The organism is Bacteroides sp. 3_1_23, assembly GCF_000162555.1.
Taxonomy (GTDB): Bacteria; Bacteroidota; Bacteroidia; order Bacteroidales; family Bacteroidaceae; genus Bacteroides; species Bacteroides ovatus.
This window is the reverse complement of sequence record NZ_GG774952.1, coordinates 304858-362528: the sequence shown is the minus strand read 5'-3', so window position 1 is coordinate 362528 and position 57671 is coordinate 304858. Positions and strand designations below refer to the sequence as shown.

Here is a 57671-nt window from a genome sequence, read left to right as displayed (position 1 = left end):
ATTCCGGCAGCTCAAAGCGCTAACGAGCAAATGCAAGAAGCTACGAAGAAATACCAGAGTGAAGTAGAAGCTCTGGCTAAAGAAGCACAGAAGATGTTCCAGGATTACCAGGCAAAATCTTCCACTTTTTCTGCCGCACAAAAAACAAAGACAGAAGATGCAATCGTAGCGAAGGAAAAAGAAGCAGCCGAGCTGAAGCGTAACTACTTCGGTCCGGAAGGCGAATTAGCCAAGATGAGAGACAAGTTGATTACTCCGATTCAGGATGATATTTATGAAGCAGTGAAAGCTATATCACAGCAACATGGATATGATATGGTAATTGACAGAGCCTCTGCTACAGGTATAATATTTGCAAATCCACGCATAGATATTAGTGATGAAATCCTAAGAAAATTAGGATATTCAAATTAATTTCATACATTTGCAGCTGGAAATAACTAAAAATCATTCAAATAAATTATAGAACTATGCTAAAAAAAATTGCACTTGTAATGTTGCTTGCACTCCCAATGGGTGTATTTGCACAGAACCTGAAATTCGGCCACATTAATGCACAGGAAATCATCACTGTGATGCCGGAATTCACCAAAGCTCAAAATGATATTCAGACTTTAGAAAAACAACTTACTGCCGAACTACAGAGAACGCAGGAAGAATTCAACAAGAAATATCAGGAATTCCAACAAGCTATCGCTAAGGATTCTCTTCCTCCTAACATCGCTGAAAGAAGACAGAAAGAGTTGCAAGATATGATGCAGAGACAAGAGCAATTCCAACAGGATGCTCAACAACAAATGCAGAAAGCTCAAAATGATGCAATGGCTCCTATCTACCAGAAGTTGGACAATGCTATCAAAGCAGTAGGTGCTGCTGAAGGTGTGATCTATATTTTCGACCTGGCAAGAACTTCGATTCCTTATGTAAACGAATCACAGAGCATCAACTTGACTAGCAAGGTAAAAGCAAATCTTGGTATCAAATAAGAGCTGACCAAGAATAAAGAAATACCAAAAGGGAAAGAGAAAGAAGGATCATCTTCTTTCTCTTTCCCTTTTTTGGTGTACATTTGCGTATATAAATCAAGTGTGTCATGAAGCAACATCTATCCCATACGCCCGGACCTATCGGAGTATTCGACTCCGGATACGGAGGTCTGACCATCTTAGACAAGATTAGAGAAGTATTACCGGAATATGATTATATCTATTTGGGAGATAATGCACGTGCCCCCTATGGGACACGTTCTTTCGAAGTCGTATACGAATTTACCCGGCAAGCCGTCAACAAACTGTTTGATATGGGATGCCATCTGGTTATATTAGCTTGCAATACTGCTTCCGCCAAAGCCTTGCGCAGCATTCAGATGAATGATTTACCCCAAATCGATCCTGCCCGCCGTGTGCTCGGAGTCATCCGCCCCACTGTAGAATGTGTTGGAGAGATTAGCAAGAATCAGCATATCGGCGTACTGGCAACAGCAGGCACCATCAAATCCGAATCGTATCCATTAGAAATACATAAACTATTTCCTGAAATTCAGGTTAGCGGGACAGCATGTCCGATGTGGGTATCCTTAGTTGAGAATAACGAATCACAAGACGAAGGAGCAGACTATTTTATCCGGAAGTACATCGACCAATTACTGTCAAAGGATCCTCAAATAGATACTGTCATCCTCGGATGTACCCATTTCCCTATACTCCTACCTAAAATCCGGCAATACATCCCGGATCATATCAGTGTAATTGCACAAGGAGAGTATGTTGCAGAAAGCCTGAAAGACTATCTGAAAAGACATCCCGAAATGGATGCCAAATGTACCAAGAATGGCAACTGCCAGTTTTACACGACCGAAGCGGAAGAAAAGTTTTCAGAATCGGCCTCTACTTTCCTGAAACAGCAGATTAGCGTAAAACATATCACACTCGAATAATTTTTAAGAAAATAAATAACCATTTCTCTCTCTTTTTTGTTATATTTGTAGATAACAACCCCTAATAAGTAAGATCATGAAAGAAGAAGATTATAGCAAGGCAATAGAAGTATTCTCCGGATCCCCCTGGGAAGCCGAGATCATTAAAGGGTTATTAGAAAGCAACAATATCCGTTGTGTAATCAAAGATGGAATTATGGGGACATTAGCACCCTATATCGCTCCTTCCGTATCCGTCCTCGTGACAGAGGAAGAATACGAAGCAGCTACCGAGCTTATCAGAAGCCGGGACGAAAAAGGTAGCGATTGATACGGTCCAGTCCTTCTTTGATATTCTCCAATGAGTTTGCATAGGAGAAGCGTACATATCCTTCACCTCCCGTACCAAAGTCCACCCCGGGAGTAATGCCGACATGCGCATGTTCGAGTACATCGAATGCAAAGCGATAAGAGTCGGTAGTAAATTTGCGTGCGTTGGCAAAAATGTAAAATGCTCCTTGAGGTTCTACTTTAATCTCAAACCCCATTTCCCGAAGACGAGTAATCATGTACCGGTGACGCTCATCATAAATCTGTTTCATCCGTTCCACATCCGAATCAGCCTGCCGCAATGCAGCAATCCCAGCCTGTTGGGCAACGCTGGACGCACAAATAAATAGATTTTGCTGCAACTTCTGCAAAGAACGCATACAAGATTTAGGTGCAATCAAATAACCCAGCCGAAGACCTGTCATCGCAAAACGTTTAGAAAATCCGTTCAAGACAAAAGCCTGATCGGTATATTCAAGAATGCTGTGCGCACGCCCTTCATAAACAAGTCCGTGATAAATCTCATCCGAAATAACAGGAACTCCCAGTGCCGCCACTTCCCTCAAGAATTTTTCATCCAGCAACATTCCGGTCGGATTCATCGGAGAATTGATAAAGATAGCCGCTGTATGTGGATTCACACATTTACGAATAGCTTCTATGTCGTATTGCAAATATTCCTTAGACAAAGGAACCAAAACGGGTTTAGCCTGGGTAGCCAATACAAAATTACGGTAACAAGCATATCCCGGATTGGAAAGAATCACTTCGCTATCCGTGTTGCAGAGCAACATCAACGCAAGAAGAATGGATGGAGAAGAGCCGGAAGTCACCACAATGCAATCCGGATCTACCGTCACTCCATATTCCCGTAGATAAAAAGCAGCAATTTCCCGCCGGAGTTCCGGGTCCCCCAAAGAATGTGTATAGTGAGTAAGATGACGATCATAAGCCGCTTTTGCTGCTTCCGACACACAAGACGGTACATCAAAATCGGGTTCACCAACTTCCAAATGAATAATATCAACACCTTGTTTCTGTAATTCGTTTGCCCTCTCCAACACATCCATTACGATGAAGGAGGTCATCTGTTCTACTTGTGGATTTGTATGTTTCATTGTTTATCTTTTCTCTATCTAGCTGCAAAGATAATTCTTTTCAGCCTGTTTTGGTAGCATATCGGCAAAAAGCTCTATATTTGTGCTTTCAAATCGTTAGTAAGGATGAAACAGGAATTTACACGAATCGCAGTAAAAGTAGGAAGCAATGTATTGACACGCCGCGACGGAACGCTGGACGTTACCCGTATGTCGGCACTTGTTGACCAGATAGCGGAATTACATAAGTCCGGGGTAGAAATCATTTTGATTTCTTCGGGAGCTGTTGCTTCCGGACGCAGTGAAGTGCATCCGCAGAAAAAACTCGATAGTGTAGATCAGCGCCAATTATTTTCTGCTGTGGGTCAGGCCAAACTAATCAACCGTTACTACGAACTTTTCCGTGAGCACAATATACCTGTCGGCCAGGTACTGACAACGAAGGAAAGTTTTGGAACTCGCCGCCATTATCTGAATCAGAAAAATTGCATGACGGTAATGCTTGAAAATAATGTCATTCCTATTGTCAACGAAAACGATACGATTTCCGTCAGTGAGCTGATGTTCACCGATAATGATGAATTGTCCGGACTCATCGCTTCGATGATGGACACGCAGGCACTCATTATCCTAAGTAATATTGATGGGATTTACAATGGTTCTCCTTCCGATCCAAACTCTTCTGTTATCCGGGAGATCGGTCACGGCAAAGACTTATCCAACTATATTCAGACAACTAAGTCCAGTTTCGGACGGGGGGGGATGTTGACGAAAACCAATATTGCCCGCAAAGTTGCTGATGAAGGAATTACAGTGATTATTGCCAACGGGAAGCGGGATAATATTCTGGTAGATTTATTACAGCATCCTGAAGAAACTCTTTGTACACGTTTTATACCATCAGACGAACCGGTATCCAGCGTCAAAAAGTGGATTGCCCATAGCGAAGGGTTTGCCAAAGGGGAAATTCACATCAACGAATGTGCGACAGAAGTTCTAAACTCTGAAAAGACTGTCAGCATCCTCCCGATTGGAATCACTCATATTGAAGGTGAATTTGAGAAAGATGACATTGTACGTATCATGGACTTTCAAGGAAACCAGGTTGGCGTTGGAAAAGTGAACTGTGACTCCAAACAGGCACAAGAAGCGATTGGCAAGCATGGAAAGAAACCAGTAGTACATTATGACTATCTATACATTGAATAATTAATAATAAGAATTTCTGTTTTATCCGATTTTAGACTAAAATTAGCTTGTTTCTGTACGGTTTTCACCACAGAGTACACAGAGGTGAATCTTGTTCATGACTGCACGGTAATAAACTGTTTCATCCTATTCTAGCAAGGGGATATTCTCACTGCAATGAGAAAAAGTTCTCATTGTAATGAGTATTTCTTCTCATCCCTATGAGTATTTTTTCTCATAGGGATAAGTATAGTTGAGAATGTTTACGGAAGTTTTTTTGAATTATAATTGTATGAGTTTACCTCATTTCTGCACCCAAATGAAGCTCTTATTCAGGTAGAATATTAGCTTCTTTAGTGAAGATAAGCGCTTTTATTTTCAGTTATATAATGTATTATAGATAGACATCTGCAACATAAATACAGGGACTTTATTTGCAAAAAACTATTAATAGCAGTATATTTGCCCTCTAAACAAACAATATAATCCCCATGCTACTAAAACATTGGAACCTTATACTCATATTTTTAACATTCTCAATTATATCTTGTGAGAGCAGTAAGAATGAACCTGAAGTAAACAGTACACCGTCATTTCCTGTCGGCAGAGAGTTTAATGTCAGTTTAAATATAGCTCCTTTTCTTGAAGTAGCCGAACAACCTTTAAGCCGTTCCACCTCCACGGTGGCTGACGGAATATATGCAGTTAATGTTTTTTGGAAAGGAAAAGGCCTGACTTCTTTTCAGCCCTATGCTTCAGGCCTTTTCGATAATCCATATCGAGTAAAAATCGGGTTAATCGAAGGATATGTGTATCGCTTTGACTGCAGCTTCCTGGGATATAAAGACCGCCCATATTATACAATACAAAGTGACAACATACTTTATGGACTTCCTTTTTCATCTACTCTGCAGAAAGAGGTGAACGGGTTAGTCAACAACGATCTAAAGATTTCAATCAATCCCCTGAATATCAATGGGGCATTTCACCAACATATTTACAAAGGAGAAATGCATATAAAATGCGATAGTACTAGTACTCACCCTACCGTCAAACGCTTTTTCGGCAGTGAGCAATTGGACTTTTCAAATCCCAATATGAATACCTCCGTTTCAATGACATTGAAACGTGCTTATTATTCTATACAATTCGTTACAGACGAACTTGCACCGGGTGACTCCATCAAAATTAAAGCAGCGGACGTTACTCCATTTTATCTACTATATTCCAAAGATGGAACATCCCGGACGGAGGAACGAATTATCTCTATGTACGATATATCCGACTATTATACGGCCAAACTTAAGGAAGAAGAAACAATCGCTTTCACTATTTCCTACCGCCCGGCCAATGAAGAGAAATGGTATTCTCTATATACCAATCAGAGTATTAAAATGAAAAGAAACAAAAAGAACATAATCAAAATAGTCAAGATAGATGAGCATATAGGGGATGCTACTATCTCTTTTGGTGAAGAAGCAGAAATGGAAGAATCAGAACAAGAAATAGGGAAATAATTATCATACTCAACAACTACTAAAAAAGATTCATATGAAAATCAAACATCTTATGATCGCAGGCTGTCTATTCACAGCTTTTACTCTACAATCATGTATTAAGGAGAAAGATCTGTATCAGGCACCTCCTACTACGTATTCCGAACTTAACTTACAACTGGACGGAGACTACCTCTCAACCGAACTGCCCATGGCACGTGCTACAACTCCAACCAAAATTAATGAAAGTGAAACATTAGTGGGAATCGCCATTACCATGACACCCAAAGAGGGACAGAATCCATCTTCAAAACCATACGCTTATGGTATTTTCCAGTTAGACAAGGCGAAAGATCCCAATAACCTAAAAATAAAAGTTATTGATGGATACACTTACCGCATCTCTTGCTCTATGATTGCAAATGCAAAGGACTCAATCATAAAAGACGAAAAAGGCTTCTTCGGAGCCCCTTTCGATTTGGAACGTAGCGGAAAAATCAAAGGGGAATGCCTGAACAAATTCCTGACTGCCGAACAAGCAGATGGAATCAAATTCTTATACAACATTGAAAACCCGAGAATACAAACGAGAAACGGATCACAAGACGCCTGCAACCGCCCGTTCATCGAACGTTATCATGGATTAAACGATAAAGTGGAAGTGACAGATGGCATGCAAAATCACATAATGCTCTATCGCCGTTTTTTCGGAGTAAAATTCAAACAAACAGGTTTAGAGAAAGGACGTCTTAGAATAAAACTTGAAGACGCACCAAGCATCTATTTGAATGCTAATGCAGATATTCATAAGACTGTTGAATCTGAATTAAAAATGGTCAGCATGAGAAATCTCACTGCCAATATACCTACTGGTGATAATCAACATTTAACAGAGAATGTAAAAGTGGAAGTATTTTGGGAAGAGACTCCAGGAGCAGAAGAAAAGACAATCATCAGTAGCAGTATCACATTCAAGAGAAACTATACCCATTCTATCGCACTAACCAATATTGAACATATAGGAACACCTAGTGACATAGGAATTGAAGTCGAATCAGGAGAAATGGGAGAAGATATTGAACAAGACATTCCATGGCAATGAGATAATGCCAAATAGGAGTTCGAATAACAAGCACTATACCAATATAGTGCATAAATGAAAAATACGAGATTCAGAATTGAGTCTCGTATTTTTTTAGTATTAATCTTGTAAAAAAACCAGTGAATAAGTAAAGAGCAACATTTATTTCTATTTTCAACAAGTTTTATTCACATCATTCACTATATTTGCATAGTTTATCTTTCCATTTAATGCAAAAAAGGAGCAAATGACTACAAATTTAAACGAGACCTTTGCCGCTGTACAAGTAGCAAGTCGGGAATTAGCCCTGCTGAATGATAATGTCATCAATCAGATTTTAAATGCAGTAGCTGACGCAGCAATTGCAGAAACACCTTTCATTCTTTCAGAGAACGAAAAAGACCTCGCACGGATGGACAAAAATGATCCGAAGTACGATCGGTTGAAACTGACGGAAGAACGTTTGAAAGGTATTGCCGCAGATACACGCAATGTAGCAACACTCCCCTCTCCTTTGGGTAAAGTGTTGAAAGAGAGTGTTCGTCCCAATGGAATGAAGTTGACGAAAGTCAGCGTTCCTTTCGGAGTCATAGGAATCATTTATGAAGCACGCCCTAATGTTAGCTTTGATGTTTTCTCCCTTTGTCTGAAGAGCGGAAATGCCTGCATATTGAAAGGAGGAAGTGACGCCGATTGTTCCAACCGGGCCATCATCAGTGTGATTCACAAAGTATTGAAGAAGTTCAAAATCAATCCGCACATTGTAGAATTACTTCCAGCTGATAGAGAGGCTACGGCAGCGTTACTGAATGCTGTGGGCTACGTAGACTTGATTATCCCCAGAGGCAGCAGCAGTCTTATTCATTTCGTACGCGAGAATGCAAGGATTCCTGTCATTGAAACAGGAGCAGGTATCTGTCACACTTACTTCGATGAATTTGGGGATACAAACAAGGGAGCAGACATTATTCATAATGCAAAGACACGTAGAGTTAGCGTATGTAATGCATTGGACTGCACCATTATACATGAGAAGAGACTGGCCGACCTCCCTCTGATTTGCGAGAAACTAAAAGACAGCCATGTCATTATTTATGCTGATCCGCAAGCTTACCAGGCATTGGAAGGCCGCTATCCTGCCGAGCTCCTGGAACATGCAAAAGCAGAAAGCTTCGGCACGGAGTTTCTGGATTATAAAATGGCTGTCAAGACTGTAAAGAGCTTCGAAGATGCCTTAGGACATATTCAGGAAAACAGTTCTAAACATAGCGAGTGTATTGTTACCGAGAACGGGGAACGTGCAGCTTTATTCACCAGAATCGTGGACGCAGCTTGCGTATACACCAATGTGTCTACCGCTTTCACTGACGGGGCACAATTCGGATTAGGAGCCGAAATCGGAATCAGCACGCAAAAGCTACACGCACGCGGTCCGATGGGACTGGAGGAAATCACTTCTTACAAATGGGTCATTGAAGGAGATGGACAAACGAGAAGAAATTGAGACTATACCTATATGTTAAAAATCAAACAAGGTTTTGAGCGAAGCTAATTAAAAATTAAAAAATAAATGATATGAAGAAATTTACTTGTGTACAGGACATTGGCGATTTAAAATCAGCCCTTGCAGAAGCATTCGAAATCAAAAAAGAGCGCTTCAAATATGTAGAACTGGGACGAAACAAGACTTTAATGATGATCTTCTTCAACTCTAGTTTACGTACCCGCCTCAGCACACAGAAAGCTGCCATCAATTTGGGAATGAATGTAATGGTACTGGATATCAATCAAGGTGCATGGAAATTGGAAACTGAACGTGGCGTAATTATGGATGGTGATAAACCGGAACATATATTAGAAGCCATTCCGGTTATGGGATGCTATTGTGATATCATTGGAGTACGCTCTTTTGCCCGTTTTGAAGACTGTGACTTTGACTATCAGGAAACTATTATCAATCAATTCATCCAATACTCCGGACGTCCTGTCTTTTCGATGGAAGCGGCAACACGCCACCCATTACAGAGCTTTGCCGACCTGATTACCATCGAGGAATACAAGAAAACAGTACGTCCCAAAGTAGTTATGACCTGGGCTCCTCATCCACGTCCATTGCCACAGGCTGTTCCTAATTCCTTTGCTGAATGGATGAATGCAACGGATTACGAATTTGTCATCACTCATCCCGAAGGTTATGAGCTTGATCCGCAATTTGTAGGTAATGCAAAAGTAGAATATGACCAGATGAAGGCCTTCGAAGGAGCCGACTTCATATATGCCAAGAACTGGGCTGCTTATTCTGGCGACAACTATGGACAGATATTAAGCAAAGATCGTGATTGGACTGTCAGCGACCGCCAAATGGCAGTTACCAACAATGCTTATTTCATGCATTGTCTTCCGGTTCGTAGAAATATGATTGTGACAGACGATGTCATTGAAAGTCCGCAATCTATTGTGATTCCGGAAGCTGCCAACCGTGAAATCTCGGCAACTGTCGTTCTGAAAAGGTTATTGGAAGGACTGAAATAACCCCAAAAAATAAAGTGCTGATAAATCAGCACTTTATTTCTCTATTTCTTTACCTGCTTCCTGCCAGGAATTAAATCCCTTATCAAGCTCAAAAACTTTATATCCCTTCTCGCTCAAAATTGCCGCAGCCTTCTTGCTTCGTTTTCCACTGCGACAATATACAGCCACCGGTTTGTCTTTTTGCAACAAAGAATCAGCCATTGAAGCAAAAGAGTCATCCATCACATTGATGTTGATCGTCTTCGTGATATGCCCCTCCGAATATTCCGCAAGTGTACGAACATCCAGACGTTGTATATCCTCATTCTGAATAAGAGAATCAAACTCCTCTACATTCATTGATTGAAAATCCCCTTTCTGCTGACAAGAGAAAAGGGAAGAGAGAAATAAAAATATTCCCACGATTAATTGATTCAATTTAAACATATACACTCCATTATTCAATTCTGTCCCGGAGTATAGTCAAACCCAGGATCACAGTACTTATCAGATTCTATCGGAGAACCATCCTTATCGTACGTATAATATTTAAACTTTACCTTTATCGTCCGACCCGGATTCTCTTCATCTATATATTGCGCCAAAGGAACAGAAATGTAAGCACGCCGATTATAGTATTCTCCATCACTGTTCGCATCATGGTATAACAACATATTCACAATGCCATTTGTTTTAAGTTCGGACACATCTTCCACTATACCGAAAACATGTCCCTTGCCCGTACTGACCTTGAGATTCAAAATCATATTCAGATAATCCCTTCCAAGCCAGATACTGACCATCTCTACCGGATCTAGCTTTATACCGTCCTTGTAAATCGGATCATCTTCCGGTTTAGGTACCGGCGTTATGAGCGATTGCAAAGAATATATAGTAGCAGTGTTCTCACCGGAAAGCACCTCATAGTTACTCATTACACGTCTGGAAGTGTTTGGAGAGATAGTAGAACCCGTACGGTCTTCCGAAACAGTCAAGACTTCTCCCTTATCAGGAATAAGCGTTTGTATGCGACCGTCTTCTCCGGCCTCTACAGTCACAAATTCCAGTTTCACCGAAGGATAATAATAGTCATCATCTCCACAGGCAGTCATCAGGAAAAGCAATCCCCACAACCAAACAACATGTAATTTTCTTCTTTTCATCGGCAAGCTGCTAAATAATTAACTAACGGATTGGAATACATTAATAACAACTTCTCACGCAAAAAGTCTTCATCCTTATTCGGAATCTTGATCTTTGCCAATTGTTGTTCAATATAGTTCATAAACTGCTGTTTCTCTTCTTCCGTGTAATTGGACACGAATTCCGTTGTGCCATTCAGCCAATCATACGCCACATAATTTCCCGGATATATCCGGTAATTACGATGGATGCGGCGATCAAGACAGGCAGAAATACGGGCAAACAAATCCGGTTTCGGCAACGAACGGTCCAAGCTTTGCAAGTCATCATTCAAACAAGGAGCAACCTGAAAATGTACCCTGCCTTTATATCCGAAAAGACCTGTCTGCATATTAATCAAATCGTCCTGTGTCGTCTTTTTATATCCTTCGATGTCTCTCTTCAGCTGAAACTCTTGCGCTTTCAGAAAATCACACGGATCATATTCGTATGAAATAGCAAGCGGAGCAATATTCATTTCCATCAGGCGGTCTATCAAATCGCCTTCACCTCCCATTGCCAACATTTTCAATACACTGTCTTGTGTACGGTCATTCGAATCTTTTGCACGTCCTTCACGCTGCGCAATCCAAATAGACTGATTCTTCTCTGAAATGGTGTAATGCATATAACGGGACATACGCGCTGAAGATTCCAACATTTGCCGCATGGTCAACGCCCGCTGTACAATAAATGATTTATTGACACGCACCAGTTTCTTAATCCAGGGATAAATAAGCAAATTGTCGCCAATCGCAATTTCTACCGTATCCATTCCCTGGTCAATCAACAAAATAGAGAGAAAGCCCGAATCAAGAATAATATCTCTATGATTCGATATATACGTATAAGCTTTACTTTTATCCGGTATGGCGGTATGATCCAGTGTCAGTCCGGCAGTATGATCTGCCGCTATCTTCCACAAAATGCCATAACAAAATGCCTCCTGAAAATCAAGCTTAGTCTTACAGGCACGCATTTTTTGCGCCAGAAGTTCAAATGGAACGTTCGGTATAGCACCGGTAGCAGCTTTCTGAAAAGCCGGATCGGCAATCAGTTCCTCAAAGATTTGAGGAAGTTCCTCATCATTGTAAGGACGAATTTCATTAAACTCTGTCAGATCCATAAGTCTCAAGTATTATGTGCTCAAGTATTAAGTAATAAGTATAAAGTATTAGACTGCGTACAAACCGCATGGTTAATACTTTATACTTGATACTTAATACTTAAAACTTGTTTTCAATAATATCAGTCATCACATCCTTTATATCCAGTCCGGCTGCACGCACTTGCTGGGGAATAAAACTGGTAGTAGTCATTCCCGGAGTAGTATTTACTTCGAGAAGATTCAGTTTTTCACCGGCAGTTATAATGTAATCTACACGGATAATGCCGGAACAACCTAATATATCATAGATAGCTGAAGTCAGCATCTGTACGCGTTTGGTCAATTCATCCGAGATACGCGCAGGAGTGATTTCATCTACCTGTCCATTATATTTAGCATCATAATCAAAGAACTCATTGTGCGTCACTACTTCCGTAGGTGGAAAGATGACCGACTTCTCTTTTGTCTTATAACAGCCGCAAGTCAGTTCCGTTCCGTCCATAAACGCTTCAACAATCACCTCTTCCGCTTCTCCGAAAGCTTTAACAATGGCCGGTTGTATTTGTTCTTTTGTCTTCACTTTCGTAACTCCGAAACTCGAACCTCCCAGACTAGGCTTGATAAAACAAGGCAGGCCAATCTTTTCCACTACTTCCTCGTCAGAAACCGATTGTCCTTGGCGCAACAACAATGATTCGGCAATGCGCACTCCAAAAGCCTTCAGATATTGATTGCAGGTAAACTTGTCATAAGTAATGGCAGCCGCCAACACTCCACAACAGGAATACGGAATACGCATCATATCAAAATAGCCTTGCAGCCTGCCATCCTCACCCGGCGTACCGTGGATGGTGATATAAGCAAAGTCGAACACAACCTTCTCCGTTCCGTTCGTAAAACTAAAGTCGTTTCTATCCACCGGCACTTTGTTTCCGTCCGGTAATTGTACTTCCCAGCGACGGCCTTCCATCTCCACGATATACAAATTATACTTTTCCTTATCAATAAAGGAATAAATACCCTGTGCGCTACGCAGGGAAACTACGATTTCAGAGGTATCTCCTCCTGCTACGATAGCGATGTTGCGTTTCATTCTAATTCTCTATTACTTATATAGCCTCTCCACTTCTCGATAAGCCGGGTCATGTCATCCGGAAGTTCGGAAGTAAAATACATCTCTTCACCTGTGACGGGATGCACAAACCCCAATGTCATAGCATGCAAAGCCTGTCGGGGACAAGTGTCAAAGCAATTATTTACAAACTGTTTGTATTTACTAAAATGGGTTCCTTTCAGTATCTCATGACCGCCATAGCGTTCGTCATTGAACAACACATGACCGATATGTTTCATGTGGACACGAATCTGATGAGTACGTCCTGTCTCAAGTATACATTCCACAAGGGTTACGTACCCCAGTCTTTCCAGTACGCGGTAGTGTGTAACGGCATGTTTGCCCACTGTCGGATCGGACATCACCGCCATTTGCATCCGGTCTCTCGGATTACGGGCAATATTACCGACAATCGTTCCTTCATCCTGTTCCATAACACCCCACACCAAAGCACGATATTTGCGTTTGGTAGTCTTATTAAAAAATTGAATTCCCAGATTTGTTTTGGCATCCGGTGTCTTGGCAATCACCAGTAAGCCTGAAGTATCTTTATCGATGCGATGAACAAGTCCCACGTGCGGGTCATTGGCATCATAATCCGGTATATCCTTCATGTGCCAGGCCAGCGCATTGACCAGCGTGCCGTGATAGTTTCCGTGTCCCGGATGCACGACCAATCCCGCCGGTTTATTCACAACCATCAGATAAGGGTCTTCATAAACGATAGTAAGGGGAATATTTTCAGGAATAATTTCATTTTCATAACGGGGACGGTCCATCATCACCGTAATGACATCCAGCGGTTTCACTTTGTAGCTACTCTTCACCGGTTTGCCATTGGCCATAACGAATCCGTCTTCGGCAGCCTTCTGAATACGGTTGCGCGAAGCATTGACAATACGTTCGAACAGATATTTGTCGACTCTGACCATCGCCTGTCCCTTGTCTACAACCACGCGGAAGTGTTCGTAAAGCTGGGATTCGTCACCGACAGGTTCTATATCATCCAAATCATTCTCCAGTTCATCCGGAAGTTCTTCCTCTATCATGCGAGTCCGTTTCTGTTATTTATCTATTAAAACCAACTATCATCTTGAGTAGGTGATGATTCCGACGTAACCGGTTTCTCCGTATCCACGGAAACATCAACCGAGTCCTCTTCTTCCGACATATCACCGGAGCCGTCTCCCACCATCAATGTCAAAGAAGCTCCCAAAGGAATCTTTTCTCCGGCAGCCAACTGACGTCCCTGATACTTCACGCCGTACACCCAGTCTTTCTCACCATTTACCAATTGAATCTGATTCAGTTTAAAACCGGCATTCAGTAACTTGGCCTGTGCCTGGCGGAGCGAGCTGTTGTCCGCCACATCGGGAATGGCACGTAAAGGGACATCCAGGGTATTGACTGTCAGGTATACTGTACGTCCTTCCTTCACTTTTTCACCGGCTCCCGGTTTCAGTTCAAGAATGATACCCGCTGCTTTATCTTTGACATATTTGGTATCAGAAATCACATATACCAAACCGTGATTCCGGAACATCTTCGTAGCTTCTTCCACTGTCATTCCCTTCACATCGGGAACTACCACGCTTTCACCATGATGTGTATGTATATCAAGCCATTTCAACACACCAAATATCATCACTACCATCACCACAATCATGGCGATAATATTCACCCAGAAATATTTATTGGTTTTAAAAGAAAAGAATTCTTTAATAGTCATACGCATTGCTGTTAATATGCGCCAAAGATACGACAAAATAGTTGAACTTTTAAAAAGTAGGCGATGAAAAATGTCCCTACCTATTATGCAAAGACGCTTATCATCGCCAGAATTGCTGCAACTATAATCCCCACTCCTATAGATTTCAACAACCTTATTATAATGATACGGGGTTTCATGTCCCGGATATACTCTACCATCGCGTATGTTCGTTTATGAGTTTTATTTAATCTCACAAAGAAAAGCAAAAAGTCATAAATAAGAGCAAACAATACCGCTTTTTAACATACTATCCCCTTGAAAAACAGAGAAACAAAAAAGGCGAAGATTAAATTCTCCGCCTTTTTTGTTTCCTGATGACAAGTGATTATCACTTTTGTCCGTTGTACTCATCAGAAACAGTCAGTTTCTTTCTGCCTTTCGCACGACGAGCAGCTAATACTCTACGACCATTAGCCGATGCCATTCTCTCACGGAAACCGTGTTTGTTCTTTCTCTTTCTGTTAGAGGGTTGAAATGTTCTTTTCATTACTGTATCTTGTTTTTATGTTATTATTCTACGTAATCGGGTTGCAAAAATAGGCACTTTTTTTAAATTAACCAAGAGATAACTCATTTTTGCTCAAAAGTTTTTGTGTTTTTTACCGATTTAGATTACTTTTGCAGTCGAATTCCTGCGAAAACAATTAAATAACAATAATATAATAAGAAAAATAGCAGTATGATTAATGCTCAAGACATCAAAAACGGAACTTGTATCCGTATGGACGGAAAGCTCTATTTCTGTGTAGAATTCCTGCATGTAAAACCAGGTAAAGGTAACACTTTTATGCGTACTAAACTGAAAGATGTAGTTAGCGGATACGTTCTCGAACGCCGTTTCAACATCGGTGAAAAGTTGGAAGATGTACGTGTAGAACGTCGTCCATACCAATTTTTGTATAAAGAAGGAGAAGATTATATCTTTATGAACCAGGAAACATTCGACCAACATCCTATCGCTCACGATCTGATTAATGGTGTTGACTTCCTGCTCGAAGGTTCAGTATTGGAAGTTGTTTCTGATGCTTCTACTGAAACTGTACTTTATGCAGACATGCCGATCAAGGTTCAGATGAAGGTGACTTATACAGAACCGGGCATGAAAGGTGATACAGCTACTAACACACTGAAACCTGCAACTGTGGAATCAGGTGCAACAGTACGTGTTCCTTTGTTCATCAGCGAGGGTGAAACAATCGAAATCGATACTCGTGACGGTTCTTACGTAGGACGTGTGAAAGCATAATTTGCAAAAACATATAAAAATAGCCGGGAGTCCAAGGACTTCCGGCTATTTTTATATTCATACAGTTCTATTATTTATATCCTGCAGCTTTCGCAATTCTTTTAGGAATTTCTGTATTGTCAATCTTCTCACCAAACAGTTGAGAACCTGCACCAATAGCAAATACAGGAACATAACCGGCAGAGTGCCCGCCACTTACCCAACCTATCATAGCGATTTCATCCATCACTTCCTTTGCACGTGCAGCCATCGGTTCGCTCTTAGAGTACATACTTTCAGCAAATACGACTTTATTCTTCACGAATGATTTCTCAAATTCATCACGCAACGTCTTTTCCTGTTCCCAAGAAAGAGGGAATTGTTTCCAGAAGCCCATTTCTTCGCCGAGGAATGTTTTCATGTCCTCCCAAGTGACTTTATTGCCTTTTGATTTTCTCAATTCACTGATACGTTGTGAAAGTCCGTCAGCAGAATGTTTCTGATATTGCAATGCTTTCAGGTTCAACGCATATTTTCCCGTACCGAGCACGATACCACCTGTTTCATGGTCTGCGGTAATCACAATCAGCGTTTCTTTCGGATGTTTCTTATAGAATTCATAAGCTACTTTGATGGCATTATCCATGTCTTTCACTTCGTTGAACACAGTAGCGGCGTCATTAGCGTGGCATGCCCAGTCTATTTTACCTCCTTCTACCATCAGGAAAAAGCCTTTATTATTGCCTTTAGTAAGAAAGTCAATAGCACTTTCCGTAATTTGTGCTAATGTCAAATCATTCTCTTTGCGGTCAATAGCATAAGGCAGACAAGAAGGATTGGCTCCCTCTTCCTGAATCAAGATCATCTTTTCTGCTTTTGCAGCTTTTGCCTTATAGTCATTGTAACCACGTGCTACTGTATATCCTGCCTCTTCAAAAATAGGGAAAATGCTCGGAGCTTCTTTCTTGTCATAAGTGGTGGTAGGTTTCAAGAAACCACCGCCTGCATAAAAATCGAAATTGGCTTTCGGCAAATCAAGAGCAATTTCATAATTCATATTACGATCGGGTTGATGTGCATAAAATGCGGCAGGAGTAGCATGATCCACACTGACAGAAGTCGTTACGCCCACCTTTTTTCCTGCTTTCTTTGCTTTTTCTGCGACAGTCTGAATAGCATTTTTATCTTCTCCTACAGAAATAGCGCCATTATAAGTTTTCTTTCCTGTTGCCAATGCAGTACCTGCAGCTGCAGAGTCTGTTACTGAATTTTTAGCAGAGAAAGTGGTTGCTACGGTAGCAACCGGAAATTGAGTAAATAACAAAGGCTCGACTCCAATACGACCATTTTGAATTTCCGCCTGATACATCTCCGTACCATTTACTTGATTGACTCCCATTCCATCTCCGATGAAATAGAATACGTACTTTGCCTGCCCGTTGGCTACAACGGAGATAAGGACAAAGAACAGTGTGTAGACTAACTTTTTCATTTTCTAGTATATTTATTTTAGATTAGTTGTCTACAAAGGTAGAAAAAAAAGAGAGATGCACAGTGGATTATTGAACACTAAAAGTAGATATTTGCTTTATACACAAGCATTATTGGCTCGTATATTACGAAGTAATAACATATTGCTATCTGTGAATAACATTATAGGTTCATTACATTCTGCTCGAACATATCTTTATCTCCGGCAGCTTTATTACGCATCCGGCTACGATAATTATAGATAGTTGCCAAAGAATAACCGAGAAAATGAGCAATCTTGTTACTGTCTACTACTCCCAGACGGATAAGGGCAAAGATACGAAGTTCTGTTGTCAGAAGTTCATCGGATTTAGGATACACTCTTCCTTCTTCTACCAGCAAATTATTGAAAGCTGAAATAAAGTTCGGGAAAAGTTTCAGAAAAGACCTGTCGAACTCATTATAGAATTCATCCCGCTCATCCCGGATAAACTGTTCGGACTTGATAGCTTTAAACAAATCTTCGATACGCGATGCCATTGCCAATTTTGCCAATGAACGACGATAAGTTTCCAGTTTGTCGAGATAGTTGACACATCTGTCCAGATAGCGGGCGATATAGACTTCTTTTATTTTTCCGGTTTGCTCCAGTTCCGCGTTGACCGCAGACATTTGTTTGTTAGCCAGACTAAGATTCCGCCGCATAACAGACAACTTCTTCATCCAACGATATAGATAGAAAATAGCAATCAGAAGAAACAAAGACAACAAACTGACACTAATCAACATAGCGCGGGAAACGGCACGTTCTTTTTCTTCTTTTAATTTATACGCCTTGTCGATAATCGGAAAAAACTCCGTCACCTCAATAAACCGCAAACGGGCATTACACGCCACAGCATCTTCCATCGAGCAACTCAAGTATTTGTAGGCACGGTCAATATCTCCTGATTCATACATCAGATGCGCGAGTTTCTGCAATGAAGCATACTCCCTCACCGGAGTTTCCAGATCCGCAATGGCAGTCAGAATCAGATAGTAAACTTCTTTTTCGATATCTTTCTTCATACTATAAGCTTCGGAAAGAGTATAATAAATATATACTTTCTGACGTTCATCCTGAATTTCTTTCAAAGCATTGTTCAGCATATCCACAGCGACATCGGCTTTCCCGTTCATTATGCATTTTTCGGCTAAAACAATCGTTTTGTTTGCCTCTGGAGGCATCGCAGCAATAATGGAATCTCTATATAAATCGGTTTTCTTCAAATACTTTTCTTTTTCATTCTTATTGGTCGTATAATCTGCTAACCACCCGTAGCAGGCACGATACGTCTGATAATAAGATAACCGAGTCCACTCATTCAATTTTTTAGGATCAATCCTCTCCAACTGTTCAATGGCTTCTATATACATTCCCATTACTCCCATTACCGTAGCACGATTAATGATGATCTCATACTCCAATTCCGGGCGGTTCAACAATGGAAGGATTTCCATCTCACGGTTAATATAATATAAGGACGAGTCTGCCTGATAATGCAAATAAGCACCAAAAAGAGAGGCATATAATTCATATTTTCGAACAGGATCAGTAGAATGGGCAAGTTCTAATTTCAAGTTATTAATCTCTTTCTCTTTCCGAATCTGGAAAGTCTCTTTCTTGCTTATAACTTCATCCAGCTTTTTAAGAGCAGCCGCATTATCCGTATGCATTGCACACAACGAAAAAGGAAAGAGCAAAAGAAGAAATAGCATATAAAGGGTTAGATTTTTCATAAGGTTCCTTTTTAAAGATGTTACAAATATAAGAAATATAGTAATGAAAACGAAAAATATGGGTATAACTATTTTCATTTTCACTTGTATTTTTCGGCATAAGGTATTAGAATATCCAACTAATTATCAGCAACATAGTCAGATAACAGGTTTATATTTCCATTCTAATCTCACAAAGGTGCACAGCATCCCCCTACATTTGCATCATCGGTTCTCCGAGCAAACAGTTAAAAATCTAGCTACCATGAAACGAAATTTGTTATTTGCTATTTTACTATTACTTCTATCGGGTTATCATCAAGCATTCGCCGCAACCAATATAAAGAAAGTGGCTCCTACCTTTTGGTGGGCAGGAATGAAGAATCCCGAACTACAAATACTTCTATACGGCGATGGCATATCATCCGCAGAGGTAAGTATTTCTTCTAATGACATCACCCTGCAGGACGTGGTGAAACAGGAAAATCCTAATTATCTGATCTTATATTTAGATCTTTCAAAAGCTATCCCTCAGCACTTCGACATTCTCCTGAAACAAGGTAAAAAACAGACTAAAATACCATACGAACTTAAACAGCGCAAAGAGAATGCTTCAGCAGTAGAAGGCTTCAACTCCAGTGATGTACTTTATCTCATTATGCCGGACCGCTTTGCCAACGGCAACCCCTCCAATGATATAATTCCCGGAATGTTGGAAGCAAACATAGACCGCAACGAACCTTTCGCCCGTCATGGCGGTGATTTAAAAGGAATAGAGAAACATTTGGATTATATTGCAGACCTCGGAGTTACGAGTATATGGCTTAACCCGATTCAGGAAAATGACATGAAGGAAGGCTCTTATCATGGATATGCCATCACCGATTACTATCAAGTAGACCGTCGCCTCGGAAGCAATGAAGAGTTTCGCAATCTCGTAAAAGAAGCCAATGCTAAAGGGCTAAAGGTAGTCATGGACATGATCTTCAACCATTGCGGTTCGAACAATTATCTATTCAAAGACATGCCTGCCAAAGATTGGTTCAACTTTGAGGGAAACTACATGCAGACCAGTTTCAAAACTGCCACCCAAATGGACCCTTATACTTCCGATTATGATAAAAAGCTGGCCATTGACGGTTGGTTCACACTGACTATGCCGGACTTCAACCAACGAAACCGTCACGTAGCCACTTACCTGATACAGAGTAGTATCTGGTGGATAGAATATGCGGGTATCAACGGAATCCGCCAGGATACACATCCTTACGCCGACTTTGAAATGATGGCGCATTGGTGCAAAGCGGTCAATGATGAATATCCTTCATTCAACATTGTCGGTGAGACATGGCTGGGCAGCAATGTACTGATCTCCTACTGGCAGAAAGACAGTAAACTTGCTTATCCGAAAAACAGTTATCTTCCTACTGTCATGGATTTCCCACTGATGGAAGAAATAAATAAAGCTTTCGACGAAGAAACCACCGAATGGAACGGAGGACTTTTCAGACTCTACGAATACCTCTCACAGGATATTGTCTACGCCGATCCAATGAGTCTGCTGACCTTCCTCGATAATCACGATACTTCCCGTTTCTACCGTTCGGAGGAAGATACCAAGAACCTGAACCGATATAAACAAGCCTTGACATTCTTACTGACTACCCGTGGAATTCCACAAATATATTATGGAACTGAAATCCTGATGGCAGCCGACAAAGCAAATGGAGACGGATTACTCCGATGTGACTTTCCGGGAGGTTGGCAGAATGACGCCAAAAACTGTTTTGAAGCAACCAACCGTACTCCGCAACAAAATGAAGCCTTCTCTTTTATGCAAAAACTGCTCCAATGGAGAAAAGGAAATGAAGTCATCGCCAAAGGCAAACTAAAACATTTCGCACCCAATAAAGGCATTTATGTTTATGAACGCAAATACGGTAACCAATCAGTCGTTGTCTTTCTGAATGGAAACGACCGGGAACAGACTATTGACTTACATCCTTATCAGGAAATACTCTCCACCTCGTCTGCTCATGATTTGCTCACAGACAAAAAGATTGAATTAAGAAATGAATTAACACTTCCAAGCCGTGGGATATACCTTTTAGCCTTCTAAGCAAGTTCACTACGACTTATATTTATCCAATGAAATCAGATAGATAAACAATTATAAAACAAGATACTAGCATTTATACAAACTTGTATTTTTATTCTAATCAAACAAAAAAGTGAAGGTGGTTGCTACATTTGCAATATCCGAAACAAACAGGAATAGAAATATCGGTTAGCTTACAATTTAATACCATAAATAGAATGAAAAAGAAAAAGTTTTTTTCGATCATCGCATTCCTTTGCATCTCATTCATTGCGAATGCACAACAGAAACTGACCTCACCGGATGGCAATCTGGTTCTGACCTTTCAGGTTAACAAAGAAGGCGCACCAACCTACGACTTGACTTACAAAGGCAAGGTGGTAATTAAGCCGAGCACTCTCGGACTGGAATTGAAAAAAGAAGATAATACCAGAACCGACTTTGACTGGGTAGACCGCAGAGACCTCACCAAGCTCGATTCTAAATCCAATCTTTATAATGGCTTCAAGCTGAAAGATGCGCAAACGACTACCTTTGACGAAACCTGGCAACCAGTCTGGGGAGAAGAAAAGGAAATCCGCAATCAGTATAACGAACTGGCAGTCATTCTGTTTCAGCCAATGAACGACCGTTCCATCGTTGTTCGCTTCCGCCTGTTCAATGATGGTTTGGGATTCCGTTATGAATTTCCGCAACAGAAATCACTGAACTACTTCGTTATCAAGGAAGAACATTCCCAATTTGCCATGGCAGGCAACCATATCGCATACTGGATACCGGGCGATTACGACACTCAAGAGTACGACTACACCATCTCCCGTCTATCGGAAATCAGAGGTTTGATGCAACAGGCGATCACTCCAAATTCTTCTCAAACCCCATTTTCACCGACAGGTGTACAGACGGCACTGATGATGAAAACAGATGATGGTTTATACATCAATCTGCACGAAGCCGCTTTGATTGATTATTCTTGTATGCACCTCAATCTGGACGACAAAAACATGATATTCGAATCCTGGCTGACACCGGATGCAAAAGGGGATAAAGGTTACATGCAGACTCCGTGCAACTCTCCGTGGCGTACGATCATCGTCAGTGATGATGCACGTAACATTCTCGCCTCCCGCATCACCCTCAACCTGAACGAACCTTGTAAGATTGCAGACGCCGCCTCCTGGATTAAACCGGTGAAATATATAGGCGTATGGTGGGACATGATTACCGGAAAAGGTTCCTGGGCTTATACAGATGAACTGACCAGCGTGAAACTTGGCGTTACAGACTACTCCAAAACCAAACCGAACGGCAAACATTCTGCCAATACAGCTAACGTGAAACGTTACATCGACTTTGCCGCAGCCAACGGATTTGATGCAGTGCTGGTAGAAGGTTGGAATGAAGGATGGGAAGACTGGTTCGGCAACAGCAAAGACTATGTATTTGACTTCCTGACTGCATATCCTGATTTCGACGTACAGGAAATCCATCGTTATGCTGCAAGCAAAGGAATTAAAATGATGATGCACCATGAGACTTCTGCATCTGTTCGCAACTACGAACGTCACCTGGATAAAGCTTACCAATTCATGGTAGACAATGGATATAACTCGGTTAAAAGCGGTTATGTGGGTAATATCATTCCACGCGGAGAACATCATTACGGTCAATGGATGAATAATCATTACCTGTATGCCGTGAAAAAAGCCGCCGATTATAAAATCATGGTCAATGCACACGAAGCAACCCGTCCAACCGGTATCTGCCGTACATATCCCAATCTGATCGGTAATGAATCCGCACGTGGAACAGAATATGAATCATTTGGAGGAAATAAAGTATACCACACGACGATTCTGCCTTTCACACGCCTGGTCGGTGGTCCGATGGATTACACTCCCGGCATCTTCGAGACTCACTGTAACCAGATGAATCCGGCAAACAACTCCCAGGTACGTTCAACCATTGCACGCCAACTGGCATTGTATGTCACCATGTATAGCCCTTTGCAGATGGCTGCCGATATTCCGGAAAACTACGAACGCTTTATGGATGCTTTCCAGTTTATCAAAGACGTCGCTCTCGACTGGGACAAAACAATCTATCTGGAAGCAGAACCGGGAGAATACATCACAATTGCCCGCAAAGCAAAAGGAACGGACGACTGGTACATAGGCTGCACAGCCGGTGAAAACGGCCACGACTCCCAATTAACGTTCGATTTCCTGGAACCGGGAAAACAATACGTCGCTACCGTATACGCAGATGCCAAAGATGCCGACTGGAAAGATAACCCGCAGGCATACACCATCAAAAAAGGTATCTTGAATAATAAAAGCAAACTGAATCTGCACGCTGCCAATGGCGGTGGATACGCAATCAGTATCAAAGAGGTGAAAAACAAATCAGAGGTTAAGGGATTGAAAAGACTATAAATAAAGGATAGTCTTAAAAAAAGTGTTTTCAATAGGTATTTTTAAAGAAACTTTTAAGAGAGAGAAATAATATTACTATATTGTTAACTTTAATTTTTTAAATGCATGAAGCAAGTTAAATTTAGAATCGTTCAAACGATTCTCCCCTTGTTAATAGGGATGTTTTTATCACTGGGCGCTTATGCACAGCAAATCACAGTCAAAGGACATGTGAAAGATGCTATGGGCGAACCCGTGATTGGCGCCAATGTCATTGCCAAGGGTACCACAACGGGTACCATCACTGACTTTGACGGTAACTTCACATTGAATGTTCCTCAAAATTCTATTCTGTCCATTACATTCGTCGGTTACAAAGCAGCAGAAATTAAAGCAGCTCCTTCGGTAATGGTCACACTGGAAGATGACTCTCAAGTATTGGACGCCGTAGTCGTTGTAGGTTACGGAACAGTAAAGAAAAACGACTTGACGGGATCAGTTACTGCCATCAAGCCGGATAAAATCAGCAAAGGAGTAACCACCAGCGCACAGGATATGATAACAGGTAAAATAGCCGGTGTGAATGTAATTTCCAGCGGTACTCCGGGTGGAGGAGCTACGATTCGTATTCGCGGTGGTTCATCATTGAACGCCAAAAACGATCCGTTGATCGTTATCGACGGACTGGCAATGGATAATAGCGGTGTGCAAGGTTTGACTAATCCTTTGGCAATGGTAAACCCGAATGACATCGAAACTTTCACTGTTTTGAAAGATGCTTCGGCCACCGCCATCTATGGTTCACGTGCTTCTAATGGTGTGATTATCATCACTACAAAGAAAGGGAAAGCAGGCAGCAAACCACAGGTGAACTATGAAGGTAACGTTTCCGCCGGTATACTGCAAAAGACAATAGACGTAATGGATGCCAATGAATTCAAAGGATACGTATCCAAACTTTATGGTGAAGGAAATGCTCCAAGCCCCTTCGGTGAAGCAAACACTGACTGGCAGAAAGAAATTTTCCAGACAGCCGTTAGTACAGACCATAACGTGACTGTAAGCGGTGGTTTGAAAAATATGCCTTATCGTGTTTCTTTCGGTTACACCAATCAGAATGGGATCCTGATGACATCTAATTTCGAGCGTTATACCGCCTCCGTCAATCTGACACCCTCTTTCTTTAAAGATCACCTGAAGTTCAATATCAATGCTAAAATGATGTGGGCCAACCAACGTTATGCTGACGACGGGGCTATCGGCGCAGCTTTGACCATGGCCCCGACCCAACCTGTATATGACTCTTCGGACATGTACAAAAACTTCGGTGGATTCTACCAACCGACCAGTGACGGTAGTTCATATAACGATCCGGAATGGCCGCTTACACTGGAAAGTAATTCAACCGCCAACCCTGTTTCCCTACTGAAACTAAAGAAACATACTTCCAGAAACACCAGTTTTATCAGCAATGTAGAAGTAGACTATAAATTCCACTTCCTCCCTGACCTGCATATCCATGCTAACGTAGGCGGTGACTACTCGGAAGGTAAGGAAAAGAATGTAAATTCACCTTATGCCCCGGGCTCTTATTACTATGGTTGGAACGGGACTGACTACGGCTACAAATATAACCTGTCGGTGAATGCCTATGCACAATATTCCAAAGAAATCGGGGATCATTATGTCGACGTAATACTGGGTGGTGAAGAGCAACATTTCCACTATACCGGATATAAAGTCGGACAAGGAACAAATCCGTTAACAGGCGAAGCCTACAATCCGAATCTGCGCTCACAAACAGCCTGGGGACATCACAGTACATTAGTTTCTTATTTTGCCCGCGTAAATTATACATTACTTAGCCGTTATTTGCTGACAGCCACTTTCCGCCAGGACGGTTCTTCCCGTTTCTCTAAAGACAACCGTTGGAGTAGCTTCCCTTCTGTTGCTTTGGGATGGAAACTGAAAGAAGAAAATTTCCTGAAAAACGTAGAAGTATTGTCAGATCTGAAACTCCGCCTCGGATGGGGTATCACGGGTCAGCAGAACTTAGGCGACGATTATGATTTCCCTTATATGGCACTGTACCGCGTCAACGCAGCCGGAGGTTATTATCCTTTCGGGGATACCTATTATGGCACTATGCGTCCTAAAGCTTATAACGAAGACCTGAAATGGGAAGAGACAACGACTTATAACGCAGGTTTCGACTTTGCTTTCCTGAACGGACGTATCTCCGGCTCGATGGATTACTATTACCGGAAAACCGACGATTTAATCAATACCGTAAAGATTGCGGCGGGGACTAACTTTAATACCCAACTGATCAGCAACATCGGTTCATTAAAAAATACGGGGCTTGAATTCACCATCAATGCCAAACCTATTGTAACCAAAGATTTTGTCTGGGACTTGGGATATAACATCACTTGGAACAAAAATGAAATCACTAAACTGACCGGAGGAGATGATTCTAATTACTATGTAGAAACCGGAGGTGTATCTACTGGTATTAGCGGTGCAACCTGCCAGGTACAGAAAGTAGGTTATCCGATGAACTCATTCTTCGTTTACCAACAAGTGTATGATAAGGATGGAAAACCGATTGAAAACATGTTCGTAGACCGTAACGGAGATGGTGTCATCAACGCTTCGGACAAATATATCTATAAAAAACCTGCCGCTGACGTATTGATGGGACTGACTTCCAAATTCACTTATAAAAATTGGGATTTAAGCTTTGCCCTCCGTGCCAGCCTGAATAACTATGTGTACAATGACGTACTGGCCAGTAAATCCAGTGTCGGCAAGGGAGGAATCTTTAATCATGGATACTATTCCAACCGCCCGACAGCTGCCGTGAATCTGGGATTTGAAGGAAAGGGAGACTATTATCTGTCCGATCGTTTCGTTGAGAATGCTTCATTCTTGCGTTGTGATAACATAACAGTAGGTTATAGCTTCAAAAATTTACTGAAGTCCCAGGCTTATAAAGGTATCAACGGCCGTATTTACGGTACTGTACAGAATCCCTTCGTTATCACCAAGTATACAGGACTCGATCCTGAATCGGTTATCAGTTCAGGAAATGATGCCGGAGTAGCAGGTATTGACAGGAACATTTATCCTCATCCGATCACTATCCTGTTCGGGCTAAGTCTTCAGTTCTAAGATTGTAATTTATTAAAAAGTAGACTATTATGAAGTTCAAATATATAAAATCAATAGTTTCAGCAGCGTTGTTCCTTAGCCTGACCACCGGAATGACCTCCTGTATCAATGACCTGGATATATCTCCAATCGATCCTCAGATGACTGCCACCTTCGACCAAGATATGTACTTTACCAAACTATACGCTTCACTGGGACTTACCGGACAAAAATTGAGCGAAGATCCGGATATCGCAGTAAAGGACGAAGGTCAATCCTGTTTCTATCGCGCTCTTTTCACTAACAATGAATATGGCACTGATGAGATGATATGGACCTGGCAAGAAAATGCCGGTATCCCCGAACTAACTTATATGCGTTGGAACTCCTCTCATCAGCAGACAGAAATATTATATAATCGTTTAGCATATAATATCACACTCTGCAATTTCTTCCTGGATCAGATCGCCGGAAAAGAGGATGCTACCTCCGTTCAGCAACGTGCCGAATCCCGTTTTCTCCGTTCCTTATTTTACTATTATCTGATGGACACCTTCGGAAAAGCTCCTTTCACCGAACACTTCTCCAAAGAGAATCCTCCTCAAAAGACGGCCTCCGAACTGTTCGCTTATATTGAAAGCGAACTGGAAAGCATCGAAAATGATATGAGCGAACCGCGTCAAGCTCCTTTCGGACGTGCCGACAAAGCTGCTTGCTGGTTGCTGCGTGCCCGTTTGTATCTCAATGCCGAAGTATACACCGGACAACCGCGTTGGAATGATGCTATCACCTATGCCGGCAAAGTGCTCGATCCCTCCAATGGATACGGATTGTGTGGAAATTACGAACAACTTTTTATGGCAGACAATGATGAAAATCCCGATGCTAAAAAAGAAATCATCCTTTCTATCCGTCAGGATGGTGTACAAGCAAAGAGTTACGGAGGAAGTTACTTCCTGATTGCTGCAACGCAAAAGAGCGACATGCCGAATCGCGGAACAAATGACCCTTGGGAATGTATCCGTACACGCAAAGCACTGGTTGACAAGTTCTTCGCAAACAGTGAGGATATTCCTTTCACCGAATATACCGATAATAAATGGCAGAATGTGAGAGATGTGCAGGCTGCTGCAAAAGATGAACGCGCCTTGTTCTATACAACCGGTCGCAAAGCCGAACTGGAAAGTGTAGGTAAATTCACCGACGGACTTTCATTTATGAAATGGAGTAATCTGCGCTCGGACGGACAACCCGCTCACGATGCTAAAATTCCTGATACGGACATTCCGTTCTTCCGTTTGGCGGAAGCTTATCTGATTCGCGCGGAAGCCTATTTGAGAGCAGGCGGCGCAAATGCACAACAAAATGCCTGGTTGGATATCAAAGCCCTCAGAGACCGTGCCAAAGCAACAGAAATACCCTCTGCCAATAACCTGACATTAGATTATATTCTGGATGAACGTGCCCGCGAATTGTATCTGGAAGGATTCAGACGCACAGATTTGATCCGTTATGGCTATTTCACCTCAAGCACCTACCTCTGGGATTGGAAAGGCGGTTCCTTTGAAGGAAACGGTGTGAGTTCGATCTATAATCTCTATCCGATACCGAAAACAGAAACGCTGACGAATACAAATATGACTCAGAATCCGGGATATTGATAGAACCTTTATTCACGTTTTAAAGACTGAAAACAATGAAAAACCTATATAAACTATTTACATTGACAATGGGGCTACTAGCTCTGTCCGCCTGTGAAGCAGACCGTGACAGCAACCCTGTGTTGAACGAACCGGATACGTTCGTACTGAATGTGCCAGCTTTTGCTTCCAACAACGTGTACGACCTTAAAAACTCCGAATCATTGGAATTAACCTGTACACAACCGGATTACGGGATTCCGATGGCAACCACTTATTCAGTACAAATTTCACTGGAAGAAAATTTCGTTGACGCTCATGCAGAGACAAATACGGAAGCTAATTATACAACTTTGGGTACTACCCATTCTTCTGCCAAAATGGAAGTGAAAGCTTTAGAATTTGCATTGGCACTGGGAGACTTGTGGAGTGCATCCTCCGATGAAGAATTTCCGACCACTCCCATACCCGTTTATGTACGCCTGAAAGCGGAACTGACCAATAGTGGTCGTGGCATCGCTTTTTCGAATGTAATTGAACTTCCCAAAGTATTGGGATATAAAGCTGTACCGCCTCTCGAATTACCTTCCAGTATATTTATCAATGGCTCGATGGCAGGTAGTAATTGGAGCAACTGGGTGCCTTTGGCAGCAGTAAACGGAATGTCCAAGTTCTTCGGTTTATTCTATTTCGGAGGCACTGATATGTTCAAGTTCGGTACTAAAGAAGGAGAATACATCGGATTCAACGATCCACGTCTGACAATAGCCTCGGATGCATTCACCGGATCGGATGATGGATTTGGCGGACAAAATATCAGCGTTAATGTCACAGGCTGGTATACAGTGATCATGTCTGTAAGCATCAAAGGGACTGATTATGCCTTTACGCTGGATATTGCTCCGGGCGAAGTTTGTCTGATAGGCAATGCTATAGGAGATTGGACATTCGGCGATAAAGGCAAATTCCAAGCACCAACAACGGCAGATGCAGACTTTGTTTCACCGGTATGCACCGGAGGCGGAGAATTGCGTATGTCCGTCAAAGTTCCGGGAGAAGACTGGTGGCGTACGGAGTTCGCTATACCTAATGGAAAAATCGTGTTCCGTGAAAACAAAAGTGTGATTGACAGTTGGTCGGAAATAGGTCCTGAATATGCGATAAACGTTAAGGCAGGGCAGAAAATAAATCTGAACTTTGTTCAGAAAACAGGTTCCGTTACTCAATAATCGTTAACTTTAATAACTGAATATCATGAAAAGATTATCATATATGGCGTGTCTGTTGCTTGCTTCGGCAGCTTTCACCGCTTGCGATGAAGATTTTAAGGACTGGGCTGATCCCCAGTCCAATCCCCAGGAAGAAGCTATAACTGCAATGGTAGATATAACTCCGGTTGCCAGTATGAAACTTGAAGAACAGCCGGGCGATTCTGTGGTAATCGCCTCTGTTTCTTCGATTGCAGAAAACTTCTCACTCACAGCTTGTAATATAGAATTAGTTGCCGAAGGGCAGATATTAAATCTACCGTCAAAAGTAAAAGATGGGAATATAAAAGTCAGGTTGACAGAACTTGACCAAAAAGTGGCAAGTTTGTATAAGTCACAAAAATCTTTAGAGCGCGAAGTCACTTTAAAGCTGACACCGGTAGTCATGACAACCAACGGTGAAGCAACTTCACTGACTGAATACCCGGAAATGCAATCTGCCATCACTCCGGTCGCAACTCCGGCTGTGGATACGGAATACTATATAGTAGGTGATCTAAACAGCTGGCAGATGGACAAATCGACAGCCACAAAGCTCGAAGTAGACAAAGACAATCAGTATCTCTTTTCAGTAGTCGTCGAGTCGGAAGAGAAGTTTGATTTCAAGATTGTCCCGGGAAGTGCGATAGAAGCTCCGGATGCCTGTCAAAGAGCCTTGGGTGCTTCCAAAGTAATAGAAGATCCGGATCCGGGATTATTGGCTTTCAGGGATAAAGAAGGAGCCGACCCGGATAATCTCACCTGCGCCGGCGGAAAGAAAATGAAAATTACGATTAATGTAGAAGATTATACATACACAATCAAGGAGGATCTACCCGAGCACATGTACATCAATGGATCTCCGTACAGTCTTGGGTGGGATTGGGCAGTAGCTCCTGAAATGGTTCCTGTCACACAGACTCCCGGAATGTTCTGGAGTATACAATATTATACGGCGGGAGACCAAATCAAGTTTGCTCCGGTTAGAAAATGGGAAGGAGACTTTGGTTATGACGAAGAAATCTTATCTCCGGAAGCAATTGATTTCGCCGAATTAACATCCTCAGGAGGCAATATTGGCATTGGTAAATCCGGATGGTATCTGGTAATTGTCGCAGTGACTACAGAAGGAAAAACAATTTCATTCCGTTTGCCGGAAGTTTACCTGTTGGGAGGTGTAATTAACAATTCGTGGAATTGCGATGAAACGACCTTGTTCAGGATTCCGACCGATAAAACAAGCGACTTCATATCACCGGCAGCAACCGTTACAGGCATGGCACGTATTTCTACTACGGCTGTAGATGCCGGAGGCTGGTGGAAGAGCGAATTTACACTTGATCTGGCTAATGAAGGCGATGGTACTATCGTTTACCGTGAGAATAAGAACGTATCGGATAATCTAAGCGAACTTGGCTACGAATGTAATGTAAAAGCCGGTCAGAAAGTCCATATTAACTTTACGACAGGCAAAGGTAAAGTCGAATAACTATCAGACACTCTTAAACAGCACAACGAGTAGAATCAATTACGATCATATCTCAAGTCTCCCTCTTCGGGAAAGAGGAGATTTGAGATATGATCGAAATCTGACACACTCAAAGCTAAATATAGTACCACTACATTGGAAGAAGAATTCTAAAATAAGGCTTATGAAAGACTTTAAATATATTTGGCTCCTTTTATTGCTGATACTCAACAGCTTTGGAGCTTGTTCAGATGATGATCCGTTGATGCCGGGCGAGCGTCCTTCGTCCGGAACTGATCCTGCCCCGGAAGAACAAGTTCTCCACGACGGATTTAATTTTGATCCGGCTATTCCTAAAGCGGATGAACCACTGACTATCACCTTCAAAGCACCCGAAGGAAGTAACTTCTATGGTTACGCTGACGACTTGTACTTACACTCCGGAACAGGAGCAAACTGGACAGGTGCACCTACATGGGGAGATAATCAGAATAAATACAGACTGAAAAAGACAAAGGACAATGTGTGGAGTATCACCCTTTCCTCATCTATCCGCCATTTCTATTCTGTTGCTCCATCTACTCCCTTACAGACCATTAACCTGATTGTACGTGATGCGGAAGGTAGCCAACAAACCTACGATTACGCAACTTTAGTAGAAGATAGTCAAAACGGATTTATCTGGGAAGAACCGCAAAAAGCCCCTCTCCCCATATCCGGAGAAGAAAAAGAGGGTATTCATATCCATTCGGCCACTTCGATAACGCTTGTATTATATGATAAGGACAGTCAGGGCGGTCATAAAGATTGTGTATTTGTAACAGGTAATTTCAACAACTGGAAACTGGATAGTCGCTACATGATGAAATATGACGAAACAAACCATTGCTGGTGGATCACTCTGGAGGAATTGACTGCCGGTGAAACACAGTTCCAGTACTTTGTGTACAGTGCTTCGGATGGCGGTACTTACTTGTGCGATCCTTATTGTGAGCAAGCATTGGAAAAGGGAGTGGATACCAACTTTCCCACTGGCGCACAAGCACCTTACGTATCAGTCGTAAGCACAAACCCACAACCCTATCAATGGAGTGCCGGAGAATTTGAGATGAAGAATAAAGAAAATCCGGTTATCTATGAGCTCTTGTTGCGAGATTTTACTTCCAGTGGAAATCTGGCAGGAGCAATGGAAAAGCTGCCTTACTTAAAAGAACTGGGAATAGATGCTATCGAACTGATGCCTGTACAAGAATTTGCAGGTAATGACAGTTGGGGATACAACACCGGACTATACTTTGCATTGGATGCCTCGTATGGAACTCAAAATGAATATAAAGCTTTTATTGACGCCTGCCATCAGAATGGAATCGCCGTTATTTTCGATGTAGTCTACAACCATACGAACAATGATAATCCGTTTGCCCGTATGTACTGGGATACGTTTAATAACCGCCCTTCCACTAAGAATCCATGGCTGAACGCTGTAACACCGCATCAGAAGTATGTTTTTTCACCGGATGATTTCAATCACACTTCAGAACAAACAAAAGCTTTTGTCAAACGCAACCTGAAATATCTGTTAGATACTTACCACATCGACGGTTTCCGTTTCGATTTCACCAAAGGTTTCACACAGAAACAGACAACAGGTGATGATGATTTGGCGGCAACCGACCCTGCTCGTGTATCAGTACTGAAAGAATACTACGAAGCCGTAAAAGCTGTCAAAGAAGATGCAATGGTTACCATGGAACATTTCTGTGCAAATGAAGAAACAACTTTAGCCACAGAAGGAATTCATTTTTGGAGGAATATGAACCATTCTTATTGTCAGTCGGCTATGGGCTGGAAAGATAATAGTGATTTCTCCGGATTATATGACACCACCCGTCCGAATCAATTTGTGGGCTATATGGAAAGTCATGACGAAGAGCGGTGTGCCTATAAACAGATTGAATACGGAAATGGAGCCTTAAAAACCAACCTGTCCGAACGGCTCAAACAGTTATCATCCAACGCCGCATTCTTCTTTACGGTTCCAGGTCCGAAAATGCTTTGGCAATTCGGCGAAATGGGGTATGATATTTCAATAGACGAAAATGGACGTACCGGAAAGAAACCAGTCCTTTGGGAATATCAGACAGAGCGTAAAAGCTTGGTAGATATTTATACAAAACTAATCACTCTACGGACAACACACTCCGATTTATTCAACGCTTCTTCTCAATTTACCTGGAAAGTCAGTTATAATGATTGGGATAATGGACGTACACTGACATTGAAAGCTGTGAATGGGAAACAACTTCATGTGTATGCGAATTTCACCAATGCATCTATCGATTATACTATTCCTGAAGGTACATGGTATCTATATCTGGAAAATGGGAATCCCGTGGAGGGAGAAAAAAAGATCAGTGTTCCTGCACACGAGTTCCGCTTATACACCAACTTTGCCGAATAACGAGCGGGTGTTTTGAGCAGAAAGGAAGATTTAACTAATAAGCATTGAAGATTCTCTAACGACAAAGGCACAAAGATGGCAGGTTATTTTTCTGCTACTTCTTTGTGCCCTTGTTTTATATTTTGTTCCGTATTATGCCTGACCTTTTATTTTGTTGAAACATAATTAGACCTGTGTCTCTCCCTCGATATACTCTTCCAAAAAGAGATTCTCTCCGTCAAACACGGCATAAGAGAAGAAGTTAATCCAGTCTCCCAAAATCAACACACGGGAGGTGGCGCTCAACATCAAATCCAGTTCAATGTGACGATGTCCGTAAATAAAGAAGTTGATATTGGGATGGCTTTTCAAGTAGTCTTTGGTATATAGTACCAAGTGTTCCTTGTTTTCTCCCATATAATCCGGTTCCTTTCCGTCCGCCCGTTTTTGTCGGCTGTGCTTAGCCCATGTTAAACCCAATTCAACACTCCAGCGGGGATGAATAGCAGAAAACATCGTTTGCAAAGTTTTGCTGTGGAACATCGAACGAAGTAGCTTGAACTTCTTGTCCGGATCACCCAAGCCGTCACCATGAGCAAGATAAAACTCCTTTCCGTAGATTTCAGTAGTCAATGGTTCGCGATGCATGATGACACCACACTCTTTGGTGAGATAGTCTCCACACCAGATGTCATGATTACCTATAAAAAAATGCACCTCTACACCCATATCTGTTAGTTCGGAGAGCTTCCCCAAGAAACGGGTGTACCCCTTAGGAACTACCAGCCGGAATTCATACCAGAAGTCGAACATATCTCCCAGTAGATAAATGGCGGAAGCCTTATGCTTTATACTATCGAGGAAGTTCACCAAACGCCGTTCTTGAGTACGCCCGTGCTCAATAGCACGAGAACCAAGATGTGCATCGGAAAGAAAATAAATGTTCTTCATTTAATTACCAGTTACGAGATCTAATAACGAATTACAACTTATAAAATCAGAGCACTGCCTGACATAGAACGATTAAAGAAAACCTAATTCCAATTTGGCTTCTTCACTCATCATGTCTTTATCCCATTCAGGTTCGAAGACCAGATTGATGGTGGCGGAATTCACTCCTTCTACTGACTCCACTTTTTGGCGAATATCCTCCATAATAAAATCAGCAGCCGGACAATTGGGAGCTGTCAGCGTCATATCGAGTGCCGCTTCTCCACTATCGGAGACGTCAATCTTATAAATCAGTCCAAGATCGTATACATTGACCGGAATCTCCGGATCGTACACTGTCTTTAGCATAGCTACAATCTTCTCTTCTATTTCAATTTTTTCCATACGTCCTTATTTATTATGTATCGCAAAGATAGAGATAAAAAATGAAACATAAAAAATTAGGCACGGAATGCGTATCCCGTGCCTAAAGAATATATCATTTACTCTCTATCTCCGGTTACTAAAAAACACACCGGAACAGTAAATTGTTGTAATGAGTAGTCTTAATCTACTTTCTCACCGAAATCTGTCTGTTGTTGCTCCACTTCTTTCAGTTTTAATTCATTCAGTTCACGACGGCGGCGTTCCAACTCCAGTTCAGCATCACTCTTCTTGTCCATGGAGAACGATTCGGATGGCTTAGGCAACGCTTCTTCTTTCTTATCAAATATCAATGGATACATTGGAGCGGAAGATGTTAGTTCCAGTTCACCGCTTACGGGCATCTGTGATCCCTCAAACAAAACACTGGCTCTTACCTTAATCTTTCCGGGAGTCGTGGTCGACTGGATCAATACGGGAGCACTGCCCCATTTCACCGGAGCAGGATTTGCCAATACATTAGCTCCGCCCAAAATACGTCCCTCTCCTTCTACAAAGAACTTGATATAATAATTATTCAAACGCTTTACATTTCCATTCTTATCTGTGATTTCTGCCACAACAGTAACAAAATCAGATCCATCAGCACGCAGTCCGATTCCTTCGTTGTCTACTCTCAAACGAATCTGTTCTGCACGGCGGGCGGGCATTACTTTATGTGTAGCCACCACCTTGCCATCCATCAGTCCCTCTGCCAGGAAATAGACGTCCGCATCATGCTTTTCACGAGTCATCTTCTTATCAACCATAAAGTCAAATATCCCGGGGAAAGTTATTACCGGAGAAGGCATTCCTTTTCGTGTCTTGTCTTTTTTATAGGTATAAGTTTGCCCATCTTTATTCACAGTCAAACGAACTTCATCGCAGTTGGAATACACCGTTACATCTCTGCTTGAGAACGGTGTCATCTCGTGAGCGATATAAACCATCGGTCCGCTTTCTGCCAAACTCTCGGAAACGACAGCCGGACGTTGCGCCTTAAACATATAATAGGAATACTTAGGCTGACGGAATACATCCATCAATCCACCATAGAACGGGTCCGGATGGTATCCCCGCTGATGATCGAACGAATGCCACAAGCATCCGCCCACATGGCAGGGAGACTCTTTATACAAACCATCATAGCAAATGTAATTATAATAAGGAGAAGCGTAATGAGCAGCCTGTATAAGCATAGGCTGTTCTCCCCAGTTACGGGCTGTGCGACTTGGAGAATTGTGCGAACTCCAATCATCGACATTATCTCCCCACTCGCGTGTAAAATATGTAATTTTAGGATCACGTTTTGAAAGATCCATCGGATGGGCAAACTGTACCGGAAAATATTGCGAGCCCTTGGCTTGCACATCACAACCGGAATAGCAGGACGGATAAGGATATTCCTCATCAACAATCCCTTTCACACGCCCGGCAAAATCTTCCGGATACCATGTTTCATTCAAGATCGGTTCCCACAGCCATACACAAGGATGGTTACGGTCACGACGAACCATATTACGTATATCATTATAAACCCGTTTGGCAAAAATGGGTTCGTTATTCCAGAATTGCCATCCCGGAGTATTCACGATAACAAACAGACCAAGTTCATCACAAGCATCCATAAAAGCAGGATCTTGCGGACAATGTGCATTACGGATTACTTCCAGCCCCAAATCTTTCAGTTTCTTGGCGTCACGCCAGTGAATACTATTGGCAACCGCATTTCCTACAACTGCAAAATCCTGATGCCGATTAGCTCCCATCAAAGGTTTACCATAAGGTTTTCCATTCAGCCAGAAGCCATCTTTTCCCTTAAATTCGATACTACGGATACCGACACGACGACGATAACCATCTACTACATTTCCATTCTTATCATAAATACGCACACACAGATTATACAGATAAGGTGATTCAGGAGTCCATAAATGCGGCTGCTTCACTCTCATCTTTCCATTATGACTTGTCGCAGTCCCTTTACGGATATTCAGTTTCACATCTGACGATGCCACTTCTTTTCCTGCACGGTCTACTAAAGAATAGGAAATTTTTCCTGCAAAGCCCTGTTTGTCTTCATTACGTATATGCGCTTTCAAGAGAATATCTGTCGATTGCTCCGATACACGATCGGTGGCAATAAACAGTCCGCCTCCTGCTATTTCGTTCTCGTAATTCGGATCCGTGATAAACACATAATTATGTGCAATCAGCCAGCAATCCCGATAAATACCTCCCAAGTAGGCATAATCTAACACATCTTGTGGTTTTCCAGGCGCATAGGTCGGATCGTCGCTATTATCAGCCCACACCGCAATCACATTGTCCTCTCCCCACTTCAATGCATCAGTCACATCTACCGATACGGGAAGATAGCCTCCAAAGTGCTCTGCCAATAATTTACCGTTTACATAAATCTTACTTTTACCCATAATGGCTTCAAAGTGGAGAAACAGTTTCTTTCCTTTCAATGCTTCGGATGGAGTAAAGTGTTTACGATACCATACTTCCCCCTGATAATTGATGCAACCACTAGCCTCAGTAGGAAGATACTCAATACCATTAGGTAAAGACACCACCTGCCAGGCTTTGTCGTTAAATTCTTTTGCTTCGGCACCCACCGCACTTCCTTTATAAAAACGCCAGGCAGGATTCATCGAGTACACATCACGCCCGGTATCCGGCAACCGGAAGAAACCGGCTGTTGAAAATTCCGGCTCATGGGCATAGCCCATAAAAAACAGAGATAAAAGCAGTAAGCTAACAAAGATTCGTCTCATATAAAGTTTTATTTTACGATGAATGTCATGTTGTATGTCGCAATCAACCCAAAGATGTCTTCGACACACAAAGATAGTATATTCCAGATACGAATCCCCCTATTTGTCCTCTTCATATACAAAACAAGGATAAATAAGGGGATTCAAACTAATACCTGTCAGTTATTATTCATCCGGTTGAATGAGTAAAGGTACTCTAGCACTGTCGGTTCCTGTATTTTCAACATACTTGTAACCAGAGCCAGCTATCGCTTGATTCATGGATGCAATTTTATCAATCAGGGCAGCAGCATCGCTTACCTTAGTTGAAGTTGGTAAGTTTCCACCCGGATTCGAAACTCCGTCGGACATAAAATAACATTCGTTTGCTGTCACTGATCCCGTTGATATTCCACAAATGGTAACAGAAGCAGTGCCAGAAAGCACAGAAGTTGAATAACATCCTGTCAAAGTTCCACCATTTTTCACCAAACCGCCAATATTTCCGGACGCTTTGGCCACTATTTCACTAGCAGCAAACGAAGCGGTTACAGGTCCTTCGTTTCCTCCCACCAGACCACCGGCATTCACAGCTGTAAATGCAGTAATAGTCATCAAAGAATAACAGCCAGTTATGGTTCCCTGAACATTCCAACCCACAAGTCCTCCGATGGCACCTTCACCATTACCTCTATATACAAAGGATACCTCCTTGTCAATCGAAGAACCTTGTATTTGTGCCTTAGACCACCATCCGTTCACACCTGCCAATCCACCAGCATTTACTTTACCACCGGCAACAGTCAGTACCACATTACCTTTTACCTTACAATCCTTTATCATTGACGCACCAGTCTGATTATGTCCGGTAATAGCCCCCAACTTAGCATCTGTTCCATTGACAGTCAACGCTCCTCCATCAATGACGCAATTCTGAATCGTTCCGGTATTTATTGCTGCAAATGCTCCAGCTGCGCCTGACACTTGTTTCACCGTTACATCTTTAAGGGTTAAATTTTTAATGATACCATTATTAGTTATAAACAAACCGGCATCGTTTCCTGTTGCTTCAATTGTAAGACCGGAAATAGTCTTGCCATTGCCGTCCAATATACCTTTAAACTCCGTAACCGGTACCCATGCCTCTTTAGTCGACATATCAAGATCAGCATCTAATGTAATTACCGTAGCAGCATTCGTCATAACAGTCGGTTCACTTGCCAAATTTATCAACCCGTCTTCTTTCTTGACTAAATACTTACCCGCTTCAGTCTCCTCATATCCCAAGTCTGCCACCAGCATAAATGATATACCATATCGCTTTCCAGCCACATATTTATATTCATCTCCTGCTACCACCGATTCGGCATTATAAAGTTCACTGATCTTTCCTTTTTTCTCTATTGTTTCCGTAGAGGAAGAATCTCCCACTTTTTCTATCGTAGCAGTAAAAGTTAATTCTGTATCCTTTGTCATGTCTGCTATCGGAAAGAAACTCAAATAACCGTATGCAACTTCATTCTTTGCCATTTCCAAACTTGTCATAGACAAAGTCAGACTATTACTTTTATCACCATACGTTTTCTCTTCTCCCGAAACTGTCAACGTTTTTGGGAAAATAGCAGCATCAGCCGAAACAACCACCTTTGTCACTTTATAGGCATCCGGTCTTCGATTGGTGAATTTAAACTGATAAAGAGCTGTCAAATGTTCAAACTTAAGATTGGTGACGGTAGTCCCATTCACCGTGCCTTTAGCAAGCATGTGCATCGTATTCTGCAGCTCTGCTTTTTGGGCACTTTGCGTAGCATCTCCCAACGTAAAAGTGAAAACATTCCCTGAAGTCGGAACATCTTTTTTCGGATAGATTCCCCAAACAGTAGCTCCCTCTTCAAAGTTACCATTCCCTGCAAATTCCACATTTCCAGACGGTTCACTCTCATCATAATTTATGGTTGTGAAATCATAGCCATTTGTTCCATTCCAAAGTGTAACCTTATCATCGGCATTCCACATAAAGGAACTACCGTCATCTTGTACGTTGGCACGTGTAGACGATTCTTTGTCCGTATTTTCATACCCCCGGATAGAAGCAACAACCACATAAGTCTGTGATTCTCCCCGTTGCAGTTCATCCCCACCTTCAATGAAAACATCTTCTTTACAAGAGCTTAGGGTGGCTGCACTTAGCAGCCCGATCCCTAATAAAGAATAGATTTTATTCATGATTTATTTTTTTCTGTTATCAGTTATTTAAATATCACCACCATCTCCAAAATCTGATCCACCGAAGCCAGGTTCTTTCACAGCCCCCTGTAGAATCAACGGACAGTATATATTAGTTCCGGCATCCTCATTCACTTTAAAGCTAAAACCAAATTCTGGATCCTTGGCTTCTATTGCCAAATTCATCTGACGTTTCTTATCCTTGAGTTGAGTAGCTGTTACCTTACTAATTCCATTTACAGATCCGCTTCCTACAGGATTAGTCACCGTCTCGCCTACGAAATAACACTGGTTGATTCCTGTTGAATTCGAAGCGACGAAAGCTCCCAATTTATTACTTCCAGCATTATTAGTCACATTTATCTGCGTGGTCGAGTAGCAAGCCGTCACAGTAGCATCAGCATTATTAATGGTATTCTGTGCAATGAAACCGCCAGTATTATTATAGATAGTTCCACTAATTGAACCGGCTACATAACAGGCCAGAACCGTACCGTTACTATTAGCCCCTATAAGTCCTCCTACTTGTCCGGAACAAGAAACCTCAAGTTTGGCTAATGAGTAACAACCTTTGACTTTACCGGAGTTGTTCCAGCCAACAAGTCCGCCGACACAGGATGCACCACTAGAGTTACTAGGATGCTTGATTGTTACATCTGCACCGACATACGAATTTATAATAAGAGCCGTTCCATTAAAATGCTCACCAACCAAGCCACCATAATTAGAATTACCAGCACCACTCAAATTAAGGTTAATAGTTCCACTGATAACTTGACAACCTTCTATTCTTCCTTCGGAGTTTCGACCGATCAAACCACCAAAAACTACCGGTTTTATAACGGTTGCAGTCACTCCCTTGACTGTACAATTCTGAATGACACTCGTTGAACTTTCGGCAGCCAATGCTCCTGCTCCCTCTGTGATATCAGCAGAGAAACTTACATTTTCCAAAGTCAAATTCCGGATAGTTCCCGTATTGGTAGCAATAAAACCTTTATTAGCTATTTGCAAATTGCGGATGGTAACACCATTACCTTCAAATACACCTCCAAACGCACTAATAGGTTCCCAAAGTTCATTACCCATATCAATCACTTTTATTCCATCCCCTGCCGGTTCATCGATATATTCTTTTTCTAAAGTAACAGTTGCCTTACGGTATTCATCCGCAATTTTATTCCATCCGAATAATCCAGTCTTATTATAGATATGAATATTTCCATCATCATCGATCATATAGCCCTCATCAGGAATTCTGAAACGATAATCTACCTCAAAATCCATTTTATAATGCTTGCCGGCTGCAAACTGATTGGCAGTAGCATCCATATCAAGTCCGATGTTATCCTCCAAATCTTTGACTTTTACTTTTTTCAGCAGGATAATATCCTGTTCCACTTCATTATTCAAAACGCTTACTGTAATATTCAGTTCGGTCGTACTTTTCATCAACCGGGTATCACCATAGGTTGTAGGTAATATATTCAAATACCCGTTTAATGTTTCATTCTGCGCCAATGCTTGTCCACTCATGTCAAGTGTCAGTTTGTTACGCATACCTGAAAGACTCTGTACCACTCCGTCTTCGTCGATCTTCAACTCTGCGGGAAATACATCATCATCACTCTCCAGCGTAATATAGCGAATCTTCAGTTCCCGGTCCGACGTGTTTTTCAAACCAAACTGTATCAATGCAGTCAATGGTGAAAACGTTAATGCAGGAATCTTATTATCAGTCACATCCCCGGTGGCAACCATATAGGTAGTGGCTGCCAGTTCTGCTGTTTTTCCAGTCTGAGTAAATGTCTCCGGCATAGAAAAGGTAGCCAGGTCATTAAATGTTTTTGCTTCTTTCCGTGGAAATACCGCAATCAGCTTATGGCCATTTTCTACAGCAGCTTTTCCTGTGAATTCAGCAGATTTGTCAGGTTGGTTGTCATTATACCCCGGGGTGATAGAGAAATCATAGCCGGCTCCGAAGTTGCGATTCCATAATGTAACAGCATCTCCTTTATTCCATGTATACACTCCATTCTGCAAATTGCTGCGACCCAAAGGGGCGAACTGTTTAATAGAAGCTATAAATGAATAATCAGTCAGATTCTTGTCGGTTTCGTTCCCTTCACCGTTATTTTCATTCACTATCTTGTCCTCTTCGCAAGAGGTTAGTGCCATTGCGCCCAGCAGTGCAACGCTCAATAAGTGATAAACCTTTTTCATAACTATATAAAAGTTTGTTCGATTAAATATCTTTATTTCAACAACCATTAATACATTGGTTTGTTACGCGTTGGAGTACCACTTCCAAAATAGTCGTAGGTTGGCTTCTTATAGAAACGTATCCAGTCGATTTCCATACGTGGCGTATCATTGCTAGACTTACTTTCCTGATAAGAAATATGCTTAAAGTCGTTTGCCCAACTACCATCTTTAGCAGCCTGTTCTGCCGCAGCGTCACCAAGCGCCCATTCATTACATCCGGCAAATGTCAATAGTAAATGTAACCCTTCCGTATTGTATTTGTCCGTAAACGGCCAATGTGTAGACGAGTTCCATGAAGCCGTTCCATTAGCTATTCCGGTATAGCTGCCGTCAGTCCTCATGCGTACATTCTCTTTACCATTAATACCTAAAGCAATCTCGTTATTATCTCTCCATTCCATCCAATAGATATCGAATTCATCCATATCCGATATTATCAACTGTCCTGAAGACGGTTTATACTTATCACCGGATGAAGTGGATATATCATTCCAGTGGAAAGTCTGCCAAGCGCCATTCGGATTCGCATTGGTAGCCGGATTTTCCAGAAGATCAACCTCACCATAGGTAGACCATTGCACACCTCTGATATTTCCTTGGAACCAGACTGCCGAGTTGAAAGAGTGTTTCTTTCCACGCACACGGATTCTAACTTCCACACGAGTGCCCGGCAAAACGCGTACATTGCTGGATTCCCAAGAATCAGCACCCGTAGGCACACCATCAAACTTACTTGCATAGAGGGAGGAAACTCCAAAATCTCTTGTTCCCGTAATTTCCCCTGTCACACTGATTCCCGGATCATACGCACACCACATTTTCAAATATCCATCTTGAGTCATCGTTGCATATTTCTCATTTACAACCGCTTGTACTTTCTGTGTGTTAGCCACATTCTGTGCCGCCATAAAACGTGGAGGACGATTACCATACTGATTGGGGAGTCCGGTACCTTCTGTCAAAGCATCAATCGGATGGAACTCATAAGAATTCAGGAATGTCCATCCTTCAGCAGCTAACGCTTCATTCGGATGCGGATCACCCTCCTTTATCAATAGTGCTGACGCAGCTCTGACCTCATCCCATTTTTCTACAGCCTTTTTATTGCTGGCTGATACAAATATCTGATCCGGATCTGTATAAACCCATTGCTCATTGGTTAACTCGGTGCCCGGAGTCAAACCTGCATCCGTATCAGTAACCTTAATTTCCAACTCGTCCCCATATACCGGATGAATTTCAGAATCGGTAGCAAAAGACATAGACACAGAAGTGAAAGTATTCGGTCCTTTCTCTCCTTTCACCCATATAAGTTCAGATTCAGCTGTTTTATACCCGGCTTTCACCACCAATTCGCTCGGCAGATTCTCATATTTATCCGCATCTTCACCCGCATCAATATGAACGACTACATCTTCCTTAGCTGACGCTCCTACCGTAGCGACCAGAATAAATGAGCCATACTCTTTCACCGTATTGTCCGAATTGTTCTTCAATGACAAGATGGTGTAGTGTTTATCAGATACCACAATCGGACGTTCAGCCGCATTGATCTTGTATCCTCTGACATAAGCGGTGATAGTACCCGATATAGGATATTTAGCCAGATCGTTCTTTACCTTAAATTCGGTAAATCCCTGTTTCTCACCTTTCTTCATAAAAAGATGACCGGCAAAGCCTTCAAAGACATCAGATACAGGGACATCCTTTCCTTCTACATTCTTACCTGCAAAAGTCAGAACAACGTCTATATCTTCTTCGAGTGCCAACTGATTGTCTTGCTGATCTACCTTCACAGTAAAGGTCACATTATCTCCGATAGCAGCACTTTGAGTACTGATTTCGGCCACCAGATTCCGGGCTTCTCCGATAGAGATAACCGTCTCGGTGTCATTACAGCCTGTCATTACAAGGATAAACAGGCAAATTGGTAATAATCTATAGAAATATTTCTTCATAATCTATCCTATTATATCATTATTAATGATTACCATTTCGGGTTTTGTTTCAACTTTTTGTTCAATTCCAATTCTGAAGGAGGGATCGGTAACAGATAATCCCTATCTGCATGGAATTGATATCCGCTTGGCAGAGTCCCGGCCATCGGATCCGCCCATTTGTTATCATCAAGGGTCAGACGCTCTCTGATTCTTTTCTGATTATCCGGACTGTAAGATTTGAATAAAATAGATTCATCACCTACATAAGCACCTTTACCACGCTTTCCAACAATCAGTTTATCGGCTTTCCAACGCATGAGATCATCCAGCCGGAAACCTTGCAAAGCAAGTTCAGAACGGCGTTCACGACGGATTTCCTGTAAAACAGGAGTCAATGTATAACCGAAATCGGTGAAATTAGCATCCTTTGCCGGTGCCAGATATTTCACTCCTGCACGTTCACGAAGCGCTTTCAATGTCTTATTCGCTATATCATCGCTCCACATTTCCAGTTCAGCAGCAGCTTCTGCATAAGCCAAAAGACCTTCGGCATAACGAATAATAGGTAAAGCAGTCTCACCATTACCACTTACAAAGGTGGTATCTATTCCCAAACGGATGTGATAACCCGTCAAAGAACGTGTGTTTCCATCTCCTGCCAATTTAGGAGGACTAATAGTATTCTTCTTCTCATCCGTATATTCTTCCAGATGCATTGGGGTCGCAGTAGTGGCAGAAGCAAATTTGGCACCTTCATTCATCACCGTTTGAATCAATCTAGGGTCACGGCCTTCAAATGTTTCCTTAAAATCCTTAAATTTCTCATTTGTCGGATCAATAAATGTTCCATCGGCATTCAGATAATTATCCACCAGGCTTTGAGTAATTCCGGCAGCTCCTTCCGAGTCGACAACACCTGCCTTCAGATTACCGTTGACATCATGAAAGACTCCTTCATCACTCGAATATTTCCTCCACAATAGCACTTCGCCCATTCCTGACAAATCTTTGCTATTGAACAATGCCGCAAAAGCATCTCCCGGATTTTGCCCGGTTTTATACAGATCAATGCCACAACCGAACAGTTCATTTCCCCAGTTAATAACTTCACCCAAGAAATAATTTGATTCGTTAGTGGAAGATGCAAAATCATCGCTGCTGTGATACTTTTCCCAAGTTCCTTCATACAACGCCACATTCATTGCCAAAACCATGGCAGCTTCTTTATTGATACGAATTCCGGAATATTTACCGCGCGAATGCAACAGATTCTTCGCCTCAACCAAATCACTCAAAATAAATCGGGCTACCTCATTACGTGTCTTTGCGGGAATCTGTAATCCTGCGATTGTCGCATTCTCATCCCAAAAAGCATCCATTACCGGAATAGAACCGAATTTCTTCAATAAATCGAAATGCCAATAGGCACGTAAAAAGTAAGCCTCCCCTTTCAACGACAGTACATCTTCGTTTTCCTGTGCTTCGGGTACTTTATAATTATGGAAAAAATAGTTCACTTTACGCAGGTTCTGATAACCAGTCTGCCAATCGGAAGCTCCGCTAAACTGGTTATTCTGTCCATGCAAACGGGCATCATACTTTTCTGCAATAATATTGTCACTATTCTTTTCTTCACTGCGAACTCCCAAACCGAACTTACTAAAAGACGGCAACGTCATATATAGTCCGTTAATATAGTTTTCAACCTGTATGGCACCTGTCAGAAAATTACCGGCTTCCGGCTTGGTTATCGGTTCCCTATCCAGAAAATCAGAACAGGATGAAAATGGTAATATTGAAGCGGCTACAAAAGCCATTATATATATTCTTTTCATATCTTATGGTTTAAAAGGTAAATTCAATACCAAATACGTAGTTTTTATTCAACGGATATACCTTTCCGTTACCATTTTGCTTCATTGGGGAAGTCAATCCCGGAGCAGTTTCGTTACTACCCCCAGCCCATGTATTTACCTGATTCAAGGTTTCAGGATCGAATACGTCCGGCAAATTGTCAATCGTGAAGAGATTATCACAAGTGAAATACACTTTCAAGTTCTCCAATCCCATCTTCTTAACCAGTTTAGGCTGGAAGTTATAAGAAATCATCAAGTTTTTGAGTCGCATATAAGCTGCGTTCAATAAATAACGTGAAGTGTTGTAACCTACGTTCGCATTATATTCAGGACTGTCGGGTTTTGTCAGACGCGGCAGGTAAGCCCCCGGGTTGTACACATTATAATAATCCAAATGTTCTTTAAAGAAGTTGGAATCACCGCTAAACAGATAAGTACTTGCAGCCATCGGGAAATCACGTTTCATGACTCCCTGGAACAATGCGGAAACTTCAAAACCTTTATAACCGGCATGTAAGTTCAGACCGAAGGAGTAACGAGGAGTCGTATTACCGATAATTTTCAAATCACCGTGATCTTTCAATGTACCCGAACCCGGATCAATTTTACCATCACCGTTCGAATCGATATATTTCAAATCACCACGTTGCCAATCCTTATTCGGTTTGAAGAAAGACATGTCTACTCCTCTCAGATATTCATCCACTTCCTGGTTGGTGAGAAACAGATCATTTGCTTCATATCCCCAGATTTCACCTAAATCCATTCCCTGGTAATAACCTTTGTTACGAACCAGACCGGTGTGGTTGTTATAAATCAATCCTTCCGGATTATTGTATTTGGTTACCACTGCTTTGTAGTCAAAGATATTGAAACCGATTCCATAACTGAAACCATTCTTCAGCTGGTCAGACCAGTTAACCGACAATTCCCATCCACGGTTACGTAGTGTTGCATTATTTACTTTAGCACGTTGGTCAACAGCAATACCGCCAATATCAGGAATTGCTTCAGCCGGGCCAATCATGTCTTTGGTCGTACGTTGGTAAATATCCGCCGTAATCGTCAAACGATTGTTAAGCAAAGTCAGGTCGAAACCTAAGTTGGCATTATCCACTTTTTCCCATGTAATGTACGGGCTTACCATAGAAGGTGTTAAAGCGACTGTACCACGTACCGGAGTAGCCGAAGTGACACCGGAAAGCAACCATGCATTTGAATAGTCCGGTCTCAATGTCATGAAGTTCAGATAATCATATAGTCCGGCTCCATTCTGATTGCCTAAACGTCCGTAAGACAAACGCACTTTCAACTGTGAAACAGGCAAGCTCCATTGCTTGAAGTAGTCGGTACGGGCAATGTCATAACCGGCAGAGAAAGAAGGGAAAAATCCCCAACGATTGCCGGAAGCGAAACGTGACGAACCATCATAACGTCCGCTAAATTCCAGAAAATAGACATTCTGGTAGTTCCAGTTCAAACGGGTATAGAATCCCATGGTTGCCCAATGGTCACGCGCTTCACTATTATAGGCTTTTCCGTTTGCATTGTCAAAAGAGAATGTATCATCGCTCATCACTCCGTCTTTATACGCATACATGCTTGAGTTTTGCTGCACTTCCATCTGGAAACCGGCCATTGCCTTAAAGAAATGGTCACCCCATTGATTCGTATATGAAGACGACACACTGGGAGACAAATAATAGTTGAATTGATTTCCACGAGTCATTGATCCCCACAAAGAATTCGAATATTCGATACCGGGATAAGAATATCCCTGCCGGGGAGCGGTAACATTCTCTATGGTTCCGTCGGGCCGTGTGGTACGGGGCTGCTTCTGCAAGAATTCATCATTCTGCACATCAAAACGAACTTTCATCTCTCCGATAATGTCCCAGCCTTTCAGAGGCGTAACAGTAGCTGCAAAAGTCATGGCATCAGAAATGCGGTTCTGCGAATAGCCCACATTGTCCAGATACAAAGCTTCATTCCATGAAGGAAGATTATAAAGCCCGGAAATAGGAACTTCAGTCACCATATTAGGCTGCGAACGAGCTATCTGATGATAAAGAATAGACATATCGGGGAGCGGGCGGGAAATCAGATTCAACGTGATATTGTTATTGAAGTTAAACTTCAACCAGTCATTCGGCTTGATCTGAAATTTGGTATTCACGTTGTATTTATCCAGAGAGTCTTCTACACGATCCAGCAAACCACCCTGGTAAGTATAACCCAGACCGACATAATAAGTCACTTTGTCCGATCCACCGGAGATACTTAGATTGTGTGAATGACGCAAAGATTTGTTTTTATAGAAATAATCAAACCAGTCGGTATTGGCATACTGCGATTCACCGCCACGCCAACCGGTATTCTCCTGATTGGCGGTAATACCGAGCAGACCTTCACCATAGGGGTTCTGCAAAAACTGATTCATCAAATCAATAGTCTCCTGTGAGAAGTATGGAGACTCACCAATTGCCGAACGGTACGCATTTTTATAATTGGCAAACTCTACAGAGTTCATCATCTCGGGCATGTTGATAGGTGCACTCATACCCACAGAACCGCGATAAGTCACCCGGGCTTTATCCTGTTTACCGCTCTTGGTCGTTACTAACACCACACCATACGCAGCACGAGCACCATACACGGCTGCTGCAGAAGCATCTTTCAATACACTGATACTTTCTATATCGGCAGGATTTACATTCTGCAAGCTCTGTTCCACACCATCCACCAATACATAAGGCTCTCCACCATTAATAGAACCGATACCGCGAATATTAAATTTGATTTCTCCGCCAACTTCACCACCGGTACCGCTTTCAGAAGCATCCGAAGCAAAGTTCAAACCAGCCACATTACCTTGTAAGGCGCTGGTTACATCCGTCACAGGACGGGTAGCGATTGCATCCGCATTAACTGTTGCTACAGCCGCTGTAATAGTATTACGTTTCTGTGTTCCCATACCGACTACCACCACTTCATCTAAAGTTTTGGAGTCTTCCTTCATCACGAACCGATTTCCTGTTAGCTTAGTGATTTTCACTTCCAAAGGAGCATAGCCCACATAGCTGACAGTTATCGTTGTACCTACTTTACCGTTAATTTTAAAGTTTCCATCCAAATCGGTAATGGTACCATCAGTAGAACCTTTCACCATAACGGTTGCTCCGATTACGGACTCGCCACGTTCGTCTACCACCTTACCAGTGATAGTGCCCTGTTGAGCAAAGAGCTCCACAGGGAAGAACAGTAAAAGCATTGAAAAGAGACACACCAGTTGCATCCTAATCTGCATTTTCTTCATAACATTATATTAAAGTTAATACTAAAAGTTTTTTTGAGTTCCATTTGCCAATAGCCCACACTATCCGGCATTGAAATACACCACAAAAATAGATTGATTGGCAGAATGGCGAGTTCATAAAATCGCCAAAATGTTTCCAAAAACATCCATATTCCGTTTTTGAACGTCTTTGTGGCGGTTTTTGGAAATATTTCTTTTGTTTTAGCGGAATTAATCATACTTTTGTTTCACTAATCTCCCCTTAATAATCTTGACTGATGAAAAAAAAGTATTTGGATAAAACACTTTTTCTGCTTACTGGCTTTTCTTATCGTAGGCACATTTCCAGCAATAAGTATAGGTAACCATTACGACTTTAAACTGATTGGTTCCCAAAACGGAATGCCGTCTATCATCAGCTGTATCTATACCGAACAAAAGGGATTCATCTGGATCGGTACTCCGACAGGACTAATCAGATTTGATGGAACGGAACTCAAAAAGTACACCGCACAACCTGATAATGAAAATTCCCTGCCTAACGACAGTATCCTGCAAATTATTGAAGATAATCAGCAGACAACCTGGATACTGACCACCACAGGAATCGCCCGTTATTCTCTTATTCACGACAACTTCTTTATCCCCAAACTAAATAATCAGCCCATCATTGCCAAATCGATCTGCAAAATAGCAGACGGGCTTCTGTTCGGAGGGATCAACAAGATATATAAATATTCTTATGCCACCAACACGATTTCTCTCATACGGGAATTCAAGACCGACGAGCCGTTCATTATACGATCCATACAAATGTGGAAACCCGATACCATATTGTGTCTAAGCTGGCAACAGGGAATACTGCAAATGAACCTCAAGAATTTCGAGATAACCCCATTTCCTTTCCAATACGGGAACGACAACGTAGGAATCATCATAGACTCCCAACAAAGAATATGGCTGTCAACCTACAACAATGGCGTCAAGTGTTTCTCCGCCCAGGGAAAATTGATAGCCAGCTATACCACTCAAAACTCCCGTTTGAGCAGTGACATCGTATTGTGCATGACCGAATTCAAACAAAAAATATGGATGGGAACAGACGGGGGAGGTATCAATATCCTCGATCCCACAACCGGCAATATTACCGTACTCGAACATATCTCCGGAGATAATCATTCCCTTCCCACAAATACAATACTCTGCCTGCATAGCGACTCTGCCGGAAATATATGGGCGGGAAGTAAACGTGAAGGGGTTATCAACATTCGTGAAGTATCCATGAGAACTTACACTAATGTTGTGTTAGGGCACAACAAAGGATTAAGTCAAAGTACGGTATTACAACTATATCAGGAACCGGCTTCCGAAGAACTCTGGATCGCTACGGACGGAGGAGGTATCAATAAATTCATTCCTTCTACAGAAACATTTGTGCACTATCCCGACACTTGGGGAGACAAGATGGTCTCCATCACCGACTTCACACCCAACGAATTGTTAGTATCTGCCTTTTCCAAAGGTATCTTCATATTCGATAAAAAGACAGGAAAGAAGCGTCCTTTCGCTATTATGAGCCCTTCATTAGAGCATCACATCCGCTATAGCGGACAGCCAATCAACTTATACCGGGATACTCCCAATTCGATCTTAATATTAAGTTCGCCTCCTTACCGCTACCATACTTCCACCCGGCAACTCACTCCTGTCCCTTGTGCCAAAGAAGTGAAAATAAAAGGCTTGTTGAGTTCCATTGGATATGATTCCACTGCCATTTACCTGAACGATCCTTATAATATATATAGACTGGATCGTAAAAAAGACACAGTGGAGATATTTGCAAGTGCTCCACAGGGATTCTTCAATGCTGTATCCAGGGATGACAAGGGCGTATTCTGGATTGCAGGCACCCGTGGCCTGTACACCTATCACCCTGATACCCGCAAATTCGAAAGAATTCCTACCACCTTATTTAATGAAGTAAATACCGTGTTATGCGACAATAAAGGAAAAGTGTGGATAGGAGCTGAACAGAAACTCTTTATATGGCTCACCGATACCAAACGTTTTGTATGGTTCGGAGAAGCGGATGGAATTTCCCCCAATGAATGCTTGGCCGAGCCCCCGTCTCATTTCCCCCCAAAGGCAACATCTATATGGGAGGTGTAAAAGGATTACTATGTATCAATGCAGACACTCAAATAGAAAAGAGTAGTGACTCTCCGGAAATACGCCTTGCCGAACTAACCATAAACGGAGAGAACAGGATGTATCAGCTCAATCAAGACAAGATATCCATCCCCTGGAACAGTAAAAACATTAAGATCCGTGTCATGACTTATGGTGCGGACATTCTCCGGCTCAAAGTCTATCATTTCCAAATGGGAGACCTTAAAACCGAAGGCTACAACCCTGAATTGATGATCCCATCTCTTGCTCCGGGAAGTTATCCCATCATGGTGAGCTGTAACACACAGGAAGGAAATGAAACAACTCCCCAGTTTCTTTTCACATTAAACGTACTGCCACCCTGGTACAGAAGCTGGTGGTTCGTTTCTCTCTGCATCATTGCTTGCATAGGCATTGTGGTACAAATTGTTTTCGTTCTGCTTCGACGCAAAGAAAACAAGATGAAATGGATGATGAAAGAACACGAGCAGAATGTGTATGAAGAAAAAGTTCGTTTTCTGATTAATATCAGCCATGAACTGCGAACTCCGCTCACACTCATATATGCCCCGCTAAGCCGCATATTAAAGACACTTCCTTCTACAGATGCCATTTATCCACCGTTGAAGAATATACATAAACAGGCTCAACGGATGAAAGATCTTATCAACATGGTGCTGGACGTACGTAAGATGGAAGTAGGAGAAACCAAGTTGAAACTCCAAGCCTATCCATTTAACTCATGGATAAAGGAGATTGGTGCCGATTTTACGGACGAGGGAGCTGCCCAGGAAGTGCAAATAGATTATCAGCTCGACGACAGCATAAAAGAGGTGGTATTTGACAAGGGTATGTGTACAATCGTAGTCACAAACTTATTGACGAACGCACTGAAACACAGTCCTAAAAACACAACCGTCACTATCCGTACCAGCAAAAATGACTCATACGTCCGTGTTTCCATTTTGGATCAGGGAGAAGGTATGCAAGAGGAAGACATGGAGAAAGTATTCATCCGTTTCTATCAAGGCAAGCAGGAAATTGGCGGTAGCGGAGTCGGACTTTCATACGCCAAGATGCTGGTAGAATTGCATAAAGGTAAAATCGGAGCCATGAACAACGAAGCGGGAGGAGCCACTTTCTTCTTCGACTTGCCTTTGGGATTGGAGTCGGGCGAAGTCATCTGCCAGCCGAAACCTTACATCAATGAATTGATTACACCGGACGTAGATCATGAGATCAACGCTCCCGAGACACTCGACTTCTCTACGCAGAATTACACAGTGCTATTGGTAGACGACAATCATAACCTGACAGATTTCCTCTCCAAAGAATTGAAATCCTTATTCAAAGCAATTTATATAGCACATGATGGCCAGAAAGCTTTCGAAATAGCGCAAAAGCAAGTTCCGGATATTATAGTGAGCGATGTGATGATGCCGGTTATGAATGGATACGAACTGTGCAAAGCGGTAAAAGAGAATATCGGCATCAGTCATATTCCTGTGATTCTGCTCACGGCACGCAATGATGAACAGAGCCGACTGTATGGGTATAAAATCGGGGCGGACGCTTATCTGGGAAAACCTTTTGAGATAGACACTCTTGTTAAGATTATACAGAACCGGCTATACAACCGGGAGCAAACGAAAGAGCACTATCAACATATAGGCAACTTCCCTCAACCGCTGGAGAGTACTTTCAGCCAGGCGGATGAAACGTTCTTGTTAAAGTTTAACAAGCTCATTTCCGAGAATATCAGCAATCCGTCTTTAGATATTCCTTTTATCTGCAGAGAGATCGGAATGAGTAAAACATCTCTTTACAACAAGTTGAAGGCTATCACCGATATGGGGGCAAATGACTATATCAACAAATTCAGGTTGGAGCAAGCCATTACTCTGATAAAAACCACCGATCTGACATTTACTGAAATATCAGATCAGATAGGTTTCACTACTTTACGTTATTTCAGTACTGCATTCAAACAGTACACAGGCTTGACGCCCACGCAGTATAAAAATGAATGCAGGAGTGAGAATAAATAAGATATTCTCACTTAAATAAGGTAGTATTACTAATTAGAGTAGGCCCTCATCTGCAAAGCTGAAAAATCCGTCTTCACAAACGATGACGTGATCTATCAGACGGATATTCATCGTTTCCGCCGCTTTATGGATATGCTCTGTCAAACTCCTGTCCGGTTGGCTGGGATGAATATTTCCCGAAGGATGGTTATGCACCACCGCGATTTGTGTAGCTCTTTGCAGCAATGCTTCCCGGAGAATGGTGCGCACATCGGTATAAGTTCCGTCTATGCCACCAGTACTTATACGTACCTTATCAATTAGTTTGGTTGCCTGATTCAATAGGAGCACCCAGAATTCTTCCTGTTCCAAGTCACACATGATCGGTTGGAAAATATCATAGATATCTTTTGAGCAAGTGATTCGAAGTCTCTCTTTGGTTTCTTGCAGCTTTCTTCGTTTGCCTAATTCCAAGGCTGCCATCACTGTAATGCTCTTTGCGGGTCCCATACCTTTGAAAGAGGAATAGTCACACACTTCCCATTTTGCCAATGAATTCAGATTGTTATCACAAGACAGGAGCAGGCGTCTCATCAATTCGACAGCACTTTCTTCCGTATTTCCGGAGCCAATCAATATAGCGAGTAGTTCGGCATCACTCAATGCGGCTGCTCCCTTCTCCATCATTTTTTCCCGTGGGCGGTCTTCCAGTGCCCACTGGTTGATGGATAGTTTGTGTTTACTTTCCATTATTAATCAAATTAAGTCACAAAGATACTCCTATATAACTGAAAAAATGAATTTTGGAAGCTATAAGTCTATTTTTAGAATCCCTTTACTTCCAAATATCGTAGTTTTGCGCTATCAAGATTAATATATAAACATCTAATAAATATGAAAAAGAGAATAAGCATCTTATCCATCTTACTACTATTAGGAATGACAGTATACGCTCAAACGGATATCCCGCAGGTGATTCCCTCCTTACAACATTGGAATGGGGCAAAAGGCAAACTGACACTACCGGAAACAGGAAAGATTATAATCGCTCCGGAAGCAGAAAGCCTGTTGAAAGAAACTGCGGAAATAATGGCAAAAGACTTAAAAGATATGTTCGGCTGGAATTATCAGGTAACCTCCGGAAAACCGAAAAATCATTCTATCTATCTGTCAGTGAAAAAATCGCCTTCATCATTGGGAGAAGAAAGCTATGAACTGGATATACGCAACCATGTAACCATCGAAGCCTCCACCGTAAAAGGAGTATTCTGGGGAACTCGCACACTGTTGCAAATGATCCATAACCAGCCTTTTGGACTCATGAAAGGAAAAGCATTGGATTATCCGCAGTATGCTCACCGCGGACTGATGATTGACGTAGCCAGGAAATTTTTCACAATGGACTATTTGCAGGATTACGTAAAAATTCTCTCGTTCTATAAAATGAATGAACTGCAAATACATCTGAATGATAATGGTTTCGTTGAGTTTTTCGATAATGACTGGAACAAAACATACGCCGCCTTCAGATTGGAAAGCGACCGTTTTCCGGGACTCACATCCAAAGATGGTTCCTACACCAAAGAAGAATTCCGCAACTTCCAGCAAATGGCCGCACGATATGGAATCAATATCATCCCAGAAATTGATGTTCCGGCACACTCACTCGCTTTCACTCATTACAATCCGATACTGGCAGCCGACAAAAAAGAATATGGTATGGATCATCTCGACCTCTATAAAAAAGAGGTATATGATTTCCTTGATACTTTGTTTGACGAATATCTCTCGGGAGATCACCCGATATTTGTCGGACCGGACGTACATATCGGCACTGATGAGTACAACCTCAAAGAAGCGGAACAATTCCGCTATTTCACTGAATACTATCTGAAGTATATCACCAAATATGGAAAAAATCCGCGATTATGGGGAAGTCTGAAACACATGAAAGGAAATACCCCCGTAAATCTGAAAGGAAAAACGGTCAATGCATGGAATTATAGCTGGCTAGACTTAGAAACCGCACTGCAGGAAGGAGCCAAAGCGATTAATACATGCGATGCATTTCTATATATCGTACCAGCCGTGAATTACTACCATAACTTTCTGGATCATCAATGGATATATGAGAGTTGGTCACCACGAATGATGCAAGAGGGAGAAATGATAGAGCAGTCTACTAATTTATTAGGAGCCATGTTTGCTGTATGGAACGACCGTGTCGGAAATGGAATCAGCCAACAGGATGTACATATACGCACCTTTCCTGCCATGCAGGTTATGAGCGAGAAACTTTGGAAAGGAGAAAACACAAGAAACATACCGTTTGAAACCTTCGAAACGTGGTGCAGGACAACACCGGAAGCACCGGGCGTAAATCTACAGGCCAGCATAGATGACAGAAAAGACCTAACGCTTTCCGGCCAGGAAATTATCCTGCAAGGTAACGACTCGGTTCTTACCTCTATACCCGAAATCGGTTATCCATATAGTGTGGAATTTGAAATCTACGCAGATCCAAAGCCCAATATCGATGCGGTCTTATTCAAAGGTCCCCATTCTGTTTTCACCGCGAACTGGCAAAATACGGGTAAATTCGCATTCTCGCGCGACGGCTATGAATTCATCTTCCATTCCTATCGTTTGCCTGTGGAAAAATGGACAAAGGTTCGTGTAGAGGGAGATGCCAAAGGGACCTCACTTTACATAAACGGAGAGCTACAAGAACGTTTGGAAGGACGAATCGGTGTAGTTTACAATCAGAAAAGCCTGCGTAAAGACAGCATTTGGTATCAGGAAACACTTATCTTCCCATTGAAACAGATAGGCGACAAATTGCTGGGGTTTAAGGGAAGAATAAGAAATGTGATTTGCACTCCACTAAATGAAAAAAGATATAGCCTATAAAAATTTCTTCGATTGCATCCATTACTTTTTTTCCATGAAAGTATAACTTGTCTGACACCCGGGTGTCAGACAACATTCCTTTTAAACAAAAATAGGAATGGTAATAGGCAAATAAAAAATGGATTACTTATAAAAATTCTTTTGGAAAGCCTCAAACTCATCCTTCCCTCTGATACAACGCTGCCACCATGCGCGCCAAAAGCCTGTACCATAGCCGATAAGCTGTATAAATGCGGCGGCAATGGAATAAACGCCAATAGACAGACTTTTATTCTGAATAGTAGAATCAATGCATACGAGTAATGCATAGAGAATGATAGGCGTGAAACTGAAGAGGCAGAAGGGGGTTCCTAATAATAGAAGCGCCACTCCCAATGTAAATACGGCTGGAAGCAAATGCACCAGTTTCAGAGAATCCGGATATTTCTTATAAAGATTAATACGGGCAATGCCGGAGTTATGCACCTGCTTGAAGAATTTTTTCAAGTCAGTCCGACGTTTATGATATACCCAGGCATCAGGAAAAAGACGACAAGTGTACCCATTCTTAAAGATACGGATACTGAAATCAATATCCTCCCCAAAACGCATCTTTGAAAAACCTCCCAAAGCCTCGTACACTGCCCGGCGAACTCCCATATTAAAACTACGGGGATAGAATTTGTCCATCTTCTTTTTTCCGCCACGGATACCTCCGGTCGTGAAGAAAGAGGTCATGGAATAGTTAATTGCCTTCTGAATATCAGTGAAAGAATCGTGTGCACGGTCGGGGCCACCAAAAGCATCGGCAGGAGAAGTGGTGAGCTCCTTCTCTACCGCATCGAAGTAGCCTTCGGGAAGGATGACATCAGAATCCAATATAATAAGGTATTCGCCTTCGCTACGTTCTGCTCCGTAATTACGGGTTTGTCCCGGACCGGAATTGGGTTTAGAGAAATATTTTATATTCAACCGATCTGCATACCGGTCTACTACTCCTTTACAGGGAATGGAAGAACCATCTTCAACAACAACAACCTCAAAACCCTTAAAGTGTTGTACAGTAAGACTTTGCAATAATTCATCCACTTCATCGGGACGATTATAAACGGGAATTATGACGGAGTAACGCATATCAAAAACGGGATATAACTATTTGATATGCAAAGTAAGACAAAAAAAA

The 57671-nt window shown here is 42.0% G+C and carries 38 protein-coding genes and 1 pseudogene (1 of these 39 running past the window's edge); 19 read left to right on the top strand and 20 right to left on the bottom strand.

What is annotated here, in order from left to right:
- From HMPREF9010_RS10115 to HMPREF9010_RS10130, 4 genes are all read left to right on the top strand, one after another.
- Window positions 1-414, top strand: partial view of an OmpH family outer membrane protein gene (locus tag HMPREF9010_RS10115; RefSeq protein ID WP_004305030.1) — the 3' portion only. 102 nt of this gene lie to the left of the window's left edge; 414 of the gene's 516 nt are visible here — the last part of the coding sequence; its start codon lies beyond the left edge, outside the window; the stop codon is at window positions 412-414.
- A 56-nt stretch (window positions 415-470) separates the two neighbouring features.
- Window positions 471-986, top strand: a complete 516-nt coding sequence (locus tag HMPREF9010_RS10120; protein ID WP_004299779.1) for an OmpH family outer membrane protein — start codon at window positions 471-473, stop codon at window positions 984-986.
- Between the two features lie 107 nt (window positions 987-1093).
- Window positions 1094-1936 carry a glutamate racemase gene (gene murI / locus HMPREF9010_RS10125; RefSeq protein ID WP_004310502.1) on the top strand — a complete coding sequence of 281 codons (843 nt, stop codon included), beginning with the start codon at window positions 1094-1096 and terminating at the stop codon, window positions 1934-1936.
- Window positions 1937-2012: 76 nt separating this feature from the next.
- Window positions 2013-2246, top strand: a complete 234-nt coding sequence (locus tag HMPREF9010_RS10130; RefSeq protein ID WP_004299777.1) for a DUF2007-related protein — start codon at window positions 2013-2015, stop codon at window positions 2244-2246.
- Here HMPREF9010_RS10130 and HMPREF9010_RS10135 read toward each other — a convergent pair.
- Window positions 2215-3363 (bottom strand): pyridoxal phosphate-dependent aminotransferase, encoded by a 1149-nt coding sequence (locus tag HMPREF9010_RS10135; protein WP_008649595.1) that lies wholly within the window; start codon window positions 3361-3363, stop codon window positions 2215-2217. The genes HMPREF9010_RS10130 and HMPREF9010_RS10135 overlap by 32 nt on opposite strands.
- A gap of 105 nt (window positions 3364-3468) precedes the next feature.
- Here HMPREF9010_RS10135 and proB point away from each other — a divergent pair, with 105 nt between their 5' ends.
- The 5 genes from proB (at window position 3469) to HMPREF9010_RS10160 (ending at window position 9639) form a co-directional block, all read left to right on the top strand.
- Window positions 3469-4551, top strand: a complete 1083-nt coding sequence (gene proB / locus HMPREF9010_RS10140; RefSeq protein WP_008649592.1) for a glutamate 5-kinase — start codon at window positions 3469-3471, stop codon at window positions 4549-4551.
- Window positions 4552-5021: 470 nt separating this feature from the next.
- Entirely contained in the window at window positions 5022-6047 is a 1026-nt protein-coding gene (locus HMPREF9010_RS10145) for a hypothetical protein (protein WP_008649590.1), read from the top strand.
- 34 nt (window positions 6048-6081) lie between these two features.
- Window positions 6082-7128 carry a hypothetical protein gene (locus HMPREF9010_RS10150; protein ID WP_004299773.1) on the top strand — a complete coding sequence of 349 codons (1047 nt, stop codon included), beginning with the start codon at window positions 6082-6084 and terminating at the stop codon, window positions 7126-7128.
- A gap of 226 nt (window positions 7129-7354) precedes the next feature.
- Entirely contained in the window at window positions 7355-8611 is a 1257-nt protein-coding gene (locus HMPREF9010_RS10155; RefSeq protein WP_004299772.1) for a glutamate-5-semialdehyde dehydrogenase, read from the top strand.
- Window positions 8612-8682: 71 nt separating this feature from the next.
- Window positions 8683-9639, top strand: a complete 957-nt coding sequence (locus tag HMPREF9010_RS10160) for an acetylornithine carbamoyltransferase (protein WP_008649589.1) — start codon at window positions 8683-8685, stop codon at window positions 9637-9639.
- A gap of 33 nt (window positions 9640-9672) precedes the next feature.
- On the opposite strand, the gene HMPREF9010_RS10165 is transcribed toward HMPREF9010_RS10160, so the two are convergent.
- From HMPREF9010_RS10165 to rpmH, 7 genes are all read right to left on the bottom strand, one after another.
- Window positions 9673-10065: a rhodanese-like domain-containing protein gene (locus HMPREF9010_RS10165; RefSeq protein ID WP_004299770.1), complete on the bottom strand. Its 393-nt coding sequence runs from the start codon at window positions 10063-10065 to the stop codon at window positions 9673-9675.
- A gap of 14 nt (window positions 10066-10079) precedes the next feature.
- Window positions 10080-10781 carry a hypothetical protein gene (locus tag HMPREF9010_RS10170; RefSeq protein ID WP_004299769.1) on the bottom strand — a complete coding sequence of 234 codons (702 nt, stop codon included), beginning with the start codon at window positions 10779-10781 and terminating at the stop codon, window positions 10080-10082.
- On the bottom strand, window positions 10778-11926 hold the full coding sequence (locus tag HMPREF9010_RS10175) for a 1-acyl-sn-glycerol-3-phosphate acyltransferase (protein WP_004310509.1): 1149 nt from the start codon (window positions 11924-11926) through the stop codon (window positions 10778-10780). Before HMPREF9010_RS10175 ends, HMPREF9010_RS10170 begins: the two co-directional genes overlap by 4 nt.
- Window positions 11927-12026: 100 nt before the next feature.
- The gene (locus tag HMPREF9010_RS10180; RefSeq protein ID WP_004299767.1) at window positions 12027-13001 is read right to left on the bottom strand and encodes a D-alanine--D-alanine ligase; all 975 of its coding nucleotides are present in this window, start codon (window positions 12999-13001) and stop codon (window positions 12027-12029) included.
- A complete protein-coding gene (locus tag HMPREF9010_RS10185; protein ID WP_004299766.1) occupies window positions 12998-14071 on the bottom strand; it encodes an RluA family pseudouridine synthase in 1074 nt (357 codons plus the stop codon). The genes HMPREF9010_RS10180 and HMPREF9010_RS10185 overlap by 4 nt, the downstream gene beginning before the upstream one ends.
- Before the next feature lie 26 nt (window positions 14072-14097).
- A complete protein-coding gene (locus HMPREF9010_RS10190; protein WP_032842956.1) occupies window positions 14098-14751 on the bottom strand; it encodes a PASTA domain-containing protein in 654 nt (217 codons plus the stop codon).
- Between the two features lie 370 nt (window positions 14752-15121).
- The gene (rpmH, locus tag HMPREF9010_RS10195; RefSeq protein WP_004299762.1) at window positions 15122-15280 is read right to left on the bottom strand and encodes a 50S ribosomal protein L34; all 159 of its coding nucleotides are present in this window, start codon (window positions 15278-15280) and stop codon (window positions 15122-15124) included.
- Between the two features lie 192 nt (window positions 15281-15472).
- On the opposite strand from rpmH, the gene efp reads away from it, so the two are divergent.
- Window positions 15473-16039: an elongation factor P gene (efp, locus tag HMPREF9010_RS10200; RefSeq protein WP_004299761.1), complete on the top strand. Its 567-nt coding sequence runs from the start codon at window positions 15473-15475 to the stop codon at window positions 16037-16039.
- A 70-nt stretch (window positions 16040-16109) separates the two neighbouring features.
- On the opposite strand, the gene HMPREF9010_RS10205 is transcribed toward efp, so the two are convergent.
- The gene (locus HMPREF9010_RS10205; protein WP_004299760.1) at window positions 16110-17510 is read right to left on the bottom strand and encodes an alkaline phosphatase; all 1401 of its coding nucleotides are present in this window, start codon (window positions 17508-17510) and stop codon (window positions 16110-16112) included.
- A gap of 161 nt (window positions 17511-17671) precedes the next feature.
- Window positions 17672-19267: a DUF6377 domain-containing protein gene (locus tag HMPREF9010_RS10210; protein ID WP_004305037.1), complete on the bottom strand. Its 1596-nt coding sequence runs from the start codon at window positions 19265-19267 to the stop codon at window positions 17672-17674.
- Between the two features lie 244 nt (window positions 19268-19511).
- On the opposite strand from HMPREF9010_RS10210, the gene HMPREF9010_RS10215 reads away from it, so the two are divergent.
- The 7 genes from HMPREF9010_RS10215 to HMPREF9010_RS10245 all read left to right on the top strand — a co-directional run bounded on the left by HMPREF9010_RS10215 (window position 19512) and on the right by HMPREF9010_RS10245 (window position 33727).
- Complete coding sequence (locus tag HMPREF9010_RS10215; protein ID WP_004299758.1) at window positions 19512-21365, top strand: glycoside hydrolase family 13 protein; 1854 nt, start codon at window positions 19512-19514, stop codon at window positions 21363-21365.
- Between the two features lie 197 nt (window positions 21366-21562).
- Window positions 21563-23779 (top strand): glycoside hydrolase family 97 protein, encoded by a 2217-nt coding sequence (locus HMPREF9010_RS10220; RefSeq protein WP_004299757.1) that lies wholly within the window; start codon window positions 21563-21565, stop codon window positions 23777-23779.
- A gap of 105 nt (window positions 23780-23884) precedes the next feature.
- Entirely contained in the window at window positions 23885-26932 is a 3048-nt protein-coding gene (locus tag HMPREF9010_RS10225) for a SusC/RagA family TonB-linked outer membrane protein (RefSeq protein WP_008649577.1), read from the top strand.
- A gap of 29 nt (window positions 26933-26961) precedes the next feature.
- Complete coding sequence (susD, locus tag HMPREF9010_RS10230; protein ID WP_008649576.1) at window positions 26962-28572, top strand: starch-binding outer membrane lipoprotein SusD; 1611 nt, start codon at window positions 26962-26964, stop codon at window positions 28570-28572.
- Between the two features lie 35 nt (window positions 28573-28607).
- Window positions 28608-29780 (top strand): SusF/SusE family outer membrane protein, encoded by a 1173-nt coding sequence (locus HMPREF9010_RS10235; RefSeq protein WP_004324583.1) that lies wholly within the window; start codon window positions 28608-28610, stop codon window positions 29778-29780.
- A gap of 25 nt (window positions 29781-29805) precedes the next feature.
- On the top strand, window positions 29806-31287 hold the full coding sequence (locus HMPREF9010_RS10240; RefSeq protein WP_032842945.1) for a DUF5115 domain-containing protein: 1482 nt from the start codon (window positions 29806-29808) through the stop codon (window positions 31285-31287).
- Window positions 31288-31450: 163 nt separating this feature from the next.
- Window positions 31451-33727: an alpha-amylase family glycosyl hydrolase gene (locus HMPREF9010_RS10245; RefSeq protein WP_004305044.1), complete on the top strand. Its 2277-nt coding sequence runs from the start codon at window positions 31451-31453 to the stop codon at window positions 33725-33727.
- Between the two features lie 165 nt (window positions 33728-33892).
- Here the strand turns inward: HMPREF9010_RS10245 and HMPREF9010_RS10250 are convergent, their stop codons facing one another.
- The 8 genes from HMPREF9010_RS10250 to HMPREF9010_RS10285 all read right to left on the bottom strand — a co-directional run bounded on the left by HMPREF9010_RS10250 (window position 33893) and on the right by HMPREF9010_RS10285 (window position 49424).
- Window positions 33893-34657 carry a UDP-2,3-diacylglucosamine diphosphatase gene (locus HMPREF9010_RS10250; RefSeq protein WP_004299751.1) on the bottom strand — a complete coding sequence of 255 codons (765 nt, stop codon included), beginning with the start codon at window positions 34655-34657 and terminating at the stop codon, window positions 33893-33895.
- A 72-nt stretch (window positions 34658-34729) separates the two neighbouring features.
- Window positions 34730-35041, bottom strand: coding sequence for an iron-sulfur cluster assembly protein (locus HMPREF9010_RS10255; RefSeq protein ID WP_004299750.1), 312 nt, complete (start codon window positions 35039-35041; stop codon window positions 34730-34732).
- A 161-nt stretch (window positions 35042-35202) separates the two neighbouring features.
- Window positions 35203-37842 carry a glycoside hydrolase family 2 protein gene (locus HMPREF9010_RS10260; protein WP_032842943.1) on the bottom strand — a complete coding sequence of 880 codons (2640 nt, stop codon included), beginning with the start codon at window positions 37840-37842 and terminating at the stop codon, window positions 35203-35205.
- Window positions 37843-38007: 165 nt separating this feature from the next.
- A complete protein-coding gene (locus HMPREF9010_RS10265) occupies window positions 38008-40047 on the bottom strand; it encodes a GLUG motif-containing protein (RefSeq protein ID WP_008649573.1) in 2040 nt (679 codons plus the stop codon).
- 27 nt (window positions 40048-40074) lie between these two features.
- Entirely contained in the window at window positions 40075-42270 is a 2196-nt protein-coding gene (locus tag HMPREF9010_RS10270; protein WP_032852778.1) for a hypothetical protein, read from the bottom strand.
- Window positions 42271-42317: 47 nt separating this feature from the next.
- Window positions 42318-44270 (bottom strand): DUF5006 domain-containing protein, encoded by a 1953-nt coding sequence (locus HMPREF9010_RS10275; RefSeq protein ID WP_008649571.1) that lies wholly within the window; start codon window positions 44268-44270, stop codon window positions 42318-42320.
- Between the two features lie 29 nt (window positions 44271-44299).
- Window positions 44300-46087, bottom strand: coding sequence for a RagB/SusD family nutrient uptake outer membrane protein (locus HMPREF9010_RS10280; RefSeq protein WP_004299745.1), 1788 nt, complete (start codon window positions 46085-46087; stop codon window positions 44300-44302).
- A 10-nt stretch (window positions 46088-46097) separates the two neighbouring features.
- On the bottom strand, window positions 46098-49424 hold the full coding sequence (locus tag HMPREF9010_RS10285) for a SusC/RagA family TonB-linked outer membrane protein (RefSeq protein WP_004299744.1): 3327 nt from the start codon (window positions 49422-49424) through the stop codon (window positions 46098-46100).
- Window positions 49425-49700: 276 nt separating this feature from the next.
- On the opposite strand from HMPREF9010_RS10285, the pseudogene HMPREF9010_RS26780 reads away from it, so the two are divergent.
- A pseudogene (locus HMPREF9010_RS26780) lies at window positions 49701-53620 on the top strand (response regulator).
- A 33-nt stretch (window positions 53621-53653) separates the two neighbouring features.
- On the opposite strand, the gene radC reads toward HMPREF9010_RS26780, so the two are convergent.
- The gene (gene radC / locus HMPREF9010_RS10300; protein WP_004299741.1) at window positions 53654-54349 is read right to left on the bottom strand and encodes a RadC family protein; all 696 of its coding nucleotides are present in this window, start codon (window positions 54347-54349) and stop codon (window positions 53654-53656) included.
- A 144-nt stretch (window positions 54350-54493) separates the two neighbouring features.
- Between radC and HMPREF9010_RS10305 the strand changes: the two genes are divergently transcribed.
- Window positions 54494-56509 (top strand): family 20 glycosylhydrolase, encoded by a 2016-nt coding sequence (locus HMPREF9010_RS10305; RefSeq protein WP_004310642.1) that lies wholly within the window; start codon window positions 54494-54496, stop codon window positions 56507-56509.
- A gap of 123 nt (window positions 56510-56632) precedes the next feature.
- Here HMPREF9010_RS10305 and HMPREF9010_RS10310 read toward each other — a convergent pair whose 3' ends face one another.
- Window positions 56633-57622 carry a glycosyltransferase gene (locus HMPREF9010_RS10310; protein ID WP_004305053.1) on the bottom strand — a complete coding sequence of 330 codons (990 nt, stop codon included), beginning with the start codon at window positions 57620-57622 and terminating at the stop codon, window positions 56633-56635.
- Between the last annotated feature and the right edge of the window lie 49 nt (window positions 57623-57671).

Coding starts and splice junctions, on each gene's coding strand:
- HMPREF9010_RS10245 (WP_004305044.1), top strand. CDS start 31,451: ATGAAAGACTTTAAATATATTTGGCTCCTTTTATTGCTGATACTCAAC.
- HMPREF9010_RS10225 (WP_008649577.1), top strand. CDS start 23,885: ATGAAGCAAGTTAAATTTAGAATCGTTCAAACGATTCTCCCCTTGTTA.
- murI (WP_004310502.1), top strand. CDS start 1,094: ATGAAGCAACATCTATCCCATACGCCCGGACCTATCGGAGTATTCGAC.
- HMPREF9010_RS10265 (WP_008649573.1), bottom strand. CDS start 40,047: ATGAATAAAATCTATTCTTTATTAGGGATCGGGCTGCTAAGTGCAGCC.
- proB (WP_008649592.1), top strand. CDS start 3,469: ATGAAACAGGAATTTACACGAATCGCAGTAAAAGTAGGAAGCAATGTA.
- HMPREF9010_RS10205 (WP_004299760.1), bottom strand. CDS start 17,510: ATGAAAAAGTTAGTCTACACACTGTTCTTTGTCCTTATCTCCGTTGTA.
- HMPREF9010_RS10210 (WP_004305037.1), bottom strand. CDS start 19,267: ATGAAAAATCTAACCCTTTATATGCTATTTCTTCTTTTGCTCTTTCCT.
- efp (WP_004299761.1), top strand. CDS start 15,473: ATGATTAATGCTCAAGACATCAAAAACGGAACTTGTATCCGTATGGAC.
- HMPREF9010_RS10165 (WP_004299770.1), bottom strand. CDS start 10,065: ATGTTTAAATTGAATCAATTAATCGTGGGAATATTTTTATTTCTCTCT.
- HMPREF9010_RS10235 (WP_004324583.1), top strand. CDS start 28,608: ATGAAAAACCTATATAAACTATTTACATTGACAATGGGGCTACTAGCT.
- HMPREF9010_RS10175 (WP_004310509.1), bottom strand. CDS start 11,926: ATGGATCTGACAGAGTTTAATGAAATTCGTCCTTACAATGATGAGGAA.
- rpmH (WP_004299762.1), bottom strand. CDS start 15,280: ATGAAAAGAACATTTCAACCCTCTAACAGAAAGAGAAAGAACAAACAC.
- HMPREF9010_RS10220 (WP_004299757.1), top strand. CDS start 21,563: ATGAAAAAGAAAAAGTTTTTTTCGATCATCGCATTCCTTTGCATCTCA.
- HMPREF9010_RS10280 (WP_004299745.1), bottom strand. CDS start 46,087: ATGAAAAGAATATATATAATGGCTTTTGTAGCCGCTTCAATATTACCA.
- HMPREF9010_RS10120 (WP_004299779.1), top strand. CDS start 471: ATGCTAAAAAAAATTGCACTTGTAATGTTGCTTGCACTCCCAATGGGT.
- HMPREF9010_RS10185 (WP_004299766.1), bottom strand. CDS start 14,071: ATGATAGAGGAAGAACTTCCGGATGAACTGGAGAATGATTTGGATGAT.
- HMPREF9010_RS10285 (WP_004299744.1), bottom strand. CDS start 49,424: ATGAAGAAAATGCAGATTAGGATGCAACTGGTGTGTCTCTTTTCAATG.
- HMPREF9010_RS10215 (WP_004299758.1), top strand. CDS start 19,512: ATGAAACGAAATTTGTTATTTGCTATTTTACTATTACTTCTATCGGGT.
- HMPREF9010_RS10255 (WP_004299750.1), bottom strand. CDS start 35,041: ATGGAAAAAATTGAAATAGAAGAGAAGATTGTAGCTATGCTAAAGACA.
- HMPREF9010_RS10160 (WP_008649589.1), top strand. CDS start 8,683: ATGAAGAAATTTACTTGTGTACAGGACATTGGCGATTTAAAATCAGCC.
- HMPREF9010_RS10135 (WP_008649595.1), bottom strand. CDS start 3,363: ATGAAACATACAAATCCACAAGTAGAACAGATGACCTCCTTCATCGTA.
- HMPREF9010_RS10310 (WP_004305053.1), bottom strand. CDS start 57,622: ATGCGTTACTCCGTCATAATTCCCGTTTATAATCGTCCCGATGAAGTG.
- HMPREF9010_RS10270 (WP_032852778.1), bottom strand. CDS start 42,270: ATGAAAAAGGTTTATCACTTATTGAGCGTTGCACTGCTGGGCGCAATG.
- HMPREF9010_RS10275 (WP_008649571.1), bottom strand. CDS start 44,270: ATGAAGAAATATTTCTATAGATTATTACCAATTTGCCTGTTTATCCTT.
- HMPREF9010_RS10130 (WP_004299777.1), top strand. CDS start 2,013: ATGAAAGAAGAAGATTATAGCAAGGCAATAGAAGTATTCTCCGGATCC.
- HMPREF9010_RS10155 (WP_004299772.1), top strand. CDS start 7,355: ATGACTACAAATTTAAACGAGACCTTTGCCGCTGTACAAGTAGCAAGT.
- HMPREF9010_RS10180 (WP_004299767.1), bottom strand. CDS start 13,001: ATGAAACGCAACATCGCTATCGTAGCAGGAGGAGATACCTCTGAAATC.
- HMPREF9010_RS10305 (WP_004310642.1), top strand. CDS start 54,494: ATGAAAAAGAGAATAAGCATCTTATCCATCTTACTACTATTAGGAATG.
- HMPREF9010_RS10190 (WP_032842956.1), bottom strand. CDS start 14,751: ATGACTATTAAAGAATTCTTTTCTTTTAAAACCAATAAATATTTCTGG.
- HMPREF9010_RS10240 (WP_032842945.1), top strand. CDS start 29,806: ATGAAAAGATTATCATATATGGCGTGTCTGTTGCTTGCTTCGGCAGCT.
- HMPREF9010_RS10250 (WP_004299751.1), bottom strand. CDS start 34,657: ATGAAGAACATTTATTTTCTTTCCGATGCACATCTTGGTTCTCGTGCT.
- HMPREF9010_RS10150 (WP_004299773.1), top strand. CDS start 6,082: ATGAAAATCAAACATCTTATGATCGCAGGCTGTCTATTCACAGCTTTT.
- HMPREF9010_RS10145 (WP_008649590.1), top strand. CDS start 5,022: ATGCTACTAAAACATTGGAACCTTATACTCATATTTTTAACATTCTCA.
- HMPREF9010_RS10170 (WP_004299769.1), bottom strand. CDS start 10,781: ATGAAAAGAAGAAAATTACATGTTGTTTGGTTGTGGGGATTGCTTTTC.
- radC (WP_004299741.1), bottom strand. CDS start 54,349: ATGGAAAGTAAACACAAACTATCCATCAACCAGTGGGCACTGGAAGAC.
- susD (WP_008649576.1), top strand. CDS start 26,962: ATGAAGTTCAAATATATAAAATCAATAGTTTCAGCAGCGTTGTTCCTT.
- HMPREF9010_RS10260 (WP_032842943.1), bottom strand. CDS start 37,842: ATGAGACGAATCTTTGTTAGCTTACTGCTTTTATCTCTGTTTTTTATG.